Here is a 57671-nt window from a genome sequence, read left to right as displayed (position 1 = left end):
TCGTTGTATGGGCATTATGATGACGGTGAGCGGTTTGCCTTTTTTTCAAGAGCTGTGCTGGAGGCTGCCAAAGTTGTGAATGTTCCAGCCGATATTGTTCATACTCACGACTGGCATACAGCGATGGTCAATTATTTACTGAAAGAGGAATACAGAAAACATCCTTTTTATGAACGCATGAAAAGCGTGCTCACGATTCACAACCTGCAGTTTCAAGGCATATTCCCTCCTGATGTCACACATGACTTGCTGGGTCTTGAGATGGATCATTTTCACTATGAAAGGTTAGAATGCAACGGATTTGTTAATTTTATGAAGGCGGGCATCATTGCGGCTGATCATGTGACGACTGTGAGCCCCACTTACAGAAATGAAATATTGACTCCGTATTATGGTGAGCAGTTGGAACAGGTTTTGCAATATAGGGAAAATGATGTAACGGGCATATTAAACGGCATTGATGATACGTCCTATCAGCCGAAAAGCGACCCTTATATAGAGGCGCAATACGATTCGGAACATCTTGCATGCAAGATGGAAAACAAAACGAAGCTTCAGCGGCGAATGGGGCTTCCAGAGAAAAACGATATTCCGCTGATCAGTATGGTGACAAGGCTCACTAAACAAAAGGGGCTTGATCTTGTCCGCAGAATTATGCACGAGCTTCTTGAGGAGCAAGACATACAGCTGGTTGTGCTGGGGACAGGAGAACGTGAATTCGAAGATTATTTTCGGTATGCAGAATTTGCTTTTCATGAGAAGTGCAGAGCTTATATTGGGTTTGATGAGCCGCTTGCCCACCAAATTTATGCGGGATCTGATATGTTTTTGATGCCGTCGAAATTTGAGCCGTGCGGCTTGGGGCAGCTCATTGCTCTTCAATATGGCGCCATTCCCATTGTTAGAGAAACGGGCGGACTTTACGACACTGTCCGTTCCTATCAGGAGGAAGAGGGGACGGGCAATGGTTTTACATTTTCCGCCTTCAATGCGCATGACCTGAAATTTACGATTGAAAGGGCGCTGTCGTTTTATCGCCAACAGGATGTATGGCAGAGCATCATGAAGACCGCAATGAATGCAGATTACAGCTGGGGGAAGTCGGCTAAAGAGTATCAGCGCATTTTCGAACATGTGACAAGGAGTGGACGGGATGTTCTCGAGTAAAGAACGCTTTGCAGATTTATTTTTAAAGCGCCTGGAAATGACGTGCGGAAAAAGCTTTAAAGATTCTGCCAAGCTGGATCAATATAAAACGTTGGGCAATATGGTCAGAGAGTATATCAGTGCAGATTGGATCAAGACGAATGAAAAAAGCAGATCCAATTCCGGGAAGCAGACATATTATCTATCAATCGAATTTCTGCTCGGTCAGCTCCTTGAACAAAACTTAATGAATCTCGGTGTTCGTGATGTTGTAGAAGCTGGTTTAAAGGATATCGGCATCAATTTAGAGGAGATCCTTCAGATAGAGAACGATGCTGGTCTCGGCAACGGCGGGCTTGGCCGGTTGGCCGCTTGCTTTTTAGATTCTCTTGCTTCGTTGAACTTGCCGGGGCACGGGATGGGCATCCGTTACAAGCATGGCTTGTTTGAGCAAAAAATTGTAGACGGGCATCAGGTGGAGCTGCCTGAGCAATGGCTGAAAAACGGGAATGTATGGGAAGTAAGGAATGCGGATCAGGCAGTTGACGTTCCATTTTGGGGCGAGGTGCATATGACAGAAAAAAGCGGGCGTCTGCATTTTCGCCACGAACAAGCGACAATTGTAACCGCTGTTCCTTATGATATTCCGGTCATCGGCTATGAAACGGGCACTGTCAATACGTTAAGGCTTTGGAACGCCGAGCCCTATGCGCATTATCATGGCGGTAATATTTTATCTTATAAGCGGGAAACAGAAGCGGTTTCTGAATTTTTATATCCCGATGACACCCATGACGAGGGGAAAATTTTACGTCTGAAGCAGCAGTATTTTTTGGTATGCGCAAGCTTAAAAAGCATTGTAAACAATTACCGAAAAACGCATAAATCTTTATCCGGCCTGCATAAAAAAGTGAGCATTCATATTAATGACACTCATCCTGCGCTTGCGGTGCCTGAGCTGATGCGGATTTTGCTCGATGAAGAGGACATGAGCTGGGAAGAAGCTTGGCATATCACTGTACATACGATCTCTTATACGAATCATACAACATTGTCAGAAGCGCTTGAGAAATGGCCGATTCATTTGTTTAGGCCGCTGCTCCCGCGCATGTATATGATTATTGAAGAGATCAATGAAAGGTTTTGCCGCGCAGTTTGGGAAAAGTATCCGGGAGACTGGAAAAGGATAGAGAACATGGCGATTACAGCGCATGGGGTTGTCAAGATGGCTCATCTGGCCATAGTAGGCAGTTACAGTGTAAATGGTGTTGCAAAAATTCATTCGGATATATTAAAGGAAAGAGAGATGCGCGACTTTCACTTGCTGTTCCCGAATCGTTTTAACAATAAGACGAATGGGATTGCCCACAGGCGCTGGCTGTTAAAAGCGAATCCAGGCTTGTCTGCCATCATTACAGAGGCGATCGGCGATGAATGGGTGAAACAGCCGGAATCACTGATCCATTTAGAATCGTACGCCTCTGATCCTGCATTTATTGAACAGTTTCAAAACAACAAAAGCAAGAAAAAACAAGAGCTTGCCGATTTGATTTTTTGCACGGCAGGGGTGGTTGTGAACCCTGACAGCATATTCGACGTTCAGGTGAAACGGCTTCATGCATATAAACGTCAGCTGTTGAATGTTCTTCACATTATGTATTTGTATAACCGCCTCAAGGAGGACGCTGGGTTTTCAATCTACCCGCAAACCTTTATTTTCGGGGCAAAGGCTTCACCAAGCTACTATTATGCCAAGAAAATCATTAAGCTGATCCATTCTGTCGCAGATAAAGTCAATTATGATCCGGCGGTCAAACAGCTGATCAAAGTTGTTTTTTTAGAAAATTATAGAGTTTCTATGGCTGAGCGAATTTTTCCGGCATCAGATGTAAGTGAGCAAATTTCAACCGCAAGCAAGGAAGCGTCTGGTACAGGAAATATGAAGTTTATGATGAACGGCGCTTTGACAATCGGCACGCATGATGGCGCTAATATCGAAATCCTTGAGCGGGTGGGCCCTGATTGTATTTACACGTTCGGCTTAAAAGCGGATGATGTTCTATCATATCAGGAAAACGGCGGTTATAGATCGAGGGAATATTATCAGCATGACCGGAGAATCAGGCAGGTAGTCGATCAGCTGATCAATGGTTTTTTTGAAGGAGAAGCAGATGAGTTTGAATCGATCTATGACTCGCTGCTTCCGCATAATGATGAGTATTTTGTACTGAAGGATTTCAGCTCATATGCAGATGCGCAAGAGCGAATTCAAGCTGATTATCGAGAACGAAGGAAATGGTCTGAGCGTTCGATTGTAAACATTGCTCATTCTGGATATTTCTCCAGCGACCGCACGATCCGGGAATATGCGAAGGACATTTGGGGCATCAAGCCGATGATATGAAAAAGCCGCTGTATAAGCGGCTTTTTTTGTTCACAGATTCATTGAATCGATGGCAAAGGATAAGAACGTCGCAAATGCACTCCATAAAAAATAAGGCAAAAGAAGATAGCTTGCGGCTCTGCTGTATTTTTTCGCAATGATCAGTAATACGATTGCTGTGATGGCGACAAGCAGGCAGTCAATCGATGCAGCCAGCAGATTTTTTTGCGTAAACTGGAAATAGCTGAATGCCTGATTGAGCACGTAATTTATTAAAAGCGCAAACCAAAAGCTTTTTGCACCTTTAAAAGAAAACGCAGCATATATAATGGCAGCTGAAAGGGAGATCAGGGCAAACAGAATGGCCCAAATGATGCCGATTGCAGAACCGCTTGGCGTCCAGTCGGGTTTTTTTAATGAATTGTACCATTCTTGGTCAACAGGAAACAGGTATCCTGCGGCTGAAAACAGCGCGTATGTAATCACAAAAACTGCTATGGCGCCGATCATCTTTTTCATGTTTGCAACCTCCGTATGTATTTATTTTACATTTATACTTACCCTTTAGCTTATAAAGATCAAACCCCCGATATGCGGGGGAAATGATGGATTTAAATCAGCTGCTGCAATGCGTTTGATTTAATGCGTTCATATTCAAAAGCTGATTCTAATTCTTCCTTCGGTAAAGCAGACTTGCGGACGTATTTTTCGCGAATGACATCGTAAAGCTCATATGGAAACAGCATATCTATAAACATGACTTGTTTTTGTTCTTCTGTTAATGGGGCTCTGGATTCGTATGCGTTCAGCATGACATGAAATGTCTCGCCATCCCAAACGCCCGTCGTATCCAAAAGCGGAATAATCATTTTGCGCAAATCGCGAATAGGCAGATCAAATGATACGGTATCTAAGTCGATGACCCAAATCTGTTCATTTTCTCCTAAGAGTGTATTCCCGGTTCCGTAATCCTGGTGGCAAAGGTTAGGGCTTTTTTTCAGCTGTTCAGTCCATGGAACATAGGCCGATTGCAAAAGCTGGTCTTTGATGCGCAGGCCGTCTTCAATGAAGCGGTCTATCTCCTGAAGATAAAGCTGTGAGAAAGGGTCTTCTTTTTCCGCTCTCGCCATCAGCTTCCACGTTTCCATCTGTTTGCACCGTTTCGTGTAGTGATTCGGCCAGCGCCCTAATTTGGTAAATACGGGAACGCCATTCGGCGGCTGATATCCGACGGACGCTGTATGGAAATCAGCAAGGCCTTTCATGATAAACTCTAAGTCCTGCTTTACAGTCAGCTCAAACGGTCTTCCTTCGATCCAATCATATACGACAAATAGAAAGGAGCCGTGCTTGGAATATAGGCTGCCTTTTTTGTTTGGGAGTATGCCAGGAACATTCATGCCTTTTTTTGCTAAATAATCCTGCGCGAAAATGGAAAATAACGCTTTCTTTTCCGGTCTGTGTATTCGTTTCAGACAAACCGCGCCAGAGCCTGTGTGGACCTTCCAGACCAGCGCCATCTGATTTCCCTGAATGACGTCTATTTTTTCAGCATGCACATCCCATCCTTGAAGCACATTTTCAGCCAGCTCCGTTAATTTTTTTTCATCTTCTGCTGATAAAGGAAGCTCTGATGAATTCCCCTCCTCAATGACTTCGTGGTTTTCTGCCATTAAAGGACACATCCTTACCTGTTTTACTCCTACCTTATGAATCAAAAGGAAAAAATGATTGAGATATTTGACTATATTTAATAGATGAATATGGTTGTTTACCCGTTTTGTTTTTGGGGCAGTCCCAATCCGCACAAGTTGGTTGATCAGCCGTATCATGATTCTAACTAGTTAAAAATCATGCAGGAATGGAGGCTATGTATGAAAATAGCACTGATCGCCACAGAGAAGCTTCCTGTCCCATCGGTTCGAGGAGGCGCCATTCAAATCTACCTCGAAGCGGTTGCCCCTTTAATTGCCAAAAAACATGAGGTGACTGTGTTTTCTATTAAAGATCCTAATCTCGCTGATAGAGAGACTGCAGACGGTGTCCATTATGTACATTTGGATGAAGACCGTTATGAAGAAGCTGTTGGAGAAGAGCTGAGAAGGAGCCGCTTTGACCTTGTGCATGTTTGTAATCGCCCAAGCTGGGTTCCAAAATTGAAAAAACAGGCGCCGGACGCTGTTTTTATATTAAGCGTTCACAATGAAATGTTTGCTTACGATAAAATCAGCCAGGCAGAAGGAGAGATTTGCATCGATTCCGTAGCGCAGATTGTTACGGTCAGCGATTATATCGGACAGACGATCACAAGCCGTTTTCCGTCAGCCCGATCAAAAACAAAAACAGTTTATTCCGGTGTGGATTTAAAAGCGTACCATCCCCGCTGGACGAATGAAGGACAGCGGGCTCGCGAAGAGATGCGAAGCGAGCTGGGGCTTCACGGCAAAAAAATCGTCCTATTTGTCGGCCGTCTTAGCAAAGTCAAAGGCCCGCACATTTTATTGCAGGCTTTGCCGGACATCATTGAGGAGCATCCCGATGTCATGATGGTGTTTATCGGGTCCAAATGGTTCGGAGATAATGAATTAAATAACTATGTCAAACATCTTCACACCCTTGGCGCGATGCAAAAGGATCATGTCACATTTATTCAATTTGTGAAGCCAAAGGACATTCCGCGCCTTTATACCATGTCAGATGTATTTGTGTGCTCTTCGCAATGGCAGGAACCTTTAGCAAGGGTGCATTATGAAGCGATGGCTGCGGGACTGCCTATCATTACAAGCAATCGGGGAGGCAATCCAGAGGTCATAGAGGAAGGGAAAAACGGCTACATCATTCATGACTTTGAAAATCCTAAACAATATGCCGAACATATCAATGATTTGCTGAGCAGCTCGGAAAAGCGGGAACGGCTTGGGAAATACAGCCGCCGTGAGGCAGAAAGCAATTTCGGCTGGCAGAGGGTGGCTGAAAATCTGCTCAGCGTCTATGAAAAGAACAGATAGAAGGGGTGAACAGAGTGTACCAAAAAGAGCATGAAGAACAGATTGTGTCTGAAATTCTCAGCTATTATCCTTTTCATATTGACAATGTGGCGCTGAAATCGAACAAAAGCGGGCGCAAAATCTGGGAAGTTCAAACTGATCATGGCCCAAAGCTGCTAAAAGAAGCGCAAATGAAGCCGGAGCGGATGCTTTTTATTACTCAGGCTCATGCCCATTTACAAGAGAAAGGGCTGCCGATAGCGCCGATTCATCAAACAAAAAATGGCGGTAGCTGCTTGGGCACGGATCAGGTTTCTTACAGCTTATATGACAAAGTGACAGGAAAAGAAATGATTTACTATGATGCAGAGCAAATGAAAAAAGTCATGTCGTTTGCAGGCCATTTTCATCATGCGTCAAAAGGATATGTTTGCACAGATGAAAGCAAGAAGAGAAGCAGGCTGGGAAAATGGCATAAATTATACCGATGGAAGCTGCAGGAACTTGAAGGGAATATGCAGATCGCAGCATCTTATCCTGATGACGTATTTTCGCAAACTTTCTTAAAACATGCTGATAAAATGCTGGCAAGAGGAAAAGAAGCACTTCAAGCGCTTGATGACTCAGAATACGAAACCTGGACAAAAGAAACGCTCGAGCATGGCGGATTCTGTTTTCAGGATTTTACATTGGCACGTTTGACTGAGATCGACGGGGAGCCCTTTTTAAAGGAGCTTCACTCGATTACCTACGATTTGCCTTCAAGAGACCTTCGTATTCTGCTGAATAAAGTGATGGTTAAGCTTTCTGTGTGGGATACTGATTTCATGGTTGCGCTGCTTGCGGCCTATGACAAAGTGTATCCGCTCACAGAAAAACAGTATGAGGTACTTTGGATTGATCTCGCGTTTCCGCATTTGTTCTGTGCAATCGGCCATAAATATTATTTGAAGCAAAAGAAAACGTGGTCAGATGAGAAGTATAACTGGGCGCTGCAAAATATGATTTCCGTTGAAGAATCTAAAGATTCGTTTTTGGATAAACTGCCGGAACTCTATAAAAAGATAAAAGCGTATCGGGAGGCGAATTGACATGAGGTCTTCGAGACAAAAAGCCTCTATTTCTAAATTGGATCTCGACCAATTCGTATTTACACCGCCTGGGTCAATGGGATGGCAGGCTCATGACTCAATCTCAGCTGAGAAGGAGGAAGAGGAGAAGCATTTAGCTGTGGGCAGCATCCGAGAGCTTCCTCACATCAATGCACCGAAAGAATATCAAGAAGAAACGAAGGAAAAGGAAACTGAACACAAAATCATCAATGATGAAGAAGAAACGAAATTTGAAACTGCTCGAGAGCCTGAGGAGGAGCGTGAGTCGAAACGCTCAATGCCGCTCTTTGAGGAAGAAGAGCATGATGATGAAGAACCAGAATTAGTGGAGGAAGCTAGAGTGGAAATCATCATTCTTCCAAGTGATTCTAAACCAGCTCCATGGTTTTCTTCAGCTGTAAAGCGAAAGGCATAAAGTCACTTTTATGCCTTTTTTTGAGCTCTCTGCAACAAAAAACAGCCCGTTTTGCAACGCGAGCTGTAGGTTTATGATTTTGCTTTCACAAAAAGCTGATTGATTGATGATAAATCAAGGTTTTGCGTCAGAAAAGGCGGCGGGAATTGTTTGTTTTTCGGGGTCAAAACGGATTGGTAAACTTCATTGAGTCGTTTGGCAGCATGTGTAAAGGTAAATAAAGCTTCTACATGCTTACGGCCGTTTTTTGTCATTTTGTTCATTAATTCTTGATCTGTAAAGGCTCTGTCAATTGCTTTTGCAAATGAAGAAGGTTTGTTGTAGCTGTCAATGACAAGGCCGGTGACTTCGTGTTTTACGACCTCTCCGTTACCGCCCCGGTTTGTGGTAATTAAGGGCGTGCCGGCTGCCATTGCTTCATAATTCACACGGGCGAGCGGTTCATTCCACTGAGAGCTGCAAACAAATACATCTGCCATCAGAAAAAGGTTTGGTATGTCGTCTGCGGGAATGAATTTTGTAAAGAGCACGTGGTCTCTGTACGGCAGCGCCAGCTTGCGAAGATAGGTGACATATTGATTTTCGCTGTCATCGCTGAACCACTTCCCGCCCGCTATGACAAGTACAGCATCAGGATGCTGCTGCAAAATCCGTCTCATGCTGTGGATGAGAAGGTGAGGCCCTTTTGTCGGGCTTAAGCGGCCGGCGAATAAAATAACTTTTTTATCCTCAATGTCGTATTTTTTTCGGTATGTTTCTCTGACAGCCGCGCCTTTCGTCGTCCAGACGGGCGGATAAGCGTGTAAATCAACGCCCGAGTACACGACTTTTGTGATGTCCTCGGCTTCAGGGAAACGTTCGATGACGGTTTGTTTAATAAATTCGCTGACAGTTGTAATCATGGAGACATTGTCGAGTACTTCTTTTCCTTGCGCGAAGGTCATCTTTTTTTCAGAAAACATTTCGTTATGCAGGCTCAGAATGATCTTGCTGTTTGGTGAAGCCTTTTTATATAAAGAGACATTTAAAGGCCTGTTAAACACATGAATGAGGTCGAAGGAAGAGGCTCGCAGCTCTTCGGCTACCGCCTCTCGGTAATGCTCTTTTGGCAGATGGATATAATGTACGCCGTTTTTCGTTTCTCTTTTTGGAAGCGATGGATCTTCTATTGAAAAAATGGTCAGGTCGTAGCGGCTGCTGAAATAGGGCGTGACACCGTCAATCATCATTTGAATAGCGCCGCCGCGTACCGCGGGCGCCGGCAGCTTTTCTGTACAGATAAAGGCAAGCTTCATTTTCATTCCCCCTGATACAGCGACGATAAATAGGCAATTTCGTTAGTCAAGCCATCCTTTAAGGATGTGGCAGGATCATAATGCAAGAGCTGCTTTGCTTTTGAAATATCCGCCCACGTGTTGCTCGGTTCCCCTGCTATTTTGTCCGAAAAGTGCAGTATTGCTTTTTTACCGGAAATCTCTTCAATCAGGGAGACAACCTTTAAGACTGAGGCACGTTCAGCGCCGCCGATATTTACCGTTTCACCAATAAGGTGGGGTTTCCCAAGAACAGCGGTGATGCCTTTGACACAGTCGCCGATGTAAGTAAAATCTCTTGACTGCTGCCCGTCACCGAAGATCGTGAGCGGCTTTTGCTGAAGGTGCTGCTTGATGAGCCGATGAAAAGCCATGTCCGGCCGCTGTCTTGGTCCGTAAACGGTAAAAAAACGGAGAATCACAATTGGAATGCCAAAGCTTTGTTGATACACATGGCAAAGCTTTTCACCGGTAAGCTTTGTTACCCCGTACGGAGATAAAGGAGAAAGCGATGTGTTCTCGCTGACTTTTCCTTGTTTTTCGCCATAGACGGAAGAGGTGGATGCAAAGACGAACGTTTGAATAGGATGTTCACGGCATGCCTCGAGAAGTCTTTGTAGCGCTTGGATATTATGTGCGGCATATGGGTGGAAATGATTGCCCCAGCTTGAGCGGACACCCGGAATGGCCGCCAAATGAAAGATGACGTCCACTCCTTCCAGTAAGGGAGAAAGATCCGCTGTCAGCAGATTTTCCTTTATAAACGTAAATCGTTTTTCTTGCAGCAGGGTTTTAAGGTTTTTTAATTTTAAGGAAAATGGAGTAGGACCGATAAAGTCATCGATTCCGATAACGTGATGTTTCTTATCCTTCAGTAATTCTTCGCAGAGGTGGGAGCCGATAAATCCCGCTGCTCCTGTGACGAGTATTCTCATGGGCGCCCAACCCCCGTACAGATCAGGCCGCAAGCCTCGATCGGTTCTTTTTTCAGTACGTTGCGTCCGTCAATCACAAGACGCCCTTTCATGATGCCTGCAGCCTTTTTCCAATCAAACGCTAAAAACTCAGGCCATTCTGTCGCCAAAAATAAAAAGTCACTCTCTTCTATCGCATCAAAAGCTTGAGAATGCTGAGTTGCATGTTGCCGCAAATGTTCTGGAAGGACAGCTTCAGGATCATATGCATGAACATCACATCCCAGCTCTGCCAGCCCTTCAATCAGTCTGACGGCCTGAGAATTTCTGGTGTCATCGGTATGGGGTTTGAAGGAAATGCCGAGTACAGCTGCTTTCTTGCCTTGAAGTGTATCGAAGAATGACTGTATTTTTTTGATATACAGGCCGAGCTGAGTGTCGTTAATGTGCTGCACGGCTTGAAGCAGGAAGGTCTCCGTGTTTTTTTCCTTGGCAGCAAATTGCAGCGCCTGCAGATCCTTTGGAAAACAAGAGCCGCCGTATCCGATGCCAGCCTGCAAAAAGTGCCTCCCGATTCTCGGATCTAGTCCGATAGCGCGGGAAATATCCGAGATATCTGAATGATAGGCTTCACATAAGCGGGCCATTTCGTTAATGAACGAGATTTTGGCTGCTAAAAAGAAGTTGTTGGCATATTTGATCAGCTCTGCTCCTGTTAAGCTTGTAATGATATAAGGGGTGTCAATGTGTTTGTAAATAGATTTGACGATTGCTGCCGATACGTGATCGCCTTCCTGAATACCGATGACCGTTTTGTCAGGATGCAGCATGTCATATAAGGCGTTGCCTTCCCGCAGAAACTCGGGATTGGATACGATGTTAAACAAACTTTCAGACACACCGGAGTCAACCAGCTGTTTTGCTATGTTTTCATTTGTCCCGGGCGGAACAGTGCTTTTCGTAATAATGGTTTTATACGATCGAATCGCCTCGCTCAAATCGCTGATGACGGACTGCAGGGCTTTCGTATCAGCTGACCCGTCCGAACGCGGTGGGGTTCCGACTGCGATAAAGATGACGGGACATTTCTCCATGCTCGATTTCACTTCAGAAGAAAACGAGAGATTGCCGTAATGGTTTATTGCATCAGAAAGCCCAGGCTCGTAAAAGGGAATGTCTCCATTTTTCAGCTGCTCGATTTTTTTGACGTCTTTGTCTGTGCATATCATGTCATGCCCGATGGATGCCAGTGCCGCTGATAAAGTTAAACCGACATATCCGGCGCCAACCACACAAATTTTCATCACCTGAGCTCCTTTTCAAGATTACTGGTCATATATCAATATCCTATTAAAAAAGGGCTGGTTCGTGATTCCGCTTTCTGCCCAGTTGCGTCCGCCTAATTTCACATGGACAAACATCGGGATGCGCTCTTGGAATATCATGTAATAAACATAAGCTGAGGGGAAAATACCATGATAAAAAAAGCGATCATTCCTGCCGGAGGATTCGGCACGAGAAATCTGCCGGTGACGAAGGTGATTCCGAAAGAAATGTTTCCGGTAGGGTCTAAGCCTGTAATTCATTATATTGTTGAAGAACTAAAGGAGTCAGGCATTGAGGACATTTTGATGGTTGTATCGAGCCATAAAAACCTGATTGTCGACTACTTCGATTCCTCTTTGGCACTCGAAGCTTTTCTGGCCTCCCGGGATAAACTTCATTTACTCAGTGAGCATCCAATTCCAGATATACGGATTCACTATGTGCGCCAGCCTTATGCAAAGGGTTTGGGTGATGCCATTTCTTACGGAAGGCCATTTGCAGGCGGAGAACCTTTTGCCGTCGTTTTGCCCGATGATCTGATTTTTTCCGCCAATCAGCCGGCTTTAGGGCAGCTGATTGAAGCGTATACGAAATATCAGTCCAGTGTGATCGGCTTAAAAGAAACAAAAACGGAGGATTTACATCATTACGGGGTGATAAAGGGGGAGCCTGTTGAAAAAGGGGTTTATCGCATCCAGGATATTGTGGAAAAGCCTAAAGAAAACCCGCCATCTCATTTTGCTGCAGCAGGACGTTATATTTTTACACCGGATATCTTTGATAAGCTGGACGAATTAGAAGCTGATAACGGAGGAGAAGTGCAGGTAACGGATGCGATTAAAGCTTCACTCGGGGCACGCAATGTTTACGGGAAATTGCTAGAGGGCGAGCGGTATGACATCGGCCTGCAAAAGGATTATTTGAGGCTGATTTCCGATATGATGAAAACGGAAAAGAACCCCCGATAATCGGGGGTTCAATCAGCGTGGAGATCGCCGAATGTTGTCATGATTCCCTCTTCGTCAAGCTCTTCCTCATAACGCTCATGGGCCCTGCTTTGATAAACTGTAATTTCTTTGCCGGTGATATCAGTAGCAATGAAATTTTCGTAAGACTCCGTATTGCCGATATTCTCTTCGGCGTTCATCGTCATATCATCGTAGCTGAGCGGCGGATTTTCCATATCCTGCGGCGTTTGTGAGTTACCGTATTTTTCGACATCCTGATAGGAATCTTCACTGTCATATGGCGCTCTGATTTCTTCATCATCGTCAAATTCAAATTGCCCGAAAGGTGTTTCTTCTTCGATCGGACGGTCTTTGGACACCACGTCCTGTGACGAATACTCCGCGAGTGTTGTGGCAGTCGGAAGCGCTTCAAGTCTTTCGTAAGGGATTTCCTTTCCGCTGACTTCACAAATACCGTACGTACCGTTTTCTATCGCTTTTAATGAATGCTCAATGTCCCGAAGGTGCTCTCGCTCATGTAAATCGAGAGCGATGTCTTTTTCACGCTCGTAAAGTTCGGTTGCATGGTCTCCGGGGTGGTTATCATAAGCTGAAAGTTCACCCATTGAATCATAAGGAAAGGCTGAATTGAGCTGAAAATGGTCATTGTCTTTAAAACGGTTTAAAATATCTTTTTTCGTTTGTTCCAGTTCACTTTTTAAATGCTGCAGCTGGTCTTTTGTAAGCAATGTGATCGCCTCGTTTCTCTTTGATGCATACCTTTAGTATGAACAGATCGCCCGAGAACTTTCATAAATGCCGGATGGAGGAATATAGGAAGTTTTCCTTTTATGGTAAGCGGATACAAGCTTTGCTACCAGTGGAGAAAGAAATTTAAGCTTTGTTTCTTTTTCATTTCTGAAATTAGGTTTATAATAGGTAAGGCAGGCCATTTGGACTGCATGATCTGTGTTTGACACAAAGAAGACACAGGTGTATGGTATTAAAAGCATTTTAAGGATTATGGAGGAATGTCTCATGGTGACAACGGTGCAGCGTACGTTCCGAAAGGGAGTTCTACATGCATTACATAAAGCCAAAGAAGTCAACCATGCTGTCTTAATAAGCTATTCGAGACAAATCGAGTCTCTTGACCCTCTATCATTTTTCAATTACAGAGCAAAAAAATATACAGGCAATCGATTTTTTTGGTCAGATCCTGAAAGTGAATTGACAATAGTCGGTCTTGGCAAAGAAGCAGTTTTCCAGACAAATCAAAAAAACAGCGAGCGGTATCGTGAGGTTTTTGAACAATGGGAGCGCTTTAAAAAGACGGCTTTTCATATTTATGAAGAAGAAAAGCTGCAGCATTCTGCAGTGGGACCTGTGTTATTCGGAGGATTTTCTTTTGACCCTTGCGAAGAAAGAGGTACACAATGGGACCATTTCTCGGAAGGGGATTTCTTTGTGCCTTCGCTTATGCTGACAATGACTGCTGAAGGCCCGTTCTTAACAGTCAACAGATGGGTAAAAGGAGAAGAAGACGCAGAGGCTGTTTTGGAAGGCTTACAAGCTTTTGCAGCGGAATTAATTGTTCCTGATTTAGATCTGGGAAGCCAGGCTATGATTGAAGCATCTCAAGAGCTGGATAAGGATGATTGGCTGAAAGCAATCGAAACGGCAACAAGCCAAATTAAAGAGAAACAATATGATAAAGTGGTTCTTGCCCGAGAGCTGCTGCTCACGTTTGACGGTCCAATCCAAATTGAACCGGTGCTTAAAACGCTTCTGAAAGATCAGCAGACAAGTTATGTTTTTGCAATTGAACAGGGAGGCAAAACCTTTGTCGGCGCATCTCCAGAGAGACTGATCAAAAGGGACGGCAGCACTGTCATGTCTACTTGTCTGGCAGGCTCCATTAAACGAGGCGTGAATGAAGAAGAAGACCGCCGGATCGGGCTTGAATTATTAAACGATGAGAAAAACCTGCATGAGCATGATATTGTCGTAGGCATGATTCATAATGCTTTTGAATCAGCCTGTTCAGAGGTTGAAAAGCCTGATGGGCCTGTATTGTACAAAACAAAAAGCGTTCAGCACCTATTTACGCCGATTGTCGGACAGCTGCGTGACTCTGCTTCGATTTTTGACTTAATTGAGAAGCTGCATCCCACTCCGGCGCTTGGGGGAGCACCTAAGGAAAAAGCTGTTGAAGTGATCCGAGAGATTGAACCGATGAATCGCGGCTGGTATGCAGCCCCTATCGGCTGGATTGACAGCCAGGATAACGGGGAATTCGCAGTAGCCATTCGTTCCGGACTGATCGAAGGCAGAACAGCAAGGCTGTTTGCCGGGTGCGGTATTGTGGAAGACTCGGAGCCAATCTCGGAATATGAAGAAACGCAGATTAAATTGAAGCCGATGATCTCTGCATTAGGAGGTGAGAGGCGTTGACTGTCAACCCGATTACTCATTACATCGGAAGTTTTATTGATGAATTCGCCCTTTCCGGAATTACGGACGCCGTCGTTTGTCCGGGCTCAAGATCCACGCCGCTGGCTATTCTTGCTGCCGCGCACCCCGATATTAGCGTCCATGTCCAAATTGATGAAAGATCGGCCGGGTTTTTTGCACTAGGATTGGCAAAAGCGAAGCAGCGTCCCGTACTATTGATCTGCACATCAGGAACAGCCGCGGCCAATTTTTATCCGGCTGTGGTTGAAGCCCATTATTCAAGGGTGCCAATTATTGTGTTAACTGCTGATCGGCCTCATGAGCTGCGCGAAGTAGGCGCACCGCAGGCTATTAATCAGCACTTCTTATTCGGTAACTTTGTTAAGTTTTTCACAGACTCTGCTCTTCCTGAAGAGTCTCCGCAAATGCTGAGATACATCCGAACGCTGGCAAGCCGCGCTGCCGGTGAAGCACAAAAACGACCAATGGGGCCTGTCCATGTGAATGTGCCGCTGCGCGAACCGCTGATGCCGGATCTTTCGGATGAGCCGTTTGGAAGAATGAGAACAGGCCGTCATGTGTCTGTAAAAACGGGTACGCAGTCTGTTGACCGCGAATCCCTTTCTGATGTGGCTGAAATGCTCACAGAGGCTGAAAAAGGAATGATCGTCTGCGGAGAGCTCCATAGTGAAGCGGATAAGGAAAACATTATTGCGCTGTCAAAAGCGCTTCAGTATCCGATTTTAGCGGATCCGCTGTCTAATCTGCGGTATGGTGTTCACGATAAAAGCACTGTCATTGATGCGTATGATTCATTTTTAAAAGATGATGAGCTGAAGCTGAAACTTCGTCCTGATGTTGTCATCCGGTTTGGGCCGATGCCTGTTTCAAAACCGGTTTTCTTATGGCTTAAGGATGATCCGGCGATTCAGCAAATCGTGATTGACGAGGATGGAGGGTGGAGAGACCCGACACAGGCAAGCGCGCATATGATCCATTGTAATGCGTCTGTTTTTGCTGAGGAGATCATGGCAGGCCTTACTGCTGCCACCAGATCATCAGAGTGGCTTGAGAAGTGGCAGTTTGTCAATGGGCGGTTCCGCGAGCATTTGCAAACCATCAGCAGTGAAGATGTTTCGTTTGAAGGCAATCTCTATCGAATCCTTCAGCATCTTGTGCCTGAAAACAGCTCGCTGTTTGTTGGCAACAGCATGCCGATCAGGGATGTTGATACGTTTTTTGAAAAGCAGGAACGCTCTTTCCGGATTTATTCAAACCGGGGCGCAAACGGGATAGACGGTGTCGTCTCCTCTGCGATGGGGGTATGTGAAGGAACAAAAGCGCCTGTTACCCTTGTGATTGGAGATTTATCTTTTTATCATGATTTAAACGGCCTGCTCGCGGCCAAAAAACTGGGCATTCCTCTGACTGTGATTCTTGTCAATAATGACGGCGGAGGGATCTTTTCCTTTTTGCCGCAGGCTTCTGAGAAGACACACTTTGAAGATTTGTTCGGCACACCGACTGGGCTCGATTTCAAGCATGCGGCTGCACTTTACGGCGGAACGTATTCATGCCCGGCTTCATGGGATGAATTCAAAACAGCTTACGCGCCGCAGGCAGACAAACCCGGACTCCATTTGATCGAAATCAAAACAGATCGCCAATCGAGAGTCCAGCTTCATCGCGATATGCTGAACGAGGCTGTGCGGGAAGTGAAAAAACAATGGGATCTGTAAACATAACGGTGTCAGATGGTGTCCGGTATGCTGTGACAGACGTCGGACAGGATGCTTCCGAAGCCGTCGTCTGTCTGCACGGGTTTACAGGCAGCAAACAATCATGGACTTTTCTTGATGAGATGCTGCCTGATTCCCGCTTGATCAAAATTGATTGTTTAGGGCATGGTGAAACCGATGCCCCGCTGAATGGGAAAAGATACAGCACTAGCCGGCAGGTTTCTGACCTTGCCGAGATTTTTGATCAATTAAAACTTCACAAAGTGAAATTGATTGGGTATTCTATGGGAGGAAGGCTTGCTTACTCCTTTGCGATGACATATCCAGAGCGGGTATCAGCACTTGTGCTTGAAAGCACAACGCCGGGACTCAAAACGCTTGGGGAACGGCGGGAGCGGATCATGCGGGACCGGAAGCTTGCTGATTTTATTTTGCGTGACGGGATCAAAGCGTTTGTTGAGTATTGGGAGAACATCCCTTTGTTTTCATCCCAGCAGCGGCTGGCAGAAGATATTCGGCACAGGATACGATCGGGCCGTCTGCGGAACAATAAGATTGGGCTTGCGAACAGTTTAACCGGCATGGGCACCGGTTCACAGCCTTCCTTGTGGAGCCGTGTAGAAGAAATAGCCGTTCCTGTGCTCCTTATCTGCGGCGAGTGGGACGAAAAATTTTGCGCCATCAATCAAGAGGTGCATAAGATGCTTCCTTCTAGTAGAATAGAGATTGTTCCAAAGGCAGGACATACGGTCCATGTGGAACAGCCGCGATTGTTTGGTAAAATAGTGAGTGAGTTTTTGACAAGCATCTGACTCATTCACATAGAGAATAAAAGGAGGTCATCATATGGCTGAATGGAAAACAAAACGGACATACGATGAGATATTGTATGAAACGTATAATGGCATTGCAAAAATAACAATCAACCGACCTGAGGTACATAATGCGTTTACCCCTAAAACGGTTGCTGAAATGATTGATGCGTTTGCTGACGCAAGAGACGACCAAAATGTTGGGGTTATCGTGCTTGCCGGCGCAGGGGACAAAGCATTTTGTTCTGGCGGAGACCAAAAAGTGCGCGGCCACGGTGGATATGTAGGAGACGACCAGATCCCGCGTCTAAACGTATTGGATCTTCAGCGTTTAATCCGTGTCATTCCGAAACCGGTTGTTGCGATGGTGTCTGGATATGCGATCGGCGGAGGCCATGTGCTTCACATCGTATGTGACTTGACAATTGCTGCAGACAACGCAATTTTCGGACAAACAGGCCCTAAAGTGGGAAGCTTCGATGCAGGTTACGGTTCTGGCTATCTGGCTCGAATTGTTGGGCACAAAAAAGCACGTGAAATATGGTACCTATGCCGTCAGTACAACGCACAAGAAGCACTGGACATGGGTCTTGTCAACACAGTCGTTCCTTTGGAACAGCTTGAAGAAGAAACGATTAAATGGTGTGAAGAAATGCTTGAAAAAAGCCCGACCGCACTGCGCTTTCTTAAAGCTGCGTTTAACGCGGACACAGACGGACTTGCTGGAATTCAGCAGTTTGCAGGGGATGCTACCCTTCTTTACTACACAACAGATGAAGCAAAAGAAGGCCGTGATTCCTTCAAGGAAAAACGCAAACCTGATTTCGGACAGTTCCCTCGTTTCCCGTGATCAGCAATACTTAGTCAACCAACAGCTTGAGACTTTGCGGTCCAAGCTGTTTTCTTTTCAATACAGACATTTTACCTCGGAGATGATGACATGCTGACAGAACAGCCCAACTGGCTCATGCAGCGGGCGCAGCTGACACCTGAGAGAATTGCTCTCATCTATAAAGACCAAACCGTTACATTTGCAGAATTGTTTGCCGCGTCTAAACGAATGGCGGAACAGCTTGCCGCTTATTCGGTTCGGAAAGGGGATACTGCGGCTATTTTGCTCCAAAACCGTGCAGAAATGGTATACGCTGTTCACGCTTGTTTTTTGCTAGGTGTTAAAGCGGTGCTTTTGAATACGAAGCTGTCAACACATGAAAGGCTGTTTCAGCTGGAGGATTCCGGCTCCGGCTTTTTACTGACAGATTCAAGCTTTGACAGAAAAGAGTATGAACATATCGTTCAAACAATTGATGTGGATGAATTGATGAAAGAAGCCGCGGGGGAAATGGAGATCCAGGCTTATATGCAAATGGATGCAACGGCGACGCTGATGTATACATCGGGTACGACAGGAAAGCCCAAGGGAGTTCAGCAAACGTTCGGAAACCATTATTTCAGTGCGGTGTCGTCCGCGCTTAATTTGGGTATAACAGAACAAGACCGCTGGCTTATCGCATTGCCGCTCTTTCACATCAGCGGCTTGTCCGCATTATTTAAATCTGTGATCTATGGAATGACTGTCGTGCTTCACCAGCGTTTTTCCGTGAGCGATGTGCTGGATTCTATCAACAGGCATCAAGTGACAATGATATCTGCTGTGCAGACTATGCTGGCTAGTCTTTTGGAAGAAACAAGCCGTTGCCCTGAATCCATCAGATGCATTCTTCTCGGCGGCGGTCCTGCACCGCTGCCATTGCTTGAGGAATGCCGTGAGAAAGGATTCCCTGTCTTTCAGTCATATGGAATGACAGAAACTTGCTCACAAATTGTTACCCTGTCGCCGGAATTTAGCATGGAGAAGCTCGGATCTGCGGGGAAACCGCTGTTTTCATGTGAAATCAAAATCGAGCGGGACGGACAGGCATGTGAACCGTTCGAACACGGTGAAATTATGGTCAAAGGCCCGAATGTCATGAAAAGCTATTTTAACCGAGAGAGCGCAAACGAAGCCTCCTTTCAAAATGGCTGGCTGAAAACAGGTGATCTTGGGTATTTGGACAATGAAGGCTTTTTATATGTATTAGACAGACGTTCAGATCTGATCATTTCTGGCGGAGAAAACATTTATCCGGCCGAAGTGGAGTCAGTGCTGCTTTCACACCCCGCTGTGGCCGAAGCCGGAGTTTCAGGGGCTGAGGACAGAAAATGGGGGAAAGTGCCTCACGCCTATCTTGTCCTTCACAAGCCTGTGAGCGCAGAAGAATTGAGGGCATACTGCAAAGAACGTTTGGCGAAGTATAAAATTCCGGCAAAATTCTTTGTGCTTGACCGCTTGCCGCGCAATGCGTCTAATAAGCTCTTGCGAAATCGGCTGAAGGATGCGCGTAAAGGAGAACTGCTATGATCGAAATAGAAAAAATTACGCTTTACCATTTGAGCATGAATTTAAAGAAACCGTTTAAAAACAGTATCGAAACGCTTCAAGAGCGCAAATTTCTGATCGTGGAAGCCATTGATACATCCGGTGTTACAGGCTGGGGAGAAGTTTCTGCTTTCTCTTCTCCTTGGTACACCGAGGAAACCATTGGAACATGTTTGCATATGCTAAAAGATTTTTTTATTCCAAATGTCGTCGGCCGTGAATTTAATCACCCTTCAGAAGTGCCGGACAGCCTGGCGCGGTATAAAGGAAACCGGATGGCAAAAGCGGGACTTGAATCGGCTGTCTGGGATATCTATGCGAAAAAGAAGGGCATATCTCTTGCTGAGGCATTGGGCGGAACAAGAGATAAAGTCCCTGCCGGAGTGGTTGTCGGCCTGGCACCCCTTGACGATATGCTGAAGGAAATTGAAAGCTATCAAAAAGAAGGTTATCAAAGAATAAAAATTAAAATTCAGCCTGGGCAGGATGTGGAATTGGTCAAGGCCATCCGCAGCCGGTTCCCAAACATCCCGCTCATGGCTGATGCCAATTCCTCCTATGAGCTGAAGGATATCAGCCGCTTAAAGGAGCTTGATGAATTCCAGTTAATGATGATTGAGCAGCCTCTTCAAGCTGACGACATCGTTGACCACCGCCACTTGCAGAAACATTTGAAAACGGCCATTTGCCTTGATGAAAGCATTTGTTCAGTTGATGATGCGAGACGGGCGATTGAGCTGGGAAGCTGCAAAATTATTAATATAAAGCCTTCGCGTGTCGGCGGCTTAACAGAAGCTTTAAAAATTCATGATTTATGCCAAGAGCATCACATGCAGGTGTGGTGCGGAGGAATGCTGGAAACCGGCATATCGAGAGCGCAGAACGTTGCGCTTGCTTCACTGCCTCAATTCACAATACCCGGCGATATTTCATCATCTTCACGCTATTGGGATGAAGATATTGTGACCCCTGATATTCGTATTGATAATGGATTTATTTCTGTGTCAAAACAGCCTGGTTTAGGGGTTGAGGTGAACCAGGATATTATGCGAAAATATGTGACCAAAATGGATGTTTTCACACAGCATGGGTAAGAAAAAAGCATTTTGCTATTTTGAATGAATGACACTATGCTGTTACAGTAAAAGTGTTCATTGAATACATCCCTTCTCGTTTGGACCGGCTGCTGACCCAGCCGGTTTTTTTATGTAAATGGAGCTTGACAAAAATGGCCAAACGCGATAATTTTGCACAAAGGAAAATTTTTGTCCTGTGTAAACAAAATATGCTTTTGTCTAATTTAATGTCACATGTCTAAGAACTGACATCATAAGATAAAACAATCGGACATTGATGGCAAAGAGGAGGAGGAACATGAAACGAGGGCTGATGGCGGCAGTGCTTTTTGCGGCCTTTGCTTTAACAGGATGCGGAACAGATTCAGCCGGAAAGAGCGCTGATCAACAATTACAAGTGACAGCGACAACATCTCAAATTGCCGATGCAGCAGAAAACATCGGAGGCAAGCATGTAAAAGTCACCTCTTTAATGGGGCCGGGGGTTGATCCGCACCTTTACAAAGCTTCGCAAGGTGACACGAAAAAATTAATGTCAGCCGATGTTGTTCTGTACAGCGGGTTGCATTTGGAAGGGAAAATGGAGGACGTCCTCCAAAAAATTGGCGAACAAAAACAAGCAGCGGCAGTTGCTGAGGCCATTCCGAAAAACAAGCTTATTTCAGCGGGGGAAGGCAAGACGTTTGATCCCCACGTGTGGTTCAGCATTCCGCTATGGATCTATGCAGTGGATGAAATTGAAGCGCAATTCAGCAAAGCAATGCCTCAGCACGCAGATGACTTTCAGAAAAATGCCAAAGCATACAAAGAAGATTTGCAAAATTTAGATAAGTGGTCGCGTCAGGAGATCGCACATATTCCGGAGAAAAGCCGTGTGCTTGTGACTGCTCATGATGCGTTTGCGTACTTTGGGAATGAGTATGGATTTAAGGTAAGAGGCTTGCAGGGACTAAGCACAGATTCGGACTATGGATTAAGGGATGTTCAGGAGCTGGTTGATCTTCTGACAGAAAAACAAATAAAAGCTGTGTTCGTAGAAAGCAGCGTATCTGAAAAATCAATCAATGCAGTGGTGGAAGGCGCTAAAGAAAAAGGCCATACCGTCACAATCGGCGGCCAGCTTTATTCGGATGCCATGGGTGAAAAGGGCACCAAAGAAGGCACATACGAAGGAATGTTCCGCCACAATATCAACACGATTACTAAAGCGCTTAAATAAAGAATAGAGGTGAAGGATATGTTCCCTGTTGAGCTTGATAATGTGACGGTTGCTTATCATAAAAGGCCTGTGCTGCAGGACATTTCGCTGCAGGTGCCGGAAGGAAAACTGATTGGCATTATCGGCCCAAACGGCGCGGGAAAATCAACCTTGATCAAAACCATTCTCGGTCTTGTGCCCCGGGCTTCAGGAGACATTTCTATTTACGGCAAAGACTATAAGGATCAGCGGACCAGAATCGGATATGTTCCGCAGCGCGGCTCGGTTGACTGGGATTTCCCCACAAGCGCGCTCGATGTCGTTCTAATGGGAAGATACGGAAAAATCGGTTTATTAAAGAGGCCAAAGAAAGCAGATGTGGAAATGGCGAAGGCCGCTTTAGCAAAAGTCGGGATGCTTGATTATGCGAATAGGCAGATCAGCCAGCTGTCAGGCGGCCAGCAGCAGCGGGTGTTTCTTGCCCGGGCACTCTGCCAGAACGCTGACATTTATTTTATGGATGAACCGTTTGCAGGTGTCGATGCAGCGACGGAGCGCGCGATTATGACGCTTCTGGCAGAACTCAAAGAAAAAGGAAAAACCGTGCTTGTCGTCCATCATGACTTGCAGACCGCCGAGGATTATTTTGATTGGATTTTACTGCTTCATTTAAGAAAAATCGCTTTCGGACCGGCGGAAAACGTTTTTACAATCGAAAACCTGCAAAAAACATATGGAGGAAGGCTTACGTTTTTAAAAGATAAAGTCATAGCAGAAGGGCATAAGGAGTGAGCGCAATGTTTGAAAGTTTGTGGCTGCAGCTCCAGCATCCGAACACACAGTGGGTGCTGGCGGGTACGCTTTTGCTCGGGGCGGCAAGCGGTGTTTTGGGCAGCTTTGTGCTGCTGAGAAAGCAAAGTTTAATCGGCGATGCGATGGCCCATTCAGCTCTGCCGGGCGTGTGTCTCGCTTTTCTGTTCACCGGGCAAAAATCACTGCCTTTCTTTTTGCTGGGTGCGGCGCTTGCCGGACTGCTCGGAACGTTTTGTATTCAGGTGATTTCGCGGCTTTCAAAAACAAAGGAGGACTCGGCGATTGGGATAGTTCTTTCTGTGTTTTTTGGGGTTGGGATTATTCTTTTGACATATATTCAGCAGCAGGGGGCAGGAAGCCAAAGCGGGCTTGATTCTTTTTTGTTCGGCCAGGCGGCTTCATTGGTCAGACAGGATATCATTCTTATTGCAGGAATATCTGCTGTTCTGCTGCTCGTGTGTATTGTTTTCTTTAAGGAATTTACATTGATTACTTTTGATCCCGCGTTTGCAAAGGGATTGGGAATCCCGGTGCGTTTTTTGAACGGACTTTTGGCTAGTCTGATTGTCGGTGCTGTCGTTATTGGGCTTCAGACGGTTGGTGTGATATTAATGGCGGCTATGCTGATTACACCTGCCATAGCTGCAAGATATTGGACCGAACGATTGACAGGGATGATCGTCATTGCCGGGATCACTGGCGGGGTCAGCGGAGTGGCCGGAACCCTGCTGAGCACGACCATGAAGGGAATGGCGACAGGGCCATTAATAATCATATCTGCAACGCTGATCTTTCTTTTTTCAATGATTTGCGCGCCTAAGCGGGGGTTGGCCGCTAAAGCCATAAGGCTGATGAGGCTTCGGCGCAGAACAAGCAGGGAGCAAGTGCTGCTGACGATTTATGAACAGTATGAAAAGAAAGATCTTTGTGTAACAGCTGAGAGTGTAAGAAAGAAAAGGCGTCTATCTCCTTCATTATGCCTTAAGGTTTTAAATGACTTGGAACAAGAGAGGTGCATTAAGTGTATCGAAAATGGAGTTTGGCAAATCACAAGCACCGGGATTGAAAAAGGCTACCACACAGCTTTGAAGCAGCGGATGTATGAAGTGTATCTCATGCATGAAATGGAGCTTGCCAATATAGAATTCGACCAGGACTGCTTTGATCCGGATCGTTTGTCAGGGGAAACGAGAGAACGGCTTTTTTCATTATTAAAGCTGTATGGCCGGATGCCTGAGCTGCGAAAAGCGTCTCATGAAGCTGAGAAGGGACAGATCGTAAATGAGTTTTGAAACATGGATTATAGCTACAGGTGTATTAGTCGGTGTAAGCTGCGCATTGATCGGCACATTTCTTGTGCTGAGAAGCATGGCAATGCTGGCCGACGCAATCAGCCATACCGTGTTGCTTGGCATTGTAGGCGCTTTTCTAGTGACCGGGAGTCTCGACGGGATTTCTATGTTTATCGGTGCAGCTGTAACCGGATTGTTAACGGCATTTTTGGTTCAGCTTCTTCATAGCAAGGGGGTTCAATCAGATGCTGCCATAGGCGTTGTGTTTACATCCTTATTTGCAATCGGCGTCATTTTGCTTTCTGTTTATGGAGCGAATGTCCATCTCGATATTGAGCACTCGTTAATGGGAGAAATCGCTTTTGTGCCGTGGAATACGATGACGGCATTCGGAGTTGATATCGGGCCGAAAGCGTTTTGGATGCTGGCATCTGTTCTGGTTTTAAACGTAGTGTTGATCAGTGTGTGCTATAAGGAGTTTAAAATCGCTTCGTTTGATCCTCAAATGGCTTTAGCCTTAGGAATACCGGTTTTGCTCATTCATTACGTGCAAATGGGCATGCTGTCTTTGACGACTGTTGCTTCCTTTGATTCAGTGGGTGCTGTATTGGTTGTGGCCATGTTGATTGTTCCGCCTGCTGCGGCACATTTGCTGACAGACCGGCTTCTTTATATGCTGATTCTCAGCGCGTTGATTGGCGGGCTGTCGGCGATCATGGGCTATTTCTTCGCAACGTGGCTTAATGTTTCGATTTCAGGAGCGATGGCGGCCATGACAGGTATATGGTATGCAAGCGCCTTTTTGTTTTCACCTGCAAACGGGGTCATGTCTAAAAAGCTGAGAACACTCAACATACAAAAAGAAAGAGCTGGCTGATGCAGCTCTTTCTTTTAATTACAATTCATGCGGCTTAAACGTTTTGCAGTCTGTTTCCCGGCTGTTTTCAGCCGTTTCACCAGTATGGCTGACAACATAAATGGCATCAGCGGTGCATTTGTTTCCTTTGCCCCAATAAGAACAGTTGTTGACTTCGCATAGAATTTTCTGCTCCATGCCATCCCCTCCTTATAAAGGTTCTGGGTTAGTATAGCCGGCAGGCTTCACCTCTATTCCTCCTGGCGGATATAGCGTTTATCTCGCATAAACATTTTCCAGAAGAAATAAAAGCCCGGAAATAGAATGATAAATGCTACGATATACGTCGCAAACAGTGCCCTGAACGTTGCTGGCTCTGTGAAGCCTGACATGACTGTCACATCGGGATAAATCATATACGGAAGATGCGCCCGCCCGTACGCGTAGCTTGCGAGAAAATACTGTATTCCAATCGCGACAAGTGCAAGCCGCGGTTTTCCGATGTTTTTTCCAAAACTTTTGTTTGGCAGAAACAGAGCGATTCCAGCAATGACAAATGTAATAAACGATGCAATAATCCAAGTGAAATCATTCAGCATTCCGCTGTACAGCCAGTTTGCTTCATTCCGCATCGTCACCATAATGCATACAGCAAACAGCAGTGAAATCGGGCCGGTGATCAGGGCGCTTTTTCTGTAGGCCCGGTACGCATCCTGTTCCTCTGCTACATTTGAAAAATCAGCAAGCAATAGCGAGGATAAAAATAAGGTGCTTAAAATCGCAAACCCGATAAATGAATAGGCGTTGGGGCTTGAAAAGATTTTAGACATATTCAAGTTATAGATCCCGTCCGTTTTTTCGATAAATCCTCCGTGAGTCACAGGAAGCACCAAAATTAAAACAGCAGGAATGATAAAGCCGGAGATGCCGGAAATATATCTTAGCGTTTTCCGCTCTTTTGCTGTGTTTGAAAAAACGAGAAATCCGCTTCGGATCGCTAAAAGCAGCAAAATTATGCTGCCGGGAATTAATAACACGGTGCCGAGCACAAATGTCGCACCGGGGAAAAAACTGAAAAGCGCCACGACGATGGCCACAATAAAGACGTTTGTGACCTCCCAAGTCGGGGACAAAAATCGATTCGCAATATCGGTGGCCTTCATGTGTTCCTTGTTTAAATAGATCATAGACCAAAATCCAGCTCCAAAATCCATTGTCGCCATGACGGCGTAAATAAACACAAAGCCCCAGATAATTGAGATGGCGATCAGAGCGTCAGTTGAAATGTCCATTTGTCGATCTTCCTTCCATTTGGTTTCCTGTTTGCGGAGCCATTACGACTCCGCTGTATTTAAATCTTCGTCAACCGGGTGCTTGCGGAAATAGTACAAGAGCACGTAGACGACAGCTGCGCCTAACACGGCATAAACAAATGTGAAAAACAAGAAGAGCACTCCGATCGAGCCAGTCGTAGTTACGACATCCGATGTTTTCAGCAGATGATAGATGACCCAAGGCTGCCTTCCCGTACAGGCGAAAATCCAGCCGAATTCAATGCCGATAAGACTAAAAGGGCCTGCTGTCATGAAAATGACCAAAAGCCACGTCGGGAATCGGTCTTTCTTGAGCACCTTTCTCCAGACCACACCGATAATGGAATAAAGAATCAATAGCATGCCTACTCCGACCATCGCGTTAAACAGCGTGTGAATAAAAAGCGGCGGCCATTCATCTCTAGGAAATGCATTCAATCCCTTTACAACAGTGTCAAAACGGTTCGCTGCCAAAAAGCTTAAAGCCCATGGAATCTCGATAGCCCATTTTACTTTTTCTTCTTTCGGGTCGGTAAAACCGCCGATCGCGAGCGGAGCGTGGGATCTTGTTTCAAACAGGCCTTCCGCACCGGCTAATTTTTCGGGCTGGTATTCGTACAGCATCTGTGCTGATTCGTGTCCGTTCAAAGCGGTCAGCAATGAAAAAATACCGCCGATCGTGAGTGCGAGCAAAAGGGCTTTCCGGTGAAAGCGATAGACCTTTTCCTTTTTTCTCGTCCGGATCATTTTATATGCGGCCACAGAAGCTACGATAAACGCTCCCGTCATAAATGCGGATAAAACGACATGGCCTGCAGTGATAAAAAAGCTTGGGTTGAAGAACGCGGCCCACGGATCAACATCTGTGATTTTTCCGTTTAAAATTTTAAAACCTGCCGGAGTTCCTTCAAAGGCATGGACATTCGTGATCAGAACAGCGGATGCTGCGGCCCCGACTAACACAAAGAAAACAGCAACAATCCTCATTGCAGGTGATAAGCGGTCTGCTGCGTATACATAAATCGACATGAAAAGGGCTTCAACAAAAAAAGCATAGATTTCAATTTGAAACGGCAGGGACATGACCCGGCCGATGACTTCCATAAATCCCGGCCATAAAAGCGCGAGCTGAGTGCCCGCGATCGTTCCGGTCGGTATGGCGACTCCCAGTAAAACAGCTTGTGCTTTCGTCCACCTTTTCGCCATGATCGCATAATGGTCATCTTTCGTTTTTTGATAGATCAATTCCGCCACTAAAATCATGAGCGGCAGACCGACTCCAAGCGTTGCGAAAATGATATGGAAGCCCATTGTCGTGCCAAAAAGGCTTCTGGCCAAAACTAAATCATCCACAATCGTAAACCACCTTTCTCAAAAGACGTTCTGTATGTATTTTGGGTTTATTATTTGCTTCCTCGGTTAGATTATTCTTCCTATTCTTAAATGCCATGAGGTTTACGATGAGAGAACAGAGGGAAGGATGTAAGAAGATTGACAAAACGTTTGTGACGTTATAAAATAAAACGTAATTATTACGATTTAAAGAAAGGGGATACTCATGAGAGAAGGAATTCATCCAAAAAACCACAAAGTCATATTTCAGGATGTCAACAGCGGCTATCGTTTTCTCAGCACCTCGACCAAAACATCTAATGAAACAGCAGAGTGGGAAGACGGCAACACATATCCCGTCATTAAAGTAGAAGTAAGTTCTGACACGCATCCGTTTTATACAGGCCGCCAGAAATTCAATGAAAAAGGCGGACGAGTTGAGCAGTTCAAAAAACGCTATAACATGGGGAAATAAGGCAGACCTGAGGGTTTGTCTTTTTTTATTATGACGAATAAACAAGTGTTGTGATATATTGAAGAGTAAAAAGAATAGAAAGGGACAACGAACATGAGTCTTCTAAATGATATTCTCGAATTTAACAAGACATTTACTGAACAAAGAGAGTATGAAAAGTATAAAACGTCAAAATTCCCCGATAAAAAAATGGCGATTCTTTCTTGCATGGACACTCGTCTGGTTGAACTGCTGCCGCATTCGATGAATATGCGAAACGGCGATGTGAAAATCATTAAAAGTGCCGGTGCGCTTGTGACACACCCATTCGGAAGCATCATGAGAAGTTTACTCGTCGCAGTGTACGAGCTGAACGCCGATGAAGTATGTGTGATCGGACATCACGATTGCGGCATGAGCAAAATCAGCAGCGAAAGTATGCTTGATAGAATCAAAGAAAGAGGAATTCCGGAAGAACGCATCGAAACATTAAAGTACTCCGGTGTTGATTTTGATCAATGGTTTAAAAGCTTTGATTCAGTAGAAGCAAGTGTGAAAGACAGCGTAGAAGTCATTAAACATCATCCGCTGTTCCCGGAAAACGTTCCAGTCCATGGCTTAGTTATTGATCCTGACACAGGAAAACTGGATCTTGTCGTAAACGGCTATAACGCTTAATGTTTGTGTTTCTTTTCAGGAACGGGATCGACCCCTCCCGGATGGAACGGATGGCATTTCAAAATCCGTTTGATTGTCAGCCAGCCGCCTTTTAAAGCCCCATGTGTTTTAATCGCTTCGATTCCATATTGAGAGCAAGTCGGATAAAAGCGGCATGTTGGCGGCGTCAGCGGCGAGATGAATTTTTGATATCCTCTGATCAGAGCGATAAATAGGGTTTTCATATGTATTCAGCAACCTTTCTGATGCAAGTATAAGAAAAAAAACGCAGATTGAAAAGCTATTCGATTATTCTTATCGGAAAGGTATGTTATAATGAATGTACATTTTTAGAAAAGGGAGAGTGCCATTATGCCTTCAGTAGAAAGTTTTGAGCTTGATCATAATGCGGTTGTTGCTCCATATGTAAGACATTGCGGCGTGCATAAAGTAGGAACAGACGGCGTTGTAAATAAATTTGATATTCGTTTTTGCCAGCCAAATAAGCAGGCAATGAAGCCTGACACCATTCACACACTCGAGCATTTGCTCGCGTTTACGATTCGTTCTCATGCAGAGAAATATGATCATTTTGATATCATTGATATCTCTCCAATGGGCTGCCAAACTGGCTATTATCTTGTAGTGAGCGGAGAGCCGACACCGGCGGAAATCGTTGATCTGCTTGAAGACACAATGAAGGAAGCGGTAGAGATTACCGAAATACCAGCTGCGAATGAGAAGCAGTGCGGCCAAGCGAAGCTTCATGATCTGGAAGGCGCTAAACGTTTAATGCGTTTCTGGCTTTCACAGGATAAAGAAGAATTGCTAAAAGTATTTGGCTAAAATAGAAAAGACCTTTTTGCTCAAGCGCAAAAAGGTCTTTTTTGTGACGTCTCATATTTTGTGTACCATTTGTTGTAAGCGTTTGCTACTATTTAGGTAAACGATGAAAGGGTGATGGCATGAAAAAGATGTTGGTTGTTCTGCTTTTTTCTGCTTTTTTGCTTAACGGATGCGGATCTAGCGAAAGCAAAGCAAATACAGATGAGGCGCCCAAGGTTTTGGATGTCAAGCTGACCGGTCCTGAAAAAGTAAAACCCGGAGACAGCGCTGCTTATGAAGCAGCCGTATCATACGGTGATGAAGCTGTGACGGATGCTGATGAAGTAGAGTTTGAAGTATGGAAAGAAGGGGAAAAAGACGCCAGCCAAATGTTTAAGGCGAAACAAGAAAAAGGCGTATACCGGTTGGAAACAACGTTTAAGGAAGATGGTATATACACTGTTCAATCCCATGTCACAGCAAAAAAACAGCATAGCATGCCGACCTTAAAAGTCCAAGTCGGAGACGCCGATGCTGCGGGCAATCAGTCAGAAGAGAAGCAATCACATCATCATTGATTGTGTGAATCAGAGTGATTTTCTTGCGGTGGATCAATGGTATGCTTTACATTATAGGCTTTTACAGTCGTCCAAATGGTTACAAGCAACACAGCCAGCACAATCAAAATACTTATCGTAATGAGAAGCGTCATGACATTCCACCTCCCGTTTTTTAACAATTGTAGCATAATAGAAGAAATCGTGACAGATAAGGGTAAAAAAGAGGTTTTAGCGTACGATATTAAGGGTATACATAGTCATATAACAAGGAGGAGATACCATGTCAGAACAATTGATTCAAGCAGTGAACAAACAAGTAGCCAACTGGACGGTCATGTATGTGAAACTACATAATTATCACTGGTATGTGAAAGGGAAAGATTTCTTCACTCTTCATGAAAAGTTTGAAGAGCTGTACAACGAAACCGCAACTTATATTGATGACTTAGCAGAACGTCTTTTGGCGCTGAACGGAAAACCGATTGCAACAATGAAGGAATCCTTAGAAACGGCTTCTGTCAAAGAAGCGGCTGGAAATGAAACAGCTGAACAAATGGTTCAAAGCGTATACGATGATTTTACGGTCATCGCGGAAGAGCTGAAAAACGGCATGGATTTAGCTGATGAAGTCGGTGACGAAACAACAGGGGACATGCTTCTTGCGATCCATCAAAATATTGAAAAACATAACTGGATGCTAAAAGCTTACCTGGGGTAAAAGAACGGCCGGACGTCTAAAAACAGATGTCCGGCTTTTCTTTTTGTATCTGAAAAATAGGCGACAACCAGTCCATTTTTCTGAAAAATCCAATCCGGTCGGCTTGTTTTCCATAGAATATCGTAAGGCCGTTTCTGTGAAAGGATGTTGGGATAAATGGATAGAGACTTTGGCATCTTTTCGTTAATAGCAGTCAGCGTTTCAGCAGCGGGTTTTTTCTTCGGTGGTTTTCAGTATTCATTTCTGATTTTGCTCTCTCTTATGGCAATTGAATTTATCAGTACGACTTTGAAGGAAACAATTATTCACAAACTGTCGTTTAAGAAGATATTTGCCCGGCTTGTCAAAAAATTAGTCACGCTGGCTCTGATCTCTGTATGCCACTTTTTTGATCAGCTGCTGAATACACAGGGGTCCATTCGTGACTTGGCTATTATGTTTTATATTCTTTATGAATCTGTGCAAATTGTTGTGACAGCCAGTTCTCTCGGCATACCGGTTCCCCAGGTGCTTGTCGATCTTTTAGAAACGTTAAAAAATAAATTTAAACGCAAACCGTAACTTTTCCCTGTTCGCGGGTCATAATAAAGCCCAGAGCGTCAGTCGCACTTTTCGGCATTAGGTATCGTAAAAAACTGTACGAGCTAGTCTGTATGCAGAACCTGACGGCGTGCTGGGTTTCCCTTATTTTTTGATAAAAGGCTTCCGCAGAAACGTAACTGTGGTATGATGTATGGAAGATAGCTAGGAACGGATTTGAGGGATAAACATGTACGAGTTTAAAGATTATTATCAGAATACTGTTCAGCTTTCCTTTGACAATCAGCCTTTCTCGGACAGCCCGAAGCATGTCTGGGTGATTTGCCGTTTTGGCGGCAAATGGCTTTTAACAGAACATGAGGACAGAGGCTATGAGTTTCCAGGCGGGAAAGTAGAGCCGATGGAGTGCGCGGAAGAGGCTGCGCTTCGGGAAGTAAAGGAAGAGACGGGCGCGAGAGTCAAAAGCCTCAAGTATCTCGGACAGTATAAGGTTCTCGGTAAAGAAAAAGTGATTGTGAAAAATATATATTTTGCAGATATAGAAAAGCTTGAAGAGCAAGCTGATTACTTTGAAACGAAAGGCCCGGTTTTGTTTCACGAGCTTCCGGAGAACCTTTCCCGCAATAAAAAGTTCAGCTTTATTATGAAGGATTCCGTTCTTCCGATCAGTTTGAAAAAACTGAAAGAATCTGGATGGATCGAATAAAAAATCCGGCACATGTGCCGGATTTTTTATTATGTCCTGCCCTTCGTCCATTTCTTTTCCAGCAGCTCGACACCCTGATACATCAGTGTGGCAAAGATGGCGATGATCAGCAGGCTTAAGAAGACGAGTGTGAAATTGAAGACTTGGAATCCGTAAATAATCATATATCCCAATCCAACCTTCGAAACGAGGAATTCCCCTACAATGACGCCAACCCATGATAAACCGACGTTTACTTTTAATGTTGAAATAATCGCGGGAGAGGATGCGGGCAGTATGACTTCTTTAAAAATAACCCATTTTTTTGCGCCGAATGTTTTCATGACTTTCGTATAGTTTTCGTCGACCTCCTGAAAGGCGGTGTACACAACGATGGTGGTGATAATGACGCTGATGATGGCTCCCATCGCAATAATGCTGATTAAACTGGGACCGAGTGCGACAATCAGGATCGGGCCCAGGGCCACTTTCGGCATTGCATTCAAGATCACAAGATACGGATCTAAAATCCTGGCAAGCCGATTGGACCACCATAACAAAGTGGCGAGGCACGTGCCCATAAACGTTCCAAGCAAAAAGCCTAGCACCGTTTCGAATAAAGTGACGCCGATGTGTGACAGTAATGAACCGTCACCGAGTTTCTCCAGCAATAAACGCCAAACAGCTGATGGAGAGCTGAAGATCAGCGGATCGATCCAGCCCTGCCTGCTGGAGATTTCCCAGCCTGAGAAAAAGAGAATAAATATGGCAAGCTGAAAGGAATGGACATTCCACTTTTCCTTTTTTTGTTTGAATTGATACTGCTCATGAAGCAGATCAATGGTTTCTTTGCTGTTTCTCAAGAGAATTCAGCTCCTTCCATATCGTTTGAAACAGCGTCTGGAAGGATGGCTCCTGGCGGGCGTCAAAAGGCATCATCGAGGCCAATTCCTTAGGAATGGTAAAAATCTGATGGATGGTGCCCGGCTGATTCGAAAATAGAAAGATCGTATCGCTCATCGCTATCGCTTCCCCTATATCATGAGTGACAAGCACTGCTGTTTTTTGATATTCCTTTAATGTGCGGAATACCAGGTTTTCCAATGACAGCTTTGTCTGAAAATCAAGCGCGGAAAATGGCTCATCCAGCAAAAGCAGACTTGGATCTGGCGCAAGAGTTCTTGCAAGCGCGGCCCGCTGGCGCATCCCGCCTGACAGCTCTTTCGGATATTTTTTCTCCACATCTATGAGGCCGAACTCAGGCAATAGGCCGAGTGCAGCGGCCTTGCTTTCTTCTGTCAGCGTGTCGGCGATTTTTAAACCGAGAAGCACATTTTCCTCGATAGATTTCCAGGGAAATAAGTAATCCTGCTGAAGCATATAGCCAATGTTATGTTCTTTTTGATTCGGCTCACGGCCTTCAATCAGAACTCTGCCTTCCGATGGCTCAATCAAACCGGCAATAATGGAAAGCAGTGTTGTTTTTCCGCAGCCGCTTGGGCCGAGAAATGAGATGAAATCACCTTTTTCGGCATCGAAATGAATATCCCGCACAGCCGTTGTTTTTTCTTTGATAGAAAAGTAAGTATGGGTTACATGGTCGACATGTAAGAAAGACATAGATGGCGCCTCCTATTTCTCCGAGGTGACTTTTTCAGCAATTTCTTTATTTACAAGCTGATTGTATGGAATGTGCTTCGGCAGTTCTCCCGCTTGATCCATAATGTCTTGGAGCAGCTCCCATTCTTTTTCGTTAAGCAGAGGATCTGGCGAATATGAATGCTGCTTTTTATAGCGTTCAATGGATGTTTCGATGACGTCTGGGTCGGTATCATCAAATTCATCTTTAATGGCATCTGTGATGTCCTTCGCAGAATGATTTTCAACCCACTGCTGCGCCTTGTAAATGGCTTTTGTAAACTTGACGGCTGTGTCTTCATTTTTCCTCAGGTAGCTTTGTTTCGCCATAAAGGTCGTGTAAGGAACGTCGCCTGATTCTTCTCCGAATGAAGCCACGATATGGCCGATGCCTTTTTTCTCAAAGAGAGAAGCCTGCGGTTCAAAAAGCTGTACATACTCACCGGTTCCAGAAGCAAACGCATTGGCAATATTGGCGAAATCTATGTTCTGGATGAGGTCTATATCTTTATGCGGGTCAATCTTATGTTTGTTCAGCACATACTCGCCGACCATTTGAGGCATGCCGCCTTTTCGCTGGCCGAGAAACGTTTTTCCGTTCAGCTGATCCCAGTTGAAGTGTTCAACATCTTCTCTCGCGACAAGGAACGTCCCATCTGTCTGAGTCAGCTGGGCGAAGTTAATAACGGGGTCCTTAGCCCCTTGCGCCTCGACATAAATAGATGTTTCTGATCCGACAAGCGCGATGTCGGAGCCGTTTGAAAGAAGCGATGTCATCGTTTTGTCTCCGCCCCAGGTTGTATTCACATCGACATCAAGCCCTTCTTCCTTAAAAAATCCTTTTGACTCCGCAACATATAAAGGTGCGTAAAAAATAGAATGGGTCACTTCAGCCACTTTAACTTTGGTCAGCGTTTCTTCTTGCTTGCAAGCTGCCAGGGCGATCATCAGAAAGATACTGCCGACACAGGCGAAGCCCAGCCTTAACCATTTGTTCACATAGACAACCTCCTTATTTCGCATCAAGTTAATATCCTTTTTTTGCTTTACATATCGTATGATGGGTATAAAAATGTGTGAATGCCTAATCAGGTTCACCGGATGTAATTTTGGAGTAAGGAAAGCATATAGAAAAAAGGAGGCGGCTGTTTTGATTGTAGAGAAAAGAAGATTTCCGTCGCCAAGCCAGCATGTGCGTTTGTACACGGTCTGCTATCTGTCAAATGGGTTACGGGTAAAGGGGCTTCTGGCTGAGCCGGCGGAACCGGGACAATATGACGGATTTTTATATTTGCGCGGCGGGATTAAAAGCGTGGGCATGGTTCGGCCGGGCCGGATTATCCAGTTTGCATCCCAAGGGTTTGTGGTGTTTGCTCCTTTTTACAGAGGAAATCAAGGAGGAGAAGGCAATGAGGATTTTGCCGGAGAAGACAGGGAGGATGCATTTTCTGCTTTTCGCCTTCTTCAGCAGCACCCAAATGTCAAGAAGGACAGAATTCATATCTTCGGGTTTTCCCGCGGCGGGATTATGGGAATGCTCACGGCAATCGAAATGGGAAGGCATGCGGCTTCATTTGTTTCCTGGGGAGGCGTCAGCGATATGATCCTTACATACGAGGAGCGGCAGGATTTGCGGCGAATGATGAAAAGAGTCATCGGCGGAACACCGAAAAAGGTGCCTGAGGAATATCAGTGGCGAACACCGTTTGATCAAGTAAACAAAATTCAGGCTCCCGTGCTGTTAATCCATGGAGAAAAAGACCAAAATGTTTCGATTCAGCATTCCTATTTATTTGAAGAGAGGCTAAAACAATTGCATAAGCCGGTTGAGACGTGGTATTACAGTACATTCACACATTATTTCCCGCCAAAAGAAAACCGGCGTATCGTTCGGCAGCTTACACAATGGATGAAAAACCGCTGACAATGAAATATGGTATGATAAAGAAAAAAGAGAACGAAAGGGGATCTCACTTTGGGAATGCCTGTTGAATTTAATACACTGATTGTGACAAAAGGAAAAGAAGTTCGCATAGATGAAAATATATTCACGTTAGAGAAGGACGGATACCGTGTATATCCGATGGAGATTCCGATGGATGTGCGCAAAACAAAGCTTGGCGAAAAGTCGGGCACAGCTGAAGTGCAGAAGCTTCAATGGGAAGACGGCCGGACGCTCATTACGTACAAGCTGACTTCTTTGCATTCTGTCAATTAAAACAAGCCAAGAGCTAATTGCTCTTGGCTTTTGCTTTTTAAACGAGAGGGCCGCCTGCCTGTGCAATGGCATCTGTATGTGCGAACTTTTTAAAATTCTCTTTGAATTCATTTGCAAGGTAGAATGCCTTTTCTCTGTATTCTTCCTTGTTGGCCCACGTGTTTTCAGGCTGAAGGATGTGATCAGGAACGCCAGGAACATGAGCCGGGATGTGCAGGCCAAAAATATCGTCAGTTATGATTTCTGCATCCTCTAATTTACCTTCAATCGCTGCTTTGACCATTGCTCTTGTGTAAGAAAGATTCATTCGTTCGCCAGTGCCATAGCCGCCCCCGGTCCAGCCGGTATTGACCAAGAAAACGTCTGCGCCGTGTTCATCGATCTTTTTGCCGAGCATTTCAGCATAGACGTGAGCAGGAAGCGGCAGGAACGGTGAGCCGAAGCAAGTAGAGAACGTCGTTTCAGGTGACGTCACACCTCGTTCAGTTCCGGCAAGCTTGCTCGTGTAACCGCTCAAGAAATGGTACATCGCCTGTTCCTTCGTCAGTTTGCTGATCGGCGGCAGGACTCCGAAGGCATCAGCCGTCAAAAATACAATTGCAGACGGATGGCCTGCCATGCTTGGAGTCACGATGTTATCAATCATATGGATCGGGTAAGCTGCCCGCGTGTTTTCAGTATAGAAGGAATCATCATAATTGGCTTCACGTGTGTCTTCATCAACAACGACATTCTCGAGAACTGATCCGAAACGAATTGCGTTAAAGATCTGAGGTTCCTTCTCCTCGCTTAAGTGAATGCACTTAGCGTAGCATCCGCCTTCGATATTAAAGACGCCTGTATCAGACCAGCCATGTTCATCGTCACCGATCAGCTTGCGATCAGCATCGGCTGAAAGAGTGGTCTTTCCTGTTCCTGACAGTCCGAAGAAAAGGGCGACATCACCTTTTTCACCGACATTGGCGGAGCAGTGCATGGATAAAATGTCTCTTTCAGGCAGCAGGAAATTCATAATGGAGAAAATAGACTTCTTCATTTCTCCGGCATACTCTGTTCCTCCGATTAAAATCGTCCGTTTTTCGAAAGAGACAATAATAAACGTTTCGGAATGAGTGCCGTCTGTTTTTGGGTCCGCTTTGAAATGCGGAGCAGAAAGAATGGTGAACGGCTGCTCAACTGTTTTCTTATCATTGCCTTCCGGACGGATGAACAGCTGCCGCGCAAATAAATTGTGCCATGCGAACTCATTTACGACAGTGATCGGCAGCCTGTATTTCTCGTCTGCTCCGGCAAATCCTTCGAAAACAAACAGCTCATCTCGCTGTTTCAGGTAGCTGACAACTTTCGTATAAAGCCGATCAAACGCTTCTTCTGAAATCGGCTGATTCACCGGGCCCCAATCGATCTTATTTTTCGTGCTTTCTTCCTCCACGATGAATTTATCTTTAGGTGAACGTCCTGTGTAAGCGCCTGTTGTCGCACGAACAGCACCCGTGGATGTTAAAATGCCTTCGTTTCGGGAGAGTACTTTTTCTGTTAGCTGTGCTGCTGATAAATTATGACGCACATTTGGACTTGTTAATAAGGCTTGTAAATCAGCGGTCAAATCAACTGAGTTCATATGAAACCTTCCTTTATCGTTTTTTGTGTTTTGCTAATTGTGAATTAGTATAACATATATTTTCAAATAGTCTATACTATTTATCATTTTTTGTGTGTGCATTTCCATTGTTTTCCCTCAATATAGGTGCCTATTTCTTCTGAATCATATTGACATTGCAAACCCTTTTACGATAAGATATTTCATTGAGCGGATACTCTTATCCCGAGCTGGCGGAGGGACAGGCCCTATGAAGCCCAGCAACCGGTTTCTCTGTTATTTATTATGTTGAACTGAGTGAGACAACCAAGGTGCTAACCTGTTGCAAGGTTGTATGATTCCTTGAGCGATAAGAGTGAAAGGCACAAAGACCAAACCCTTTCCTCGATGGAAAAGGTTTTTTTATTTCATAAATATGCCAATTAACATTCTCTAATATAACGTTACATTGTATAAGAGGGAGCGAGTTCCGTATCATATATGCAAGGTCTATCGGGAGACCTTGTGCAGGAGGAAGCAAATCATGAGTAAAAATCGTCGTTTATTTACATCAGAATCTGTTACGGAGGGGCATCCAGATAAAATCTGTGACCAGATTTCTGACAGCATTTTAGATGAAATTTTAAAGAAAGACCCTAACGCGCGTGTTGCTTGTGAAACATCTGTGACAACTGGTTTGGTTCTTGTCAGCGGAGAGATCACAACATCTACGTATGTTGACATTCCGAAAACAGTGCGCCAAACCATTAAAGAAATCGGATACACACGTGCGAAATACGGATTTGATGCGGAAACTTGTGCGGTTTTAACATCAATTGATGAGCAGTCTGCTGATATCGCAATGGGTGTAGACCAAGCGCTTGAAGCCCGTGAAGGCACAATGAGCGAAGAAGAAATTGAAGCGATCGGTGCTGGTGACCAAGGTTTAATGTTCGGTTATGCGTGCAACGAAACGAAAGAGCTTATGCCTCTTCCAATTTCACTTGCTCATAAATTAGCCCGCCGCCTAAGTGAAGTCCGTAAAGAAGATATTCTTCCGTACCTTCGCCCTGACGGCAAAACACAGGTAACGGTTGAGTACGATGAAAATAACAAGCCTGTCCGCATTGACGCGATTGTTATTTCAACTCAGCATCACCCTGAAATTACACTTGAGCAAATTCAGCGCAACATTAAAGAACATGTCATCAATCCGGTTGTTCCTAAAGAATTGATTGATGAAGAAACAAAATATTTCATCAACCCAACAGGACGTTTCGTAATCGGAGGCCCTCAAGGGGATGCGGGACTTACAGGACGAAAAATCATCGTTGATACGTACGGCGGCTATGCACGCCACGGCGGAGGCGCGTTCTCAGGAAAGGATGCGACGAAGGTAGACCGTTCTGCGGCTTATGCAGCAAGATACGTTGCGAAAAACATCGTTGCGGCTGAGCTTGCTGATTCTTGCGAAGTGCAGCTTGCTTACGCGATTGGTGTTGCACAGCCTGTGTCAATCTCAATCAACACGTTCGGTTCCGGAAAAGCTTCTGAAGAAAAACTGATTGAAGTTGTCCGCAATAACTTTGATTTACGACCTGCCGGCATTATCAAAATGCTTGATTTACGCCGTCCGATCTACAAACAAACTGCTGCGTACGGCCACTTTGGACGTCACGATGTTGACCTTCCATGGGAGCGTACAGACAAAGCGGAGCAGCTGCGTAAAGAAGCGTTAGGAGAATAATTTTATAGCCGCTTACTGGTTAAGCGGCTTTCCTTTTTTATCGTTGTATTCATGTTTATTTTTTTACATAACTGTGAAACCAAATACTATTCACAGCGTCTATAAATAGGGGTTCAATGATGACAATTTTAATTATGGAGGCAATACTATGTGTGGATTTGTCGGGGTTTTTAACAAGCATCCGTTAGCTCAAACCGCTGATCAAGAAGTACTAATCAAACAAATGAACCAAATGATCGTTCACCGCGGTCCTGACAGTGATGGATATTTCCATGATGAGCACGTCGGATTCGGATTCAGACGTCTCAGCATTATTGATGTAGAAAATGGCGGACAGCCTTTATCATATGAAGATGAAACATATTGGATTATCTTTAACGGGGAAATCTATAACTATATTGAACTGAGAGAAGAGCTTGAAGCAAAGGGGTACACATTCAACACGGATTCGGACACAGAGGTTCTTCTTGCGACTTACCGTCATTATAAAGAAGAAGCGGCGTCCAAATTGCGCGGTATGTTTGCCTTTCTGATTTGGAATAAAAACGATCATGTGCTTTATGGAGCAAGAGATCCATTCGGCATTAAACCGTTGTACTACACAACGATCAATGATCAGGTTTATTTTGCCTCAGAGAGAAAAAGTTTAATGGTTGCTCAGAATGATATTGAAATAGACAAAGAGGCATTGCAGCAGTACATGTCTTTCCAATTTGTTCCTGAACCAAACACGCTTGATGCCCATGTGAAAAAAGTAGAGCCGGGTTCACAGTTCACAATCCGCCCGGACGGCGATATCACATTCAAAACGTATTTCAAAGCGAACTTCAAGCCGGTTCAGACTGAAGAAGACAAGCTTGTGAAAGAAGTCAGAGACGCGATCTATGACTCTGTAAACGTTCATATGAGAAGTGACGTTCCTGTCGGTTCATTCCTGTCTGGCGGAATTGATTCTTCCTTTATTGTGTCCGTTGCGAAGGAATTTCATCCAAGCTTAAAAACATTCTCAGTCGGCTTTGAACAGCAGGGCTTCAGCGAAGTCGATGTAGCGAAAGAAACTGCAGCGGCGCTCGGCATTGAAAATATCAGCAAAGTCATTTCGCCTGAGGAATACATGAATGAGCTTCCGAAGATCGTATGGCATTTTGATGACCCGCTTGCTGATCCGGCAGCGATTCCGTTGTACTTTGTTGCAAAAGAAGCGAAAAAACATGTAACGGTTGCTTTATCAGGTGAAGGTGCGGATGAGCTCTTCGGCGGATATAACATTTACCGTGAACCGCTTTCGCTCAAACCATTTGAACGCATTCCGTCCGGCCTGAAAAAAATGCTTCTGCACGTTGCTGCCGTTATGCCTGAAGGGATGAGAGGAAAGAGCCTGCTTGAACGCGGCTGCACTCCGCTTCAGGATCGTTATATCGGTAACGCGAAAATCTTTGAAGAGTCTGTCAAAAAGCAGCTGTTGAAGCATTATAATCCGAACCTTTCATATCGCGATGTGACGAAGACTTACTTTACAGAAAGCAGCTCGTACAGCGATATCAACAAAATGCAGTATGTCGATATCCACACTTGGATGCGCGGAGACATTTTGTTAAAAGCGGATAAAATGACGATGGCGAATTCTTTGGAACTGCGTGTGCCGTTCTTGGATAAAGTCGTATTTGACGTCGCTTCAAAAATTCCTGATGAGCTGAAAACGAAAAACGGCACGACGAAGTATCTTCTTCGCAAGGCCGCTGAAGGAATTGTGCCTGAGCACGTATTAAACCGCAAAAAGCTTGGTTTCCCTGTACCGATCCGTCATTGGCTGAAAAACGAAATGAACGAATGGGTGCGAAATATTATTCAAGAAAGCCAAACGGATGCATATATCCATAAGGATTATGTCCTTCAGCTTCTTGAAGACCATTGTGCGGACAAGGCTGATAACAGCCGTAAAATCTGGACTGTACTGATCTTTATGATCTGGCACAGCATTAATATTGAAAAACGGTATATGCCTGAAGAGCTGAGCCATCAGCCTAAAGAAGTCATCTTTGTGTAACAGACAACAAGGCTTTCGATTAGTCGAAAGCCTTGTTATTATCCTTTTATTTCTCCATCATCATTGATTTACCCAATCCACACGCAATATTCAGAAAAATGATTTAATGATATTTTTTTCTAGGGGAGAAGAAAGCATGCAAAAACAAAAACAAGAGCTGCACCGCGGACTCGAAGAAAGGCATATTTCTTTAATGTCTTTAGGAGCTGCCATAGGAGTGGGGTTGTTCCTCGGCTCCGCATCAGCTATTCAGTTAGCAGGGCCAGGTATTTTGGTAGCATATGCCGCAAGCGGCCTGGTCATGTTTTTTATTATGAGAGCGCTTGGGGAAATGGCCATTCAAAAACCGGTTGCCGGTTCCTTCAGCAGGTATGCGCGTGATTATTTGGGACCGCTTGCAGGCTATTTAACAGGGTGGAACTACTGGTTTTTATGGGTTGTCACCTGTATGGCTGAAATTACTGCTGTCGGCATCTATATGGGGTTCTGGTTTCCTGATGTGCCAAACTGGATTTGGGCATTATCGGCGCTGATCATTATGACGGGTGTTAATTTCCTGGCTGTCAAAGCTTACGGCGAGCTGGAATTTTGGTTCGCATTGATTAAAATTGTCGCGATCCTATCTATGATTGCTGTCGGTTTATTGATGATTATTGCAGGAGTCGGCAATGGGGGCATTGCAACCGGAATCAGCAATTTATGGAATAACGGAGGATTTTTCCCTCATGGAATAAAAGGGGTTTTATTGTCACTTCAAATGGTGATGTTCGCCTATTTAGGGATTGAAATGATCGGGGTGACGGCTGGCGAAGTGAAAAACCCGCAAAAATCATTAGCCAAAGCAATCGATACAGTATTTTGGAGGATTTTGATTTTTTATGTAGGCGCTTTATTTGTCATTATGTCTATTTATCCGTGGCAGGAAATTGGCTCCCAGGGAAGCCCATTTGTTCTCACGTTCCAAAAAGTGGGCATTCCATCGGCTGCAGGCATCATTAACTTTGTCGTGTTGACGGCCGCGCTGTCTTCATGCAACAGCGGTATTTTCAGCACAGGGCGGATGCTGTTTAACTTGGCGGAACAGAAAGAGGCGCCACAAGCATACGGTCAGCTGACGAAAGGCGGCATCCCGGGTAAAGCTGTTCTGGCTTCAGCGGGCGCTTTATTAGTCGGAGTGCTGTTAAACTACGTTGTCCCTGCGAAGGTATTTACTTGGGTTACAAGTATTGCGACGTTCGGAGCGATTTGGACGTGGGCAATCATTTTGCTTTCTCAAATCAAATACAGGAAAAGTTTGAAGCCCGAAGAAAAGAAACACTTAAAGTATAAAATGCCTTTCTTTCCGTTTACGTCTTATGTGTCATTGGCTTTTCTGGCATTCGTCGTCATTCTTATGGCTTACAGCCCTGATACAAGAGTAGCCGTGATTATCGGGCCGATATGGTTTCTCATCTTGCTTGCCGTGTACTATGGAAAAGGTTTTCATAAAAAAAATGCGGCTAATGACAGCGAACGAAATATCAGCTGACAAAAGAGCTCCCAGTGGGCTCTTTTTGTGTGCTCATAGAAAATAGAGAACAGGAAAGAATAGGTATGTGTTTTTGCAGAGGCTGTTTACAGTTTTGTGATAAGATAAAAGTCATACGTTTATATGTTTAATGCGACATGTGAACGTTTTATGGAAAAATTGAAACCCGAACCGTCATGCCGTCCGGGTTAACGATGGTTATTGCTTTCAAAAATAATTTGAAAAATGGTAAAGTAAGACGAAGCAGGTCTTATGTTTGTTGAAGTGATTTATAATATTGGCCCTTTTCTACATATTCTGACCGTATTCTTTGCATATCTTTTCGGTCTTCTTCCGTCAAAGGGCGGATGACTTTTGCAGGACGGCCGAAGGCGAGATGGCCAGGCGGAATAATTTTTCCGGGCGGGACCAGACTGCCGGCACCAATAAAAGCGCCTTCGCCAATTTCAGCTCCGTCTAAAATGATTGAGCCCATGCCGATTAAGGCGTTCTTGCGGATGACAGCACTGTGAAGTGTAACCTGATGGCCTATCGTGGCGTCATCTTCAATGAGCAGCGTCTTGTTCGGGCTTTGGTGGAGGCAGCTCAAATCTTGGATATTGACTCTGTTTCCGATTCTGGTCGGCGCAACATCTCCCCTTATGACAACAGAAAACCAAACGCTGGACTGTTCTCCGATCACGACATCACCGGTAATTGTTGCATTATCAGCTATAAAGGCTGTTGGGTGGATATCTGGCATGTGTTCCTTATAAGGGTAGATCATAAGATTCATCCTTCTTTCTCTATTTAAATTTCGTATGAGGTGAAGAGCATGTGGACCTGGAAAGCAGACAGACCTGTTGCAGTGATTGTAATCATTCACGGGGCAAGTGAATATCACGGACGATATAAATGGCTGATTGAAATGTGGCGATCTTCGGGTTATCACGTTGTCATGGGCGATTTGCCTGGACAGGGAACAACGACAAGGGCGAGAGGGCATATTCGCTCTTTTCAAGAATACATTGATGAAGTAGATGCTTGGATAGATAAAGCGCGAACCTTTGATCTGCCGGTTTTTCTTTTAGGTCACAGCATGGGCGGTCTGGTCGCGATTGAATGGTTTAAACAACAAAGAAATCCCCGCATTACGGGAATTATTTTATCATCACCGTGTCTCGGACTGCAAATTAAAGTCAATAAAGCGCTTGACCTTGCATCAAGAGGCCTGAATGTCATCGCTCCGTCGCTTAAGGTTGATTCGGGATTATCAATTGATATGGCGACGCGCAATGAGGACGTCATCGAGGCTGACCAAAATGATTCGTTATACGTCAGGAAAGTTTCTGTCAGATGGTACAGAGAGCTTTTAAAGACAATTGAGTCAGCGATGGTGCCGACAGATGCATTTTTGAAAGTGCCGCTTCTTGTGATGCAGGCCGGTGATGACAAGCTTGTTGATAAAACGATGGTCATCAAGTGGTTTAATGGCGTTGCTTCTCATAATAAAGCGTACAGAGAGTGGGAAGGGCTTTACCATGAGATCTTTAATGAACCCGAAAGAGAAGATGTCTTTAAAGCAGCAAGAGCGTTTACTGATCAATATATTTGAACTAGTTGGGGGTGCATGTGTTGACAGTACCGGAACATCCTTTTGGATTGATGGCAAAGGTATATCGAGATATTTTTCCGCTCGTTCATCAAGAGCTGGACATATGGAAGCAAAAATCAGAATCGATTCATAACAGTGAGTTAAAAGCGCAGGCAACCGCAAGTATTCGGGACAAAACGTTTCACTGTGAAGGCGGCGGAATACTGGCTTTATTGTCAGGCAGCCAAAAACAGAAATGTGTCGAGTTTATCATCGCGTATCAAACGATTAGTGATTATTTGGACAATCTGTGTGACCGCAGCACCTCACTTGACCCGCAGGATTTTCGGATGCTTCATGCCTCAATGCAGGACGCACTGACAGTAGGGGCTGAACTGCAAAACTATTATCAATTCAGAGAAGAACAGGATGACAGCGGATATTTGCATGAACTGGTCAAAACGTGCCAGCGTGTTCTCGGCTCCATTGAGCACTATGACATGATTAAACCTTATCTGCTTGAACTGTGCGGCTATTATTGCGATTTGCAGGTGCATAAGCATGTCATTGAGCATGAACGTGTTCCGCGGCTTGAAAAGTGGTTTACTCAATATGAATCAGAGCTCCCTGAGATGGAGTGGTATGAATTTTCAGCCTGTGCAGGTTCAACGTTAGGCATTTTCTGTCTAGTTGCGTATTCGTTCCAGCCTGATTTCACAGAAAGCACCGCTAAAAAAATCCGCGACAGTTATTTTCCTTACATACAGGGTCTTCATATTCTGCTTGATTATTTGATTGATCAAGAGGAGGACTTGCTGGAAGGAGACTTGAATTTCTGCTCGTATTATCAGTCTCATGAAGAGATGATGAATCGGCTTGAACACTTTATCCATAAAGCCGACGAGCATTTACAAGGCATTCCGCATGAAAACTTCCATCGTTTAATCAATCGAGGCTTGCTTGGCGTTTATTTGTCGGATGATAAAGTGGCAGGCCAAAAGGAAATGGGCCGGCTCGCAAGGAAGCTGATCAAAGCCAGCGGAAAAACTTCCTTTTTCTTTTATATCAACGGCAGAGCCTACCGGAAATTTCAAAAAATGTCCTGGATGAAAAACTCAAAGAAAAAAGCTCAAATCATTTGCTGATCTGAGCTTTTTTTTCGATGGCGACAATAAATGGCGGGTCATTTTGCTGATTGATAAATCCGTATGTTAATACACGGGCTGTTTGCTGGTCCAAGTCCCGGCAAAACTCAAGCACATCATTTTTTTCCGCTTTGCCTTCCGGGTGGCCGTGATAGACGACGAGAACGATCAGGCCTTCGTCTTTCATGATGCTGAGAAGCTGTTCAATTGCTTTGATCGTTGAACTGCCGTTTGTTGTAATTGATTTGTCCCCGCCCGGCAAATAACCGAGGTTAAATACCGCGGCCGCCACTTTGCCATGTGTTTCAGGCGGAAGGGATTCAGCGATTTTGTCATGGCTTTTGTGAAATAATGTTGTTCGCGCTTGATAAGTCTCACCGAGCCGTTCCTGTGTATTGGCCACGGCTGATTCTTGAATGTCAAAAGCGTACACGTGGCCGTTTTGACCGACAAGCTCCGCTAAAAACTGTGTATCATGTCCGTTGCCCATCGTTGCATCTACAACGATATCTCCTTCTCCCACGGCCATTTTCAGCAGTTCTTTGCTGTAAGGAAGAATTTTCTTCAATATCATAGCGCTGATTCCTCCTCAAGCCGCTGAAAGAACTTTCCTTGATAGCTGCCTCGATTTTCCAGCTCTTTATTAATGGCGCCAAGCACTTCCCATTTGTTGACGCTCCACATTGGCCCGATCATCAACTCAATCGGTCCATCACCTGTAATGCGGTGGACGATCATTTCCGGCGGAATGATCTCAAGCTGATCGCAGACGAGCTGCACATAATCATCTTGAGAAAGGAATTCCAGCTTTCCCTTTTCATATTGCTTGACCATCGGCGTGCCTTTCAGTAGGTGAAGCAGATGGATTTTAATTCCCTGGACGTCCAAATCTGCAACAGCCCTTGCCGTTTCCATCATCATGTCCCGGTCTTCCAAAGGCAGTCCGTTGATAATATGCGAGCAGACACGTATGCCGTGTTTTCTTAATTTATTGACGCCTTCCACATAGCAGTTAAAATCATGTGCGCGGTTGATCAGAAGTGCAGTCCGTTCATGAACCGTTTGAAGCCCAAGCTCCACCCACAAATACGTGCGTTCATTCAGCTCTGCCAAGTAGTCCACGACATCATCAGGCAGACAGTCCGGGCGTGTGGCGATCGAAATGCCGACCACATCATCTAAGGCGAGGACAGATTCGAATTTCTCACGAAGCACCTCAACCGGGGCGTGAGTGTTTGTGAAAGCCTGAAAATAAGCGATGTATTTGCCGTCCTTCCATTTTTCGTGCATGCGGTTTTTGATGTCATGGAATTGCGTAATTAAATCATCGGCCCGGTTCCCGGCGAAATCACCTGAGCCTGCGGCGCTGCAAAAAGTACAGCCTCCGTGGGCAACGGTGCCGTCTCGGTTTGGACAGTCAAAGCCGCCGTCAAGCGCCACTTTAAACACCTTATGGCCGAAATGATCTCTAAGATGATAATTCAATGTATGATAGCGTTTTTCCGTATTTGAATAAGGAAAAGGATTGTTCTGCATTACAATTCATGTGCCTCCTTGCGTACGATTGCATCCTAAAATTGTAGCACGCATTTCACAAGAGAACAAATGAATATCGACCATAAATTACTTTATTGAACAAAGTCAGATGAGGCTACAATAAGAATGATGGATGACTTCCATTACCAAGAGGAGGGGTTACTGTGGCAACAAGACAATCAGTAGATGAACATCTCCAGCAATGTATGCAGGCGTATGATTATGCTGAAGAACAGCTGAAAATCGCTTCTAAACAAGAGCATTATAATGATCAAGAATATAGTGATGCGCAAATGCAGCTTGAAGATGCGGTAAATGCCTTGAATAAGCTATGGCTGTCGTCAAATGATCAGCAGAGAGAACAGCTGTACAGAATGAGGCTTCAGCTTCAAGCTTTGCAAAATAATATGATCCTGCAGCACCCTCTTGATGTGTAGGAAACGGACCCTTTTCATAAGGGTCCGTTTTTTTGTAAAAAAAGGATTGACTTTAAGTGCCAAAGTATTTATTGTATTAAGTGTACTAATTGAAGTAATACACTATAGACACTGATATAACACCATTTATATATTGAAATTAAGGGAGGCAGTTATGAAACATAAAAAACGAAACAAACGTAACGTGCCGATGCTGATTGCGGCATCTGTGATCGCTTGTTCTTTTTTTCTTGTTCTCGTGATGATCGGTTTTGAATGGCAAAAAAGTATCATTGACCATTTTTATCTGTAAAAGGTTCAGATCGTATAGAAAGTAGGGAAGTAAATGATTCAAATCGATCCAAGAAGCTCAACACCCATTTACGAACAAATTATTCAGCAAATGAAAGAGCTTTGTTTGAAAGGGATCATGAAGCCTGGTGATAAGCTTCCTTCTGTCAGAGAATTGGCGACGATCATTATTGCGAATCCGAACACTGTCAGCAAAGCGTACAAAGAGCTTGAACGAGAGGGGATTATTGAAACGCTGCGGGGCAGAGGAACCTATATATCGGAGAATGCAAAAACGACACTGGTTGAAGGGAAGATGACGATGATTAAAGAGCAACTCAAACAGCTCATCATCGATGCACACTATGCAGGGGTTGAGCTGGAAAAACTGCAAGAATGGATAAAGGAAATCAGCGCTGATGTGAAGGGAGGCAAAGAAAAATGATTGAACTGCGGCAGCTGTCAAAAACGATTGACGGCAATCAAGTGTTAAAAGATGTTTCATTAACAATCGAAAAAGGAGAAATCTTCGGATTGCTTGGACGCAATGGATCAGGAAAAACGACGATGCTCCGCTTAATCCAGCAAATCATTTTCGCAGACAGCGGGACAATTTTATTTGACGGCGTAGAAATCAAAAAGCATCCGAAGGTCAAACAAAATATCATCTACATGCCTGTTCAAAATCCGTTTTACGATAAGTATACATACAAGCAGTTAGTCGATATTTTGAGAAGAATCTATCCGAAATTTGATGTCACGTACGCGAATGAGCTGATGAACAGATACGAAATTCCGGAAACGAAAAAATATCGCGAACTGTCGACGGGCTTAAAAAAACAGCTATCGCTCGTTCTGTCGTTTGCGGCGAGACCGGCGCTAATTCTTCTGGATGAGCCGACGGACGGAATAGACGCGGTGACAAGGCATGATGTGCTGCAGCTGATGGTCGATGAAGTGGCAGAGCGTGATACGAGCATCTTGATCACTTCCCACCGGCTTGAGGACATAGAGCGGATGTGCAACCGAATTGGTTTTCTCGAAGATAACAGGCTGACAAATGTAATGGATCTTGATGAATTAAAAGAAGAATACATCAAAATTCAAATGGCGTTTGATACAGATGTCAATTTGGCCATCAGAGAGAAAAACATTCCGATGCTCGATCAGGCCGGTGTGTTTTACACGGTGCTGATCCCGAAAAGCGATGAGGAGAAAAAGAGCTTTTTGAGAGAGCTGAAGCCAAAAGTATGGAATGAGCTTCCTGTCAACTTAGAAGAAGTGTTCATTGCGAAGTTTGGAGGGAAGCGGAGATGGTAGACCGAGGTCTCCTCTATCGAGAGTGGAAGCAGAATCAAGTGGTGATTTTGTTAAGTATCGTGTTTTTAGTGTTGGCAAATCCGCTCTCTATTGTGAATACGTATTTGTCTTATCAAGGATGTCTGGCTCATCAAGACCCGCAATATTGTGATTTTATTGTCAATTATAGAGTAAGCAATCTGATAGATATCAATTGGGTGCCGGGTGTCATTTTGGCGGTCTGCTTCATGGGAATGGAACGTTCGAAAGGCGCGATGGATTTTATATTAAGTCTCCCGTATAACAGAAGCCAAATTTTTCAGACGAAATTTTGGTTAGGCAGTTTTGTGATTGTGCTGTCACAATTGATTGGCTTTTTGCTCGCATGGCTGCTGATTCTTGTCTATAACCCTGAACACGTCTACTTTTTTGAGCACAGCAGCGTTGGAGTTATCGTAATTAGTTTTATGGCTTACTGTTTGTTGATGGCCGCTGGGGCATTAACGGGGAATGTTTTTGCCCAGTTATTAACGGGATTTGCTGCTGCGGTATTGCCGTATTTAATTGTTGCTTTGCCGGCAGGGAACTTTGAAGTTGTTTTTGGCGTGAGTATATGGGAACTATTCCCTTCCCCTGAGGCTTATTTTTCTCTAACGAGTAATTTATCATATCTAGTGCCTATTGGTTACGTTGCAAATGGATGGCTGTCTGACAGTAAATATATTTTATTCATTCCAGCTGTAATGAGCATGCTGTTTTACTTGATTGGCTATATAAGCTTCAAAAAGCATCCAAGTGAACGTAACGGATACTTTTTCCTGTGGAACAGATTAGACCGTCCTGTACAAATGCTGATTATCGTTTTTGGTATTCTTGGATTTGGTTTATTTGGACATTCTGCCGGACAGTCCATCATTGGTTACATTTTGGGAATGATCATTGGAGCCGTAGTTGGATTCTTTGTGAGCTACTTCTCTATTTATAAGAAAACGAAAAATTAAGAAATGCTTTCGATTTGGAGGGAAGTGGTGTGCCGGATTTCGGGCTGTTTTATAAAGAGTGGAAGCAAAATAAAGCTCTGTTGGCCATAATTATTTTAGTATTAATGCTTAGCAATCTTTTTACCGTTTTAAATACGTACATCTCATATCAAGGCTGTGTCACTCATCAGGACGAGTGGGTCGGAACCTGCGTATTTTCGATTAACTATTTAAACGGCACATTTATCTCATTTTTTTGGATTTGGGGAGTCGTTTTGGCGGTCAGCCAGCTTGGGATTGAACGTAGCAAGAGCTTCTTTGATTTTACATTAAGCCTTCCATATACACGAGGGCAGATATTTCATGCGAAGTTCCTTACCGGCGGAATGGTGATTGTGGTGCCGCAGCTCATCGGTTATGTTTTGTCTGTTTTGCTGATCATGCTTTTGAAGCCAGATCAGGCCGTTTATTTTCACAATTACAGCCTTGGGATGATCATTGTCAGCATGCTGGCTTATTCGCTTGTTATGGCGGGTGGAGCTCTGACAGGCAATATTTTTGCCCAGCTTTTGGTCTCATTTACCGTGGCCATTTCGCCATTTTTACTCATCAGCCTGCCTGCGATCAACCTCGAGATCCTTTTCGGCGGATCAATAGATTTTATCCATGGTCCAGTACCTAAATGGGTCCAGTATTTCATTCCAATAATCTATGTAGACGCGAAATGGGTTGAGAATTCACCATATTATTTAGTGATTCCGGCTATCATGACTATTATCTTCTACATCATCGGCTATATTAGTTTTGTCAAACTATCTAATGAAAGAAACGGGTACTTCTTCTTATGGAAGCCGCTTGACCGTCCGGTGCAGATCATCGTTATTATCATAGGAATCATGGGCTTTGGGTACTTTGGATTTTCTGCCAGCGAGAGCTTTACAGGCTATCTCATTGGCATGGCTGCCGGCGCGGTAATCGGTTTCTTGATTAGTTATTTTGCGATTTATAAAAAAACAAAACTTTTGTAAGGGAGAGAGAACATATGATAGATGTTCAGCATATCGACCATTCTTTCACGATCGGAAAAAAGGGCCGTGAGAATGAAGTTCCAGTATTGAAGGATGTTTCATTGAGCGTGGCGAAAGGGGAAATCGCCTGCATTGTCGGGCGAAGCGGATCAGGGAAATCAACGCTTTTGAATTTGATTTCCGGCTACATATCGCCGACAAAAGGGCGGATTGTCATTAATGGCACTGATGTTACGGGGTTTAATGAAAAGGAATGGGCGCAATTTCGACTTGACCATTTCGGGTTTATTTTCCAAAGCTTTCAGCTCATCCCGGGTTTAACGACGTATGAGAATGTTGAAATGCCGTTGGCATTAAAAGGAATCAAGCCCTCTGAGCGGAAGCAAAAGGTGCAGGACATGCTGAAACGCGTCGGTCTGGAAAATCACGCCGCTCATTATCCGAATGAACTGTCAGGCGGCCAGCAGCAGCGTGTCAGTATTGCTCGAGCGTTGATTTTAAATCCTTCGATTATCTTAGCGGATGAGCCGACGGGAAGCCTTGATTCGGAAACGGAACATGAAGTGCTGGAATTGATCCAGCAGCTGAATCGCGAGCGTGGCATTACATTTGTGATCATTACTCACGATGATGAAGTCGCTTCTATCGGACATTCAAAATTTCAGCTCCATGATGGTGTGCTAAAAGGGGGAATTACCGTTGAGGTTTAAGGATCAGGTTCATTTTATCAGAAGAAATATGAAGAAAAACAGGCTTCGCGTCTTTATGACGATACTTGCGACAACAATGGCGTGTGCGTTTTTGGTTGTGCTGTCGTCGGTTGGATTTGGGATTCAAAAGACGATTACAGATATGACAATGAGCCAGCAGATTGTAACGAAAGTCAGTGTAATGGGCAAGGAAGGAGACAAGCCGATTAAAAAAGCTGATTTAGAGAAGTACGATCACGTAAGGTCAGTTGTCGAAAGAACGCAAGTGTATGAACCAAACAAAGCTACTTTAGGCAATCGCACAAATGAAAGCTCAAATCTCATTTTTACTAATATGAATGATGAATTAAAGGCCAATATGGAATTGGAAAAGGGAAGAGTCGCAAAGTCGGAAAATGAAATCGTAGTAGGATACGACTTCGCAAAGAGATTATTGACGAAAAAAGAATCGGAAGAATATAACAAAAAAATCGAAGAGGCAAAAGGCAATCCAGAAGATATAAAAGAACCAAAAGGCTATACGAAAGACATTCTGAACAAGACGATTGAACTAAGTGTATCGAAGACAGATCCTAAAACAGGCGATGTTACAAAAACAAAAACATATGACTTTAAAATTGTCGGTATTACAAAAAAACCATCTCAAGACTGGATGGAGGACTCAAACATTTTCATCAGTGATCAATTCAAAAAGGATTTTTCGGAATTCTTAGATTTTAAAGGCGGGAACGTTGAAACTAACATTGGCGTTTTTGCTGATAAATTTGAGAACGTGGAACAGCTGACAAAGGATCTAACAGATGACGGATACTATGTCACATCAGTGACTACCGAACTTGAGGGAGCCAACACCTTCTTCATGGTCTTCAAAATCGGACTGATCTTTGTCGGATGTATCGCGGTTATCATTTCAGCGATCGGCATTTTTAACACGATGACGATGGCGGTGACAGAGAGAACGCAAGAGATCGGCATTATGAAAGCGATTGGGGCGAGTCCGTCTATCATTCGCCGAATGTTCCTGATGGAAAGCGCATATATCGGGATTTTAGGCTGTGTGATTGGAATTATCATTTCCTACGGCGTGAGCTACCTTGTCAACCTGGCCGTTCCGATGATTCTCGCGGCGACAAGCGGAAGCGATGCGGGCGATTTGAATTACACATTCTCCTACATCCCGGCGAGCCTTGTGATCATTGCCGTTGTGATTTGCGGAGGGGTCGCAGTCATTTCTGGAATGAATCCGGCGAGAAAAGCAACCAAAACCAACGTGCTGACAGCGTTGAGAAGAGAATTATAATGCAAACGAGCCGGCTGAGACAGCCGGCTTTCTCTATAGCACATGCTGGCATTTTGATATACACTTGATAAAAAAGGAAAAAGTGCGGTGAGTCGATTGTTTAAACTTTTGCTGATTGAAGATGATGAATCGCTGTTTCAGGAGATCAAGGATCGTTTAACGGGATGGTCCTATGATGTATACGGCATTCAGGATTTCAGTCAGGTGCTGCAGGAATTTGCGGCGGTTAATCCTGATTGTGTCATTATTGATGTACAGCTGCCTAAATTTGACGGCTTTCATTGGTGCCGGCTGATCCGCTCCCGGTCAAATGTTCCGATTCTCTTTTTATCCTCCAGGGATCATCCTGCTGATATGGTGATGTCTATGCAGCTCGGGGCCGATGACTTTATTCAAAAGCCGTTTCATTTTGATGTGCTGATCGCGAAAATCCAAGCGATGTTCCGGCGTGTGCACCATTATAATACGGAGCCGGGCGCGATTAAAACGTGGTGCGGCGCTGCTATAGACGCGGAGCAAAACGTCGTCAGCAATGACAAAGGATCTGTTGAGCTGACCAAAAACGAGATGTTCATTCTTAAACAATTAATAGAGCAAAAAAACAAGATCGTCAGCCGGGAAGAACTGATCAGAAACTTGTGGAACGATGAGCGTTTTGTAAGTGATAATACGCTGACCGTCAATGTCAATCGCCTGCGAAAAAAACTGGACGCCCTCCAGCTTGGCGCATATATCGAGACAAAGGTGGGCCAGGGCTACATCGCGAAGGAAGAGGATCAGTTCTATGATTAAAGCATTCCTTACCGAAAGGCGAAGCTGGATTGCAGCGTTTTTGTTTCAGCAGGCTTTAATGCTGGTCGTAGCTTTTGTTGATCCTTTCATATCATTTGGAAATGTGCTTTATATGGTGTATTTGTGCATCTTGTTTTTTGTTATATTCCTTTGGTTCCGCTATCGGAAAGAAACCGCGTTTTATAAAAGCCTGAAAACATGGGAAAACAATCTCGATGTGACTGCCATAAATGAACCGGAAATGCCATTTGAAGCAATCGTTGAAAGAAGCATTACCGGGCAAACGAAACACTTGAAGCAGACTGCAACACAGCATCGCTTAGCATTGGAAAATGAAAAAGATGAGCTGATGGCATGGATTCATGAGGTCAAAACCCCATTAACAGCAATGCATTTAATCATTGACAGAATGGAAGAAAAAGCTTTGAAATCCCAGCTGTCATATGAATGGCTGCGTATTCACCTGCTTCTTGATCAACAGCTTCATCAAAAACGCATTTCATTTATTGAAAACGATCTGTCTGTAGAAATTATTCAGCTTCAGCCTTTGATTTTCAAGGAAATCAAAGATTTACAATCGTGGTGTATCCAAAAAGGGGTCGGTTTTGACATACAGCTTGAGGCTGAAGAAGTGCTGAGTGATGCAAAATGGCTGGCGTTTATCATCAGGCAGCTGCTGACAAATGCGGTGAAATACAGCGAAGCCTCTGAAATTGAGATCAAAAGCTTTCAAAAAGGGGAACAGACGCAGCTCCAAGTGAAAGACTGTGGCAGGGGCATTGATCCAAAGGATGTACCGCGTATTTTTGATAAAGGGTTCACATCCACAACAGATCACCATAATCAAGCGTCCACTGGCATGGGGCTGTACTTGGTGAAAAAAGCAGCGGCGCCGTTATTGATTCATGTTGATGTTGAGTCGGAGCTCGGTGCGGGGACAGTTTTTACATTAACCTTTCCGAAACGGAATCAATTTGAACGGGTCATAAGCGTGTGACGAAAATGTCACATGCTTTTCTTTTTTGTTCGCCGTATCGAAGGAAAAGCCCGGCATTCCTTTTTATAATGAAATTATCCAATATAAAGGAGACTGCGTAAATGATGATTTTAGAAGCGAATAAAATTCGAAAAAGTTATGGAAACAAGCTGAATAAACAGGAAGTGCTGAAGGGCATCGATCTTCACATTGAAAAGGGCGAATTCGTCAGTATTATGGGTGCTTCCGGGTCAGGAAAAACCACTTTGCTTAATGTACTGTCCTCAATCGATCAGGTCAGTCACGGAACCATTCATATTAATGGAAATGACATGACGGCTATGAAGGAAAAGCAGCTGGCTGAATTCAGAAAACAGCATTTAGGCTTTATCTTTCAGGATTACAATTTGTTGGATACATTGACAGTGAAAGAAAATATCCTTCTGCCATTATCAATCACGAAACTGTCAAAAAAGGAAGCCAATCGTAAGTTTGAGGAAGTTGCAAAGGAACTGGGAATATATGAATTAAGGGATAAGTACCCGAATGAAATTTCCGGCGGCCAGAAGCAGAGAACATCCGCCGGAAGAGCGTTTATTCATGACCCGAGTATTATTTTTGCTGATGAACCGACGGGTGCGCTCGATTCGAAATCGGCCTCCGATTTATTAAACAAGCTGAGTCAGCTCAACCAAAAACGCCACGCCACGATTATTATGGTCACCCATGATCCTGTCGCGGCCAGCTACTGCGGCAGAGTCATTTTTATTAAGGACGGGCAAATGTATACACAGCTGAATAAAGGGGGCCAGGACAGGCAAACGTTTTTCCAGGATATTATGAAAACGCAAGGCGTGTTAGGCGGGGTGCAGCATGAACATTAATCAGCTCATCCTGCGAAATTTGAAAAAGAATCTCCGGAATTACTATTTGTATGTGTTTGCGCTCATCTTTAGTGTGGCGCTTTATTTCGCCTTTGTCACGCTGCAGTATGATCCAGCAATTAACGAAGTGAAGGGTTCAATCAAGGGAGCCGCGGCTATTAAAACCGCTTCGATTTTGCTTGTGGCTGTAGTGGCGATCTTCATTTTATATGCCAATACGATTTTTATTAAGAGACGGAGCAAAGAAATCGGGCTGTTTCAATTAATTGGAATGACAAAGCATAAAATTTTTCGCATCTTAAGCGCAGAAAATGTCATGCTGTATTTCGGTTCATTAGCGATCGGGGTCGCGGCCGGGTTTTCGATATCGAAGCTGGTCTTGATGATTCTGTTCAAAATTGTCGATGTCAAAGCGGATGCGAAGCTGCATTTTTCTGAGCAGGCCTTGGTCCAAACGGTCATTGTGTTCTGCGGCATTTACCTTTTGATTATGATCATGAATTATACGTTTATCAAAAAACAGAGTATTTTATCTTTGTTTAAAGTAACGTCCTCCACTGAAGACAAAGTGAAGAAAATATCATTTTTCCAAATGATAATCGGCGCTTTAGGCATCGTGCTGATTTTGACAGGATACTATGTGTCTTCTGAGCTGTTTGGCGGAAAATTCAAGAGCATTAATGAACTGTTTGGTGCGATGAGCTTTATTCTGGGGAGCGTCATTATCGGGACGTTTTTGTTTTATAAAGGTTCGGTTACATTTATCTCGAACATCATTCGAAAAAGCAAGGGCGGCTACTTAAATATTTCTGAGGTCCTGTCACTGTCATCGATCATGTTCAGAATGAAATCGAACGCTTTGCTGCTGACGATTATTACAACCGTTTCAGCGCTCGCGATCGGGCTGTTATCTCTTGCTTACATCTCGTATTACTCGTCAGAAAAGACCGCTGAACAAAATGTAGCGGCTGATTTTTCATTCATGAACGAGAAAGATGCCAAGTTATTTGAAAACAGTTTGAGTGAAAGCAACATCTCGTTTGTAAAAAAAGTCACCCCTGTCCTGCAAGCAAATGTTGACATTGCAAATATCATGGATGGAACTCCGAAAGAGATGCAGGGTGATCCTAGCAACATGCAGCTTGCTGTTGTTAGCGACAAAGATGTAAAAGGAGTCGATGTGGCGTCTGGAGAAGCCGTTTTCTCAGGATACACCGACTTGCTGAAAAAAATAATGGTTTTCAAGGACTCTGGTGTTATTAAAGTGAAAAGCAAGCATGAGACGGAACCATTAAAATATAAAGGATTAAGAGAAGAGTTTCTTGTGTCCTACACGTTTACAAGCGGGGGCATGCCTGCCGTCATTGTGGATGACAGCCTGTTTCAACAGCTGGATAAGGATAAAGACCCCCGCATTCAGCTGGCGCAATCTAGATTTATTGGCATCAATGTGAAACATAAAGATCAAATGGAAAAAGCGAATGAACTTTTTCAACAGGTAAACAAGAAAAACGAGCATTTATCAAGACTGGATACAAGCATTGCGCAAAAATCACTGTTTGGTATCGTGATGTTCATCGTTGGTTTCTTAGGGTTAACGTTCCTGATCACATCAGGATGTATCCTTTATTTTAAACAAATGGGAGAAAGTGAAGATGAAAAACCGAGCTATACAATTTTAAGAAAACTCGGCTTTAC

60 protein-coding genes and 1 riboswitch (2 of these 61 cut by a window edge) are annotated in these 57671 nt (G+C 44.4%); of the genes, 42 read left to right on the top strand and 18 right to left on the bottom strand.

Translation table 11 applies throughout. From position 1 onward, the window contains the following. Both glgA and glgP read left to right on the top strand, forming a co-directional pair. Positions 1-1167, top strand: the 3' portion of a protein-coding gene (glgA, locus tag JQX68_RS15630; protein ID WP_147772412.1) for a glycogen synthase GlgA. It extends 288 nt beyond the left edge of the window; only the last 1167 of its 1455 coding nucleotides appear in the window; the start codon falls outside the window, past its left edge; it ends in the stop codon at positions 1165-1167. Continuing rightward, the gene (glgP, locus tag JQX68_RS15625; RefSeq protein ID WP_014665119.1) at positions 1154-3550 is read left to right on the top strand and encodes a glycogen phosphorylase GlgP; all 2397 of its coding nucleotides are present in this window, start codon (positions 1154-1156) and stop codon (positions 3548-3550) included. Before glgA ends, glgP begins: the two co-directional genes overlap by 14 nt. 30 nt (positions 3551-3580) lie before the next feature. On the opposite strand, the gene JQX68_RS15620 is transcribed toward glgP, so the two are convergent. Then, the gene (locus JQX68_RS15620; RefSeq protein ID WP_040082028.1) at positions 3581-4048 is read right to left on the bottom strand and encodes a TspO/MBR family protein; all 468 of its coding nucleotides are present in this window, start codon (positions 4046-4048) and stop codon (positions 3581-3583) included. 92 nt (positions 4049-4140) lie between these two features. Beyond that, positions 4141-5214: a spore coat kinase CotI gene (gene cotI / locus JQX68_RS15615; RefSeq protein ID WP_147772411.1), complete on the bottom strand. Its 1074-nt coding sequence runs from the start codon at positions 5212-5214 to the stop codon at positions 4141-4143. A gap of 189 nt (positions 5215-5403) precedes the next feature. Between cotI and cotSA the strand changes: the two genes are divergently transcribed. The 3 genes from cotSA to JQX68_RS15600 are packed head-to-tail and all read left to right on the top strand — an operon-like array spanning position 5404 to position 8043. Next, positions 5404-6537 (top strand): spore coat protein CotSA, encoded by a 1134-nt coding sequence (cotSA, locus tag JQX68_RS15610; protein WP_136654389.1) that lies wholly within the window; start codon positions 5404-5406, stop codon positions 6535-6537. 14 nt (positions 6538-6551) lie between these two features. Continuing rightward, the gene (gene cotS, locus JQX68_RS15605; protein ID WP_014665115.1) at positions 6552-7607 is read left to right on the top strand and encodes a spore coat putative kinase CotS; all 1056 of its coding nucleotides are present in this window, start codon (positions 6552-6554) and stop codon (positions 7605-7607) included. Position 7608: 1 nt separating this feature from the next. Continuing rightward, the gene (locus tag JQX68_RS15600; protein ID WP_014665114.1) at positions 7609-8043 is read left to right on the top strand and encodes a hypothetical protein; all 435 of its coding nucleotides are present in this window, start codon (positions 7609-7611) and stop codon (positions 8041-8043) included. A gap of 71 nt (positions 8044-8114) precedes the next feature. On the opposite strand, the gene JQX68_RS15595 is transcribed toward JQX68_RS15600, so the two are convergent. The 3 genes from JQX68_RS15595 to JQX68_RS15585 are packed head-to-tail and all read right to left on the bottom strand — an operon-like array spanning position 8115 to position 11574. After that, a complete protein-coding gene (locus JQX68_RS15595) occupies positions 8115-9338 on the bottom strand; it encodes a glycosyltransferase family 4 protein (RefSeq protein WP_014665113.1) in 1224 nt (407 codons plus the stop codon). Positions 9339-9340: 2 nt separating this feature from the next. Further along, positions 9341-10291, bottom strand: coding sequence for an NAD-dependent epimerase/dehydratase family protein (locus JQX68_RS15590; RefSeq protein ID WP_147772410.1), 951 nt, complete (start codon positions 10289-10291; stop codon positions 9341-9343). Next, positions 10288-11574: a UDP-glucose dehydrogenase family protein gene (locus JQX68_RS15585; protein ID WP_147772409.1), complete on the bottom strand. Its 1287-nt coding sequence runs from the start codon at positions 11572-11574 to the stop codon at positions 10288-10290. The genes JQX68_RS15590 and JQX68_RS15585 overlap by 4 nt, the downstream gene beginning before the upstream one ends. Positions 11575-11745: 171 nt before the next feature. On the opposite strand from JQX68_RS15585, the gene JQX68_RS15580 reads away from it, so the two are divergent. After that, complete coding sequence (locus JQX68_RS15580; RefSeq protein ID WP_205440343.1) at positions 11746-12564, top strand: UTP--glucose-1-phosphate uridylyltransferase; 819 nt, start codon at positions 11746-11748, stop codon at positions 12562-12564. 8 nt (positions 12565-12572) lie between these two features. Here the strand turns inward: JQX68_RS15580 and JQX68_RS15575 are convergent, their stop codons facing one another. Beyond that, positions 12573-13292 (bottom strand): yteA family sporulation protein, encoded by a 720-nt coding sequence (locus JQX68_RS15575; RefSeq protein ID WP_014665108.1) that lies wholly within the window; start codon positions 13290-13292, stop codon positions 12573-12575. 289 nt (positions 13293-13581) lie between these two features. Between JQX68_RS15575 and JQX68_RS15570 the strand changes: the two genes are divergently transcribed. From JQX68_RS15570 to mntD, 10 genes are all read left to right on the top strand, one after another. After that, positions 13582-14997: an isochorismate synthase gene (locus JQX68_RS15570; RefSeq protein WP_205440342.1), complete on the top strand. Its 1416-nt coding sequence runs from the start codon at positions 13582-13584 to the stop codon at positions 14995-14997. After that, positions 14994-16736 carry a 2-succinyl-5-enolpyruvyl-6-hydroxy-3-cyclohexene-1-carboxylic-acid synthase gene (gene menD, locus JQX68_RS15565; RefSeq protein WP_147772406.1) on the top strand — a complete coding sequence of 581 codons (1743 nt, stop codon included), beginning with the start codon at positions 14994-14996 and terminating at the stop codon, positions 16734-16736. Before JQX68_RS15570 ends, menD begins: the two co-directional genes overlap by 4 nt. Next, positions 16724-17548: a 2-succinyl-6-hydroxy-2,4-cyclohexadiene-1-carboxylate synthase gene (gene menH / locus JQX68_RS15560; protein WP_103030890.1), complete on the top strand. Its 825-nt coding sequence runs from the start codon at positions 16724-16726 to the stop codon at positions 17546-17548. Before menD ends, menH begins: the two co-directional genes overlap by 13 nt. Before the next feature lie 34 nt (positions 17549-17582). Then, on the top strand, positions 17583-18398 hold the full coding sequence (gene menB, locus JQX68_RS15555; RefSeq protein WP_003229054.1) for a 1,4-dihydroxy-2-naphthoyl-CoA synthase: 816 nt from the start codon (positions 17583-17585) through the stop codon (positions 18396-18398). 90 nt (positions 18399-18488) lie between these two features. Next, positions 18489-19949: an o-succinylbenzoate--CoA ligase gene (locus tag JQX68_RS15550; protein WP_040082041.1), complete on the top strand. Its 1461-nt coding sequence runs from the start codon at positions 18489-18491 to the stop codon at positions 19947-19949. Continuing rightward, the gene (gene menC / locus JQX68_RS15545; protein WP_014665102.1) at positions 19946-21061 is read left to right on the top strand and encodes an o-succinylbenzoate synthase; all 1116 of its coding nucleotides are present in this window, start codon (positions 19946-19948) and stop codon (positions 21059-21061) included. Before JQX68_RS15550 ends, menC begins: the two co-directional genes overlap by 4 nt. 280 nt (positions 21062-21341) lie before the next feature. Continuing rightward, positions 21342-22262, top strand: a complete 921-nt coding sequence (mntA, locus tag JQX68_RS15540) for a manganese ABC transporter substrate-binding protein/adhesin MntA (RefSeq protein WP_014665101.1) — start codon at positions 21342-21344, stop codon at positions 22260-22262. A gap of 18 nt (positions 22263-22280) precedes the next feature. After that, complete coding sequence (mntB, locus tag JQX68_RS15535; RefSeq protein WP_040082044.1) at positions 22281-23033, top strand: manganese ABC transporter ATP-binding protein MntB; 753 nt, start codon at positions 22281-22283, stop codon at positions 23031-23033. A 5-nt stretch (positions 23034-23038) separates the two neighbouring features. Next, a complete protein-coding gene (locus JQX68_RS15530; protein WP_069150126.1) occupies positions 23039-24346 on the top strand; it encodes a metal ABC transporter permease in 1308 nt (435 codons plus the stop codon). Then, the gene (gene mntD, locus JQX68_RS15525) at positions 24336-25223 is read left to right on the top strand and encodes a manganese ABC transporter permease MntD (protein WP_147772405.1); all 888 of its coding nucleotides are present in this window, start codon (positions 24336-24338) and stop codon (positions 25221-25223) included. The genes JQX68_RS15530 and mntD overlap by 11 nt, the downstream gene beginning before the upstream one ends. 18 nt (positions 25224-25241) lie before the next feature. Here the strand turns inward: mntD and JQX68_RS15520 are convergent, their stop codons facing one another. From JQX68_RS15520 to JQX68_RS15510, 3 genes are read right to left on the bottom strand one after another with little or no spacing between them, the layout of a single operon-like run. Beyond that, the gene (locus JQX68_RS15520) at positions 25242-25400 is read right to left on the bottom strand and encodes a DUF1540 domain-containing protein (RefSeq protein WP_014665097.1); all 159 of its coding nucleotides are present in this window, start codon (positions 25398-25400) and stop codon (positions 25242-25244) included. A 53-nt stretch (positions 25401-25453) separates the two neighbouring features. Further along, on the bottom strand, positions 25454-26494 hold the full coding sequence (locus tag JQX68_RS15515; RefSeq protein ID WP_014665096.1) for a cytochrome d ubiquinol oxidase subunit II: 1041 nt from the start codon (positions 26492-26494) through the stop codon (positions 25454-25456). 42 nt (positions 26495-26536) lie between these two features. Further along, entirely contained in the window at positions 26537-27868 is a 1332-nt protein-coding gene (locus JQX68_RS15510) for a cytochrome ubiquinol oxidase subunit I (protein WP_014665095.1), read from the bottom strand. A 205-nt stretch (positions 27869-28073) separates the two neighbouring features. Here JQX68_RS15510 and JQX68_RS15505 point away from each other — a divergent pair, with 205 nt between their 5' ends. Together JQX68_RS15505 and JQX68_RS15500 are read left to right on the top strand one after the other, a co-directional pair. Next, a complete protein-coding gene (locus JQX68_RS15505; RefSeq protein ID WP_014665094.1) occupies positions 28074-28322 on the top strand; it encodes a type B 50S ribosomal protein L31 in 249 nt (82 codons plus the stop codon). Between the two features lie 93 nt (positions 28323-28415). Then, complete coding sequence (locus JQX68_RS15500; RefSeq protein WP_014665093.1) at positions 28416-28979, top strand: beta-class carbonic anhydrase; 564 nt, start codon at positions 28416-28418, stop codon at positions 28977-28979. On the opposite strand, the gene yidD is transcribed toward JQX68_RS15500, so the two are convergent. Then, positions 28976-29203 carry a membrane protein insertion efficiency factor YidD gene (gene yidD, locus JQX68_RS15495; RefSeq protein ID WP_014665092.1) on the bottom strand — a complete coding sequence of 76 codons (228 nt, stop codon included), beginning with the start codon at positions 29201-29203 and terminating at the stop codon, positions 28976-28978. The two genes, JQX68_RS15500 and yidD, sit on opposite strands and share 4 nt — an antisense overlap. A 127-nt stretch (positions 29204-29330) precedes the next feature. Here yidD and JQX68_RS15490 point away from each other — a divergent pair, with 127 nt between their 5' ends. After that, a complete protein-coding gene (locus tag JQX68_RS15490) occupies positions 29331-29804 on the top strand; it encodes an S-ribosylhomocysteine lyase (protein WP_014114882.1) in 474 nt (157 codons plus the stop codon). 119 nt (positions 29805-29923) lie between these two features. Beyond that, on the top strand, positions 29924-30361 hold the full coding sequence (locus tag JQX68_RS15485) for a FixH family protein (RefSeq protein ID WP_147772404.1): 438 nt from the start codon (positions 29924-29926) through the stop codon (positions 30359-30361). Here the strand turns inward: JQX68_RS15485 and ytzI are convergent. Continuing rightward, on the bottom strand, positions 30355-30495 hold the full coding sequence (ytzI, locus tag JQX68_RS15480) for a YtzI protein (RefSeq protein ID WP_003229081.1): 141 nt from the start codon (positions 30493-30495) through the stop codon (positions 30355-30357). The genes JQX68_RS15485 and ytzI overlap by 7 nt on opposite strands. Before the next feature lie 128 nt (positions 30496-30623). Between ytzI and JQX68_RS15475 the strand changes: the two genes are divergently transcribed. The 3 genes from JQX68_RS15475 (at position 30624) to ytkD (ending at position 32307) form a co-directional block, all read left to right on the top strand. After that, positions 30624-31061 carry a Dps family protein gene (locus JQX68_RS15475; RefSeq protein WP_003229083.1) on the top strand — a complete coding sequence of 146 codons (438 nt, stop codon included), beginning with the start codon at positions 30624-30626 and terminating at the stop codon, positions 31059-31061. Between the two features lie 156 nt (positions 31062-31217). Next, entirely contained in the window at positions 31218-31622 is a 405-nt protein-coding gene (locus JQX68_RS15470) for a phage holin family protein (protein ID WP_014665089.1), read from the top strand. 208 nt (positions 31623-31830) lie between these two features. After that, positions 31831-32307, top strand: a complete 477-nt coding sequence (gene ytkD, locus JQX68_RS15465; protein ID WP_014665088.1) for an RNA deprotection pyrophosphohydrolase — start codon at positions 31831-31833, stop codon at positions 32305-32307. A gap of 29 nt (positions 32308-32336) precedes the next feature. Here the strand turns inward: ytkD and JQX68_RS15460 are convergent, their stop codons facing one another. From JQX68_RS15460 to JQX68_RS15450, 3 genes are read right to left on the bottom strand one after another with little or no spacing between them, the layout of a single operon-like run. Beyond that, a complete protein-coding gene (locus tag JQX68_RS15460; RefSeq protein ID WP_205440341.1) occupies positions 32337-33149 on the bottom strand; it encodes an ABC transporter permease in 813 nt (270 codons plus the stop codon). After that, entirely contained in the window at positions 33124-33906 is a 783-nt protein-coding gene (locus JQX68_RS15455; protein WP_014665086.1) for an ABC transporter ATP-binding protein, read from the bottom strand. Before JQX68_RS15455 ends, JQX68_RS15460 begins: the two co-directional genes overlap by 26 nt. A 12-nt stretch (positions 33907-33918) precedes the next feature. Continuing rightward, a complete protein-coding gene (locus JQX68_RS15450; protein WP_205440340.1) occupies positions 33919-34923 on the bottom strand; it encodes an ABC transporter substrate-binding protein in 1005 nt (334 codons plus the stop codon). A gap of 151 nt (positions 34924-35074) precedes the next feature. On the opposite strand from JQX68_RS15450, the gene JQX68_RS15445 reads away from it, so the two are divergent. Both JQX68_RS15445 and JQX68_RS15440 read left to right on the top strand, forming a co-directional pair. Continuing rightward, on the top strand, positions 35075-35848 hold the full coding sequence (locus tag JQX68_RS15445; RefSeq protein WP_014665084.1) for an alpha/beta hydrolase family protein: 774 nt from the start codon (positions 35075-35077) through the stop codon (positions 35846-35848). 51 nt (positions 35849-35899) lie between these two features. After that, on the top strand, positions 35900-36142 hold the full coding sequence (locus JQX68_RS15440) for a DUF2584 domain-containing protein (protein WP_040082053.1): 243 nt from the start codon (positions 35900-35902) through the stop codon (positions 36140-36142). A 37-nt stretch (positions 36143-36179) separates the two neighbouring features. On the opposite strand, the gene pckA is transcribed toward JQX68_RS15440, so the two are convergent. Continuing rightward, complete coding sequence (pckA, locus tag JQX68_RS15435; RefSeq protein ID WP_147772400.1) at positions 36180-37763, bottom strand: phosphoenolpyruvate carboxykinase (ATP); 1584 nt, start codon at positions 37761-37763, stop codon at positions 36180-36182. 196 nt (positions 37764-37959) lie between these two features. After that, a riboswitch (SAM riboswitch) is annotated at positions 37960-38098 on the top strand. Positions 38099-38265: 167 nt separating this feature from the next. Here pckA and metK point away from each other — a divergent pair. The 3 genes from metK (at position 38266) to alaP (ending at position 43043) form a co-directional block, all read left to right on the top strand. Continuing rightward, positions 38266-39468 (top strand): methionine adenosyltransferase, encoded by a 1203-nt coding sequence (metK, locus tag JQX68_RS15430; protein WP_014665081.1) that lies wholly within the window; start codon positions 38266-38268, stop codon positions 39466-39468. 148 nt (positions 39469-39616) lie between these two features. After that, a complete protein-coding gene (asnB, locus tag JQX68_RS15425; RefSeq protein WP_147772399.1) occupies positions 39617-41515 on the top strand; it encodes an asparagine synthase (glutamine-hydrolyzing) in 1899 nt (632 codons plus the stop codon). A gap of 136 nt (positions 41516-41651) precedes the next feature. Beyond that, complete coding sequence (alaP, locus tag JQX68_RS15420) at positions 41652-43043, top strand: alanine permease AlaP (protein WP_014665079.1); 1392 nt, start codon at positions 41652-41654, stop codon at positions 43041-43043. A 250-nt stretch (positions 43044-43293) separates the two neighbouring features. Here the strand turns inward: alaP and JQX68_RS15415 are convergent, their stop codons facing one another. Beyond that, positions 43294-43809, bottom strand: a complete 516-nt coding sequence (locus JQX68_RS15415; protein ID WP_040082055.1) for a gamma carbonic anhydrase — start codon at positions 43807-43809, stop codon at positions 43294-43296. 48 nt (positions 43810-43857) lie between these two features. Between JQX68_RS15415 and ytpA the strand changes: the two genes are divergently transcribed. Beyond that, entirely contained in the window at positions 43858-44637 is a 780-nt protein-coding gene (gene ytpA / locus JQX68_RS15410; protein WP_069150119.1) for a phospholipase YtpA, read from the top strand. Positions 44638-44657: 20 nt separating this feature from the next. Then, entirely contained in the window at positions 44658-45761 is a 1104-nt protein-coding gene (gene tbcS / locus JQX68_RS15405; protein WP_040082058.1) for a tetraprenyl-beta-curcumene synthase, read from the top strand. On the opposite strand, the gene mnmM is transcribed toward tbcS, so the two are convergent. Next, on the bottom strand, positions 45751-46335 hold the full coding sequence (gene mnmM / locus JQX68_RS15400; protein ID WP_147772398.1) for a tRNA 5-(aminomethyl)-2-thiouridylate-methyltransferase MnmM: 585 nt from the start codon (positions 46333-46335) through the stop codon (positions 45751-45753). The genes tbcS and mnmM overlap by 11 nt on opposite strands. Further along, positions 46332-47297 carry a tRNA modification radical SAM protein MnmL/YtqA gene (gene mnmL, locus JQX68_RS15395; RefSeq protein ID WP_014665074.1) on the bottom strand — a complete coding sequence of 322 codons (966 nt, stop codon included), beginning with the start codon at positions 47295-47297 and terminating at the stop codon, positions 46332-46334. Before mnmL ends, mnmM begins: the two co-directional genes overlap by 4 nt. A 164-nt stretch (positions 47298-47461) precedes the next feature. On the opposite strand from mnmL, the gene JQX68_RS15390 reads away from it, so the two are divergent. The 12 genes from JQX68_RS15390 to bceB all read left to right on the top strand — a co-directional run. Beyond that, positions 47462-47734 (top strand): YtzC family protein, encoded by a 273-nt coding sequence (locus JQX68_RS15390; protein ID WP_014665073.1) that lies wholly within the window; start codon positions 47462-47464, stop codon positions 47732-47734. Positions 47735-47888: 154 nt separating this feature from the next. Further along, a complete protein-coding gene (locus JQX68_RS15385; protein WP_003229119.1) occupies positions 47889-48026 on the top strand; it encodes a hypothetical protein in 138 nt (45 codons plus the stop codon). 33 nt (positions 48027-48059) lie between these two features. Further along, positions 48060-48449 (top strand): GntR family transcriptional regulator YtrA, encoded by a 390-nt coding sequence (gene ytrA / locus JQX68_RS15380; protein WP_014665072.1) that lies wholly within the window; start codon positions 48060-48062, stop codon positions 48447-48449. Then, positions 48446-49324 (top strand): ABC transporter ATP-binding protein YtrB, encoded by an 879-nt coding sequence (gene ytrB, locus JQX68_RS15375; RefSeq protein WP_014665071.1) that lies wholly within the window; start codon positions 48446-48448, stop codon positions 49322-49324. Before ytrA ends, ytrB begins: the two co-directional genes overlap by 4 nt. Next, positions 49318-50304, top strand: a complete 987-nt coding sequence (gene ytrC / locus JQX68_RS15370) for an ABC transporter permease YtrC (RefSeq protein WP_147772397.1) — start codon at positions 49318-49320, stop codon at positions 50302-50304. The genes ytrB and ytrC overlap by 7 nt, the downstream gene beginning before the upstream one ends. A gap of 29 nt (positions 50305-50333) precedes the next feature. Continuing rightward, on the top strand, positions 50334-51311 hold the full coding sequence (gene ytrD, locus JQX68_RS15365) for an ABC transporter permease YtrD (RefSeq protein WP_041521407.1): 978 nt from the start codon (positions 50334-50336) through the stop codon (positions 51309-51311). A gap of 14 nt (positions 51312-51325) precedes the next feature. Continuing rightward, positions 51326-52021: an ABC transporter ATP-binding protein YtrE gene (gene ytrE, locus JQX68_RS15360; protein WP_003229129.1), complete on the top strand. Its 696-nt coding sequence runs from the start codon at positions 51326-51328 to the stop codon at positions 52019-52021. Continuing rightward, positions 52011-53321, top strand: coding sequence for an ABC transporter permease YtrF (ytrF, locus tag JQX68_RS15355; protein WP_095432471.1), 1311 nt, complete (start codon positions 52011-52013; stop codon positions 53319-53321). The genes ytrE and ytrF overlap by 11 nt, the downstream gene beginning before the upstream one ends. 96 nt (positions 53322-53417) lie before the next feature. After that, positions 53418-54113: a two-component response regulator BceR gene (gene bceR, locus JQX68_RS15350; RefSeq protein WP_147772448.1), complete on the top strand. Its 696-nt coding sequence runs from the start codon at positions 53418-53420 to the stop codon at positions 54111-54113. Next, a complete protein-coding gene (gene bceS / locus JQX68_RS15345) occupies positions 54106-55110 on the top strand; it encodes a two-component sensor histidine kinase BceS (protein WP_147772396.1) in 1005 nt (334 codons plus the stop codon). The genes bceR and bceS overlap by 8 nt, the downstream gene beginning before the upstream one ends. 101 nt (positions 55111-55211) lie before the next feature. Further along, a complete protein-coding gene (bceA, locus tag JQX68_RS15340; RefSeq protein WP_014665065.1) occupies positions 55212-55973 on the top strand; it encodes a bacitracin ABC transporter ATP-binding protein BceA in 762 nt (253 codons plus the stop codon). Beyond that, on the top strand, positions 55963-57671 hold the 5' portion of the coding sequence (gene bceB / locus JQX68_RS15335; RefSeq protein WP_147772395.1) for a bacitracin ABC transporter permease BceB. Its footprint extends 232 nt past the window's final position; the window shows 1709 of its 1941 coding nt (coding positions 1-1709); its start codon is at positions 55963-55965; the stop codon falls past the right edge of the window. The genes bceA and bceB overlap by 11 nt, the downstream gene beginning before the upstream one ends.

The organism is Bacillus sp. LJBS06 (assembly GCF_016924995.1).
Taxonomy (GTDB): Bacteria; Bacillota; Bacilli; order Bacillales; family Bacillaceae; genus Bacillus; species Bacillus stercoris.
The sequence above is the reverse complement of the archived record's forward strand: the minus strand, read 5'-3'. Positions and strand labels throughout refer to the sequence as shown.

Excerpts from the sequence above, each read along its gene's own strand:
- bceA (WP_014665065.1), top strand. The coding sequence starts at position 55,212 with ATGATGATTTTAGAAGCGAATAAAATTCGAAAAAGTTATGGAAACAAG.
- menC (WP_014665102.1), top strand. The coding sequence starts at position 19,946 with ATGATCGAAATAGAAAAAATTACGCTTTACCATTTGAGCATGAATTTA.
- ytkD (WP_014665088.1), top strand. The coding sequence starts at position 31,831 with ATGTACGAGTTTAAAGATTATTATCAGAATACTGTTCAGCTTTCCTTT.
- JQX68_RS15550 (WP_040082041.1), top strand. The coding sequence starts at position 18,489 with ATGCTGACAGAACAGCCCAACTGGCTCATGCAGCGGGCGCAGCTGACA.
- JQX68_RS15620 (WP_040082028.1), bottom strand. The coding sequence starts at position 4,048 with ATGAAAAAGATGATCGGCGCCATAGCAGTTTTTGTGATTACATACGCG.
- menH (WP_103030890.1), top strand. The coding sequence starts at position 16,724 with ATGGGATCTGTAAACATAACGGTGTCAGATGGTGTCCGGTATGCTGTG.
- JQX68_RS15600 (WP_014665114.1), top strand. The coding sequence starts at position 7,609 with ATGAGGTCTTCGAGACAAAAAGCCTCTATTTCTAAATTGGATCTCGAC.
- ytrA (WP_014665072.1), top strand. The coding sequence starts at position 48,060 with ATGATTCAAATCGATCCAAGAAGCTCAACACCCATTTACGAACAAATT.
- ytpA (WP_069150119.1), top strand. The coding sequence starts at position 43,858 with ATGTGGACCTGGAAAGCAGACAGACCTGTTGCAGTGATTGTAATCATT.
- JQX68_RS15590 (WP_147772410.1), bottom strand. The coding sequence starts at position 10,291 with ATGAGAATACTCGTCACAGGAGCAGCGGGATTTATCGGCTCCCACCTC.
- alaP (WP_014665079.1), top strand. The coding sequence starts at position 41,652 with ATGCAAAAACAAAAACAAGAGCTGCACCGCGGACTCGAAGAAAGGCAT.
- mntD (WP_147772405.1), top strand. The coding sequence starts at position 24,336 with ATGAGTTTTGAAACATGGATTATAGCTACAGGTGTATTAGTCGGTGTA.
- JQX68_RS15570 (WP_205440342.1), top strand. The coding sequence starts at position 13,582 with ATGGTGACAACGGTGCAGCGTACGTTCCGAAAGGGAGTTCTACATGCA.
- JQX68_RS15475 (WP_003229083.1), top strand. The coding sequence starts at position 30,624 with ATGTCAGAACAATTGATTCAAGCAGTGAACAAACAAGTAGCCAACTGG.
- ytrC (WP_147772397.1), top strand. The coding sequence starts at position 49,318 with ATGGTAGACCGAGGTCTCCTCTATCGAGAGTGGAAGCAGAATCAAGTG.
- bceS (WP_147772396.1), top strand. The coding sequence starts at position 54,106 with ATGATTAAAGCATTCCTTACCGAAAGGCGAAGCTGGATTGCAGCGTTT.
- ytrB (WP_014665071.1), top strand. The coding sequence starts at position 48,446 with ATGATTGAACTGCGGCAGCTGTCAAAAACGATTGACGGCAATCAAGTG.
- JQX68_RS15500 (WP_014665093.1), top strand. The coding sequence starts at position 28,416 with ATGAGTCTTCTAAATGATATTCTCGAATTTAACAAGACATTTACTGAA.
- JQX68_RS15485 (WP_147772404.1), top strand. The coding sequence starts at position 29,924 with ATGAAAAAGATGTTGGTTGTTCTGCTTTTTTCTGCTTTTTTGCTTAAC.
- cotI (WP_147772411.1), bottom strand. The coding sequence starts at position 5,214 with ATGTGTCCTTTAATGGCAGAAAACCACGAAGTCATTGAGGAGGGGAAT.
- mnmM (WP_147772398.1), bottom strand. The coding sequence starts at position 46,335 with ATGATATTGAAGAAAATTCTTCCTTACAGCAAAGAACTGCTGAAAATG.
- JQX68_RS15415 (WP_040082055.1), bottom strand. The coding sequence starts at position 43,809 with ATGATCTACCCTTATAAGGAACACATGCCAGATATCCACCCAACAGCC.
- mntB (WP_040082044.1), top strand. The coding sequence starts at position 22,281 with ATGTTCCCTGTTGAGCTTGATAATGTGACGGTTGCTTATCATAAAAGG.
- yidD (WP_014665092.1), bottom strand. The coding sequence starts at position 29,203 with ATGAAAACCCTATTTATCGCTCTGATCAGAGGATATCAAAAATTCATC.
- glgP (WP_014665119.1), top strand. The coding sequence starts at position 1,154 with ATGTTCTCGAGTAAAGAACGCTTTGCAGATTTATTTTTAAAGCGCCTG.
- JQX68_RS15385 (WP_003229119.1), top strand. The coding sequence starts at position 47,889 with ATGAAACATAAAAAACGAAACAAACGTAACGTGCCGATGCTGATTGCG.
- JQX68_RS15515 (WP_014665096.1), bottom strand. The coding sequence starts at position 26,494 with ATGGACATTTCAACTGACGCTCTGATCGCCATCTCAATTATCTGGGGC.
- cotSA (WP_136654389.1), top strand. The coding sequence starts at position 5,404 with ATGAAAATAGCACTGATCGCCACAGAGAAGCTTCCTGTCCCATCGGTT.
- JQX68_RS15580 (WP_205440343.1), top strand. The coding sequence starts at position 11,746 with ATGATAAAAAAAGCGATCATTCCTGCCGGAGGATTCGGCACGAGAAAT.
- JQX68_RS15530 (WP_069150126.1), top strand. The coding sequence starts at position 23,039 with ATGTTTGAAAGTTTGTGGCTGCAGCTCCAGCATCCGAACACACAGTGG.
- mntA (WP_014665101.1), top strand. The coding sequence starts at position 21,342 with ATGAAACGAGGGCTGATGGCGGCAGTGCTTTTTGCGGCCTTTGCTTTA.
- JQX68_RS15505 (WP_014665094.1), top strand. The coding sequence starts at position 28,074 with ATGAGAGAAGGAATTCATCCAAAAAACCACAAAGTCATATTTCAGGAT.
- JQX68_RS15585 (WP_147772409.1), bottom strand. The coding sequence starts at position 11,574 with ATGAAAATTTGTGTGGTTGGCGCCGGATATGTCGGTTTAACTTTATCA.
- JQX68_RS15490 (WP_014114882.1), top strand. The coding sequence starts at position 29,331 with ATGCCTTCAGTAGAAAGTTTTGAGCTTGATCATAATGCGGTTGTTGCT.
- asnB (WP_147772399.1), top strand. The coding sequence starts at position 39,617 with ATGTGTGGATTTGTCGGGGTTTTTAACAAGCATCCGTTAGCTCAAACC.
- ytrE (WP_003229129.1), top strand. The coding sequence starts at position 51,326 with ATGATAGATGTTCAGCATATCGACCATTCTTTCACGATCGGAAAAAAG.
- ytzI (WP_003229081.1), bottom strand. The coding sequence starts at position 30,495 with ATGACGCTTCTCATTACGATAAGTATTTTGATTGTGCTGGCTGTGTTG.
- metK (WP_014665081.1), top strand. The coding sequence starts at position 38,266 with ATGAGTAAAAATCGTCGTTTATTTACATCAGAATCTGTTACGGAGGGG.
- JQX68_RS15595 (WP_014665113.1), bottom strand. The coding sequence starts at position 9,338 with ATGAAGCTTGCCTTTATCTGTACAGAAAAGCTGCCGGCGCCCGCGGTA.
- pckA (WP_147772400.1), bottom strand. The coding sequence starts at position 37,763 with ATGAACTCAGTTGATTTGACCGCTGATTTACAAGCCTTATTAACAAGT.
- JQX68_RS15520 (WP_014665097.1), bottom strand. The coding sequence starts at position 25,400 with ATGGAGCAGAAAATTCTATGCGAAGTCAACAACTGTTCTTATTGGGGC.
- menB (WP_003229054.1), top strand. The coding sequence starts at position 17,583 with ATGGCTGAATGGAAAACAAAACGGACATACGATGAGATATTGTATGAA.
- JQX68_RS15455 (WP_014665086.1), bottom strand. The coding sequence starts at position 33,906 with ATGTCTTTCTTACATGTCGACCATGTAACCCATACTTACTTTTCTATC.
- mnmL (WP_014665074.1), bottom strand. The coding sequence starts at position 47,297 with ATGCAGAACAATCCTTTTCCTTATTCAAATACGGAAAAACGCTATCAT.
- JQX68_RS15470 (WP_014665089.1), top strand. The coding sequence starts at position 31,218 with ATGGATAGAGACTTTGGCATCTTTTCGTTAATAGCAGTCAGCGTTTCA.